Source organism: Pseudomonas sp. HMSC063H08 (assembly GCF_001813645.1).
Taxonomy (GTDB): Bacteria; Pseudomonadota; Gammaproteobacteria; order Pseudomonadales; family Pseudomonadaceae; genus Pseudomonas; species Pseudomonas aeruginosa.
This window is the reverse complement of record NZ_KV813430.1, coordinates 1244-58233: the sequence shown is the minus strand read 5'-3', so window position 1 is coordinate 58233 and position 56990 is coordinate 1244. Positions and strand designations below refer to the sequence as shown.

Sequence of the window (56990 nt, the reverse complement as noted above, 5' to 3'; positions counted from 1 at the left end):
CGCTCCTGCAGCACGCGCAGCAGCTTGACCTGGATGCTCGGCGGCAGGTCGCCGATCTCGTCGAGGAACAAGGTGCCGCCGTTGGCCGCCTCGAACCAGCCGGCCTTGCTCTGCAACGCACCGGTAAAGGCGCCCTTCTCGTGGCCGAACAGCTCGCTCTCCACCAGGCTCTCGGCGAAGGCACCGCAGTTGACCGCGACGAACGGGCCGCCGCTGCGTCCGCTGAGGGCATGGATATGGCGCGCCACCAGCTCCTTGCCGGTGCCGGTCTCGCCGATGACCAGCGCGTTGGCCTCGCTGGGCGCCAGGCGCTCGATGCGCTCCAGCAGCTCGCGGGAACGGGGGTCGTTGAACACCAGCACGGTGGCGCGCACCGATTTGGTCAGCTCGCGGGCGTGGGGATGGGTGATGACGGACATGCTGGGTTCCGAGCCGGGGAATGTGCGCCCATCTTGCCCCAGGAACCCATAGATTAAAAAATTCTGAATTCGTATTTATATATTCGAATAAAAAATATAACCCCGCTCCTTAGGGCAGTACGCCAAGCAGCGACCAGACCCGGCGCGCCTCCGAGTCCGCATTGATCAGCTCCGCCAGCAGCTCGCTCAGCGGCTTGTTGCCCCATTCCACCGCGCGCTTGATCAGGTAGGGAACCGGGCTGTGCGGCTCGGTGCGCGCCAGGTAGTCGGCGATCAGCAGCAGTTGCCGATAGGCGTCCTCGCGACTGGTCGGCGCGCCAGCCGGCCCGCTCGGCGCGCTCGCCGGGACGCTTTCCTCGCCGTCCGCGTCGCCTTCGGCGGCGTCCGCCTCCGCGACCGGTGGCTGTTCTTCGGGCAGCGGCGCTTGCGGGTGCATGGCGATGAACTCCTTGAGCAAGGCCAGCCATTGCGCGATGACCTCGCGCAGCGGCTGGCAACTGGGGGCGAGTTCGCCCAGGCAGCGGTCGCACCACTGTTCCAGGCGTTGCAGTTGCTGCTGGCAGGCGAGCAGGCTGGCCTGCTTGCGCTGCCATTGCACCAGGGGCTCCGCGCGCAACGCTTCGTCGAGCTTCTTCTGCTGAAGTTGCGCCGCTTCCAGCGCCGCCTTGGCGCTCTTGCTGTCGCCGCTGGCGACCTGCTGGCGCTGCAACCTCTGCCAGGCATAGAGGGTGATCTCGGCGAAGGCGCCCTGCCCCATCAGCGGCAGGCGCGTGTGCAGCAGCTCGGCATAGCGGCGCAACAGCCAGTCGATGGGCGGCACCCGCCACGACTGATCGCCGTCCTGGGCTTGCGGATGCACCTCCTCGGGGTAGCGCTCGCAGAGTTCCGCCAGCAGCACCAGCGCGCGCTGCAATCCGCCCAGCCCGCCGCGTTGCAGCCAGGCCTCGCCGAGCCAGGCGGCGAGCATCAGGTCCTTGCTGCGCCGCTGCAACAGTTCGCTGGCCAACTGCTCCACCGCGGCCCAGTCGGCGCGCTTGGCTTCCGCCTGCCAGACGCCGGTCGGCAGGCTGCTGTCGTCCTCCCGGCGCAACTCGCGCAGGCGGTCGTAGTCCGGGTCGTAGCGCAGGCTGGGGCCGCACGGCTGTCCGGGGTCGATCGGTTCGAGCAGCACTTCCAGGGACAGGGCGCTGCCGGAAAGAGGCAGGGTCATGGGGTACCTCCGGTGCTGGCGACGGTGGCCGGCAACAGCGTCGCGAACGGCGATTGCGGCGCGCGCACCGGCAGCGGCTGGATGGACAGCGGGGTCTTGCCGCCCTGGCTCATCAACGACAGGCGGAGGAACATCCGAGCCTCGTTTTCCGGGCTGTAGGGCGCATACACCGGCAGTTGCAGGACCAGCGGAAACTCCGTGTAGTCGACGTTCGGCGGGCGCTGCCGGGAGAAGTGCGCACGCATCATGCGCAGCAGCGCCCAGGAGCCCTGGTAGCTCCAGCCGGCCTCGAGGTCGGCCACCGCCAGGCTGGCCTGGCGCGGGTCGTCTGCCGGACGCTGCGAGCCGTTCTTCGCCCAGCGCAGCATGATCTTCAGCGGATCGCCGACGTTCCAGGTCAGGCCCTTGTCCTGCGCGCCGGGGAACCGGCTTTCCTGGTCGCCCGAGTACAGGCTCCAGGCGATCACCTGGTCGGCGCCGCGTTCCAGGCTGCGGTCGCTGCGCCAGTCGATGTCCAGGGCGACGCCGAGCAGGCCCGACTTGTCGCGCTCGAACAGCGGGCCGAGCCAGCCCTGCGCCTGTTCCAGGCGGCGGACGAAGTCCTCGGCGGCCGGCAGGTCCGGCGAGCGAACCTGGGCCAGCCCTTCGCGCACCTGCGGCAAGCGCGTCTCCATCAGCTTCAGCAGGTGCCGCACCCGCCCCGGCTCGGCATCGGCCGCTTCCAGGCTGTAGGCGAAGGGGAAGCGTCCGGCGAGGTACTGGTTGAAGTAGTCGGCGAGGTCCTTCCAGGCCTGCGCCGCCTGCTGCTGTTGCAACGACTGGCAGCGCCCGAGCGCGCCCTGGCGCAGGTCCACCAGGCGCGTCGCCAGGTCGCTGCGGCTGGACGGCAGGAGCACGCCGTTGAGAATGTCAGCGCAACTGCCGATGTCCATCTGGTTGAAATCGTTACCCACCAGCTTCGCCAGCTGCGCCGCGGTGCTCGCCGGGTTGTCGGCCTTGAATTTCTGCAGTTCGGCGTTGAGCGCGCTGAAGCGCACGAACGCGTTGTAGTCGGCGGTGGCCAGGCTGGACTGCTGCGCCTGCAGCCACTCCAGCGCCGGGGCGTGGCGCTCGGCGACCGCGGCCATGGCATTGAACTGGCTGGTCAGGCTCTGCTTCAGCTCGGCGCTGTCCTGGGCGCGGAACGCCTGCAGGCCGAAATTCGGCGCGCCCGACCAGCGACTGAAATCGACCGGCTCGCGCAGCACCGCCTGCTCGTCGATGTCGCGCAGGGCCTGGCCGATATCGGCCACGGCCAGCGCGTTGAGGCTGGCCAGCAGGCGCGCGCCGGCCTGCATGTCCTGCAACTCCAGCAGCGCCGCCTGCAATGCCTGGACCTGCTTGACCTGCACGTCGAAGCGCGAGGCATTGCGGCTGGTCAGGCTGCGACTGCGCGGCCCGAGGCTTTGCCACATGGCCTCGGTCGTCGCGCTGGCGGCGGCGTGCAGGACCGAGTAGCGATAGCGCGGGTTGAGCGACGGCAGGGTGCTCTCGTAGTAGCCGCTGAAGTCGTTGAAGAAGCTCAACGCCTGGGTCACGCCGATGTCGTCGATGCTCAGCAGGGAGTGCTCCGCCAGCGTCTTGCCGGCCAGGGCCACGGAGACGAAGTCCTTGGTCTTCAGGTCATCGATGGCGCGTTTCAGGCCGAGCAGGTCATCGGCCAGCTTGAGCGTCGCCCCCTGCTTCACCAGCAGGCCGTCGCCGGCAGCCTCCGGAGGCGCGATCCATTCGCTGCGGAACTGCTGCTGCAACTGCACCGTGAGGTTCTGCAGTTCCTCCACGCGGTCTCCCAGCAGGCTGCTTTGCTGGGCGCTCTTGAGCAGGTTCTGGTAGCCAGGGACGAGATCCTGGCCGACGCCATTGCCCCAGATCAGGTTGATGCGGTTGACCTGCTGCTGCAGGTGGTTGATCAATTCGCCGACCCCCAGCAACTGGGCCGCCGTGGCATCTCGTTCCTGGCCGAGCTGCGCGAGTTCCTGGGTCAGGGCATTGCCGGTGCGTTCCAGGCTGTCGGTGAGAAAGTAGGCGTTCAGCCAGCGTGCCATCAGGTCATGGAAGTTATCCGCCGCCGTGGCGCCGACCCGGCCCAGGTCGAGGGCGGCGAGATCGGCCGGACGCTCGGCGAACAGCGTGCGGTTGTAGTAGGCCAGGCGCGCCAGGCTGCCGGCGTTGTAGCTGCTGCCCAGGGCGTCGTTGCTCAGTTGCAGGAGATCGTCGAGCGGCGTCTTGCGGTTGTCGATGGCCTGGGCGAACAGGCGATTGTGGCGCTCCAGGGTAGTGGCGCGGGCGACCAGGTCCTTCGCCGCCAGGTAGTCCTTCCACTGGCTGGGGTCGTCGCCCTCCTTCAGGCCGGGCTGGCCGTCGCTGCGGATCGCCCGCAGGTCGCTCGCCTCGCCTTCCAGCAGGCTGCGCAGCGGGCGCACCAGCAGGCGCTCGGAAACGCGGCGATACGCGCTGTCGATGCGTGCGTCCAGGGAGGAAAACCAGGAACTGGGGAACGCCAGCGAGGTGAAGCGCCAGCGCGGCGCCTGTGCCACCAGTTGCCACCAGGCCTGGACGTTCTGCCGGACCTGGGCGGCGCGCCGGGTGTCGTCGTCGAGCGGCTGGTAGCGCTCGCTGGCGCCATGCAGCAGTTGCGACAGTTCGCCGGCGTCGCGCAGCGCGTCACGCCAGACCCAGGTCATCAGGCCGCCCCAGAGCAGACACAGGCACAGCGCAGCGAGGCCGATCCCGCGCTGCCAGCGCTGGCGCAGCTGGAGGATGCGCGGCACCGCCTGGGCCAGGCCTTCCTCGGCAAGGATCCGCCGTGCCCACAGTTGGCTGGCGAAGCTGCTGCGCCGACGCGGCGCGTCGACCGCCGGCAGGGCTTCGTCGCTTGCCGCCCCCGCCGCCTCGCTGCCGCTCAGGTAGAGACCGCGAAAGCGCGGCGCCTCACCCCTGGCGTTACCCTGGAAGACCGGTTCGAGCAGCGCCTGCAACGAACCGCGGAGGCTTTCCAGGCGTGGCGGCAGGCAATACAGGTCGTTGTTCACCTGGCCGCGCAAGGTACCGAGTTCGACGATCGACTCGGTCAGGGTGGCGGTGATTTCCTCCAGCGCCTGCTCGCACCAGCGCGACTGCCAGGCCGCCTCGGCGGCGAACGGCGAGGACCAGCCGAGGGCGCGCTCGCGCGCCTCCTCGGGCAGCGCCGCGAGAAGCTCCTGGAAACCCGGCAGGTCTTCCAGGCCAGTGATCACCACGTAAACCGGCAGGCTCAGGCCAAGGCGCTGGGTCAGTTCCACGTAGCGACGACGGGCGGCGAGGCCGAGGTTGGCCGCCTGCTCGCCATCCTGCAGCCGCGCCAGCGGAATGTTCCAGACCACTCCGTCCAGCGCGCGCCTGCCGCGCAGGCGCAGGAACAGACGCAACAGGCGCAGCCAGGCGCCGCTTTGCCGGCGCAGGCCCTCGTCGGGCAGGAACACCGACTCGGGCACCAGCAGGATCGCCCCCTCGCCGTCCGACCACCAGCGGCCGAACCAGGCCGGACGCGCCACCGGCAGCAGGCGCCAGGTGGCGCACAACTGCTCGCCCTCGGTCTCGTTGCCTAGCATCAGCAGCCACGGCGCTTCGTAGCGGCCCTGCCAGCCCTGCTCGCGCTCCATCTGCCGGACCGCCGCGTAGAAGCTGCGGATCTCCGTACCGCCCCGGGTCCGCCACCACCAGCCCAGCGCCCCCAGCAGCAGCGCCAGCAGCAGCAGGAGGAGAACCAGCATGAACAGCGTCGCGCCGCTCATGGCGCCTGCTCCGCATCGGCCAGGTGGGTCACCGCCGCCATTTCATGCTGGATGTCGCGCCAGAACAGGTGCCCGATGCCGCTCATCAGCAGCACCAGGCCGAGCACCGCCAGGCCCAGGCGGAAACCGTCCGGCAGCGCCGCGCGCACCGGCAGGCGCCGTGGCGGCGCGGCGGCAGGCTGCTCAAGGCGACGGCCGAGGTCGGCGGCGTCCGCCTCGCGCTGCCAGGCGAAGGCGAACAGCGCCTGCCGCCACTTCTCGTGCAGCGCCTCGCCGCGCGGCCCGCGCAGGCGACCGCGGAAGCCGAGGATCAGGCATTGCAGGTAGACGTTGGCCAGGTCGCGACTGGCCGGGGCGCGTTCGTCGAGCAGGCGCTTGATCGCCAGCGGCAGGTATTCGCCCGCCTGGCGACTGCCGTAGAGATGCGACTCCAGCGGTTTTTCCTGCCAGGCGCCCTGCCCCGGCCAGGCGCTGAAGACCAGGGTCTCGTCGACCAGGGCGACGAAGGCATAGACCATCGCCTTGACCTGCACGCCCGCCGCGTCGCCGACGCTGGCGAAGGCGCTGCGCCACAGACGCCGGGTGATGCGGGTGGACAGTTCGAGGGCGCGCTCGACCATCCGTGGCACATCCTGGGCGTCGCGGTCGAGGGCGCCCCAGGCCTCCAGCCATTCCTGCCAGGCCTGGCGGAATGCCGTGCTGAGCGGCTGCTCCTGGTACGCCTGGGAAAAAGGCCCTGCACTCCCTTCGGGCATTGGCGGCTCCTTCCTGTCTAGGTGTTGTCGCTGCCGTCGGCGACGAACAGCACGATCTGCCAGGGACTGCTGGCGACCCCGCTGACCGGCGCGACGATGCGCAGCGGCTGGCCGGCATCGAACCAGTCGCCGGCGCCCTGCACGACGAACAAACGGGTGTCGTCGCCGACGCTGTAGGCCACCTGTTCCTGGCGATTCATCGGCTGCCGCGCCAGCCCGCTCATGCGTTGCCGGGCGAGCAACGGCAGGTGCGGGTCGGAGGCGACGATGGCGCGCTCCAGCCAGTCAGCCGCCGCTTGTTCGCCGGCGCCGGCGGGCATCCGCAGGCCGACCACCAGGCGCTGGCGCGGCGCCGGATCGGGCAGGCGCACGGAAAATACCTGTTCCTCCTGCTCGAACGGCAGGCAGCGGTAGCCCGCGCGGATCGACTCGATGGCGCGCTCCAGCCAGTCCAGCAGCGGCTCGTAGCCACGCCGCAGGTCGAGGAAGTCGAGCGCTTCGAAGGCCGGCACGCCGGCCAGCGGATCGAGCGCCGCCCAGGCCCCGGCCAGGCCCAGCAGGCTGCCGTGCAGGGCCAGCGGCGAGGCCGCGCGGCTTGCCAGCAGGCCTTCCACCTCCGGCAGGCGGGTCCAGAGCGCGGCGAGCTGGCGACGGACTTCCACGGCGTCGTCCTGGTTGCCCGCCTGCTGCGCCAGGCGCAGGCGCCCGCCGAGGAACAGCGCCTTCTCCCGGGCCCGCGCGCAGAGCGACTGCACGCGCCTGCCCAGGGGCGACTCCGGCAGCACCAATGGCGTCGGCGGGACGTAGGGCAGGCTGACATAGGCGCCGCCCTCCTTCGCCACGCGCAGCAACGGCAGGCACACGGAGTCGGCCTTGCCGTCGTCGCCGACCAGCCGCAGCGACGCTCGCCAGACGGTGATCGGCTCGGGGTGCTCGCCGCTGGCCAGGTCTGGCAGCGGCGCGCCGACCCGCGATTGCAGACGGCCCTTCAGCGGCAGCAACTGACCCGCCCGCCACAGCGGACTGACCGCCAGGTGGACGTTCAGCAGCGGCCCTTCGGCGGCCGCCAGCGCAGTCTCCAGGTCGAACTCCAGCGGCGCGTCGACACCAGCCTGCACGCTCACCGGCAGGCCGTCGGGCAGGATCGCTTCGAGGTGCAGGACCCGCACTTGGCCGGCGCACAACGCCGAGGGGTCCAGTTCCAGGGCGGTCACGCCCCAGAACCAAGGGTTGCAGGCCTGTCCGGTGCGCGCCGCCAGCGCCTCGGCACGCAATCCCTGCAACTGGAAATGCTGGGGAAGCAGTTGCATCCCTTCGTGCCAGCACACCGCGTCAGGCAGAACACTCATACGACTCCCCTTCGACGTCCTACGTTGTCGTGCACGACGGTCGCTCGCCTGCCCCTCCGCTAACGCGTGGCGGGATCGTTGACCAGTCGCATTTCCCGGGTATCCAGACGCAGCCAGACGCGCTGCTGCTGGTCGAGGCGCAAGCGGTGCGCGCCGGGTGTGTTATAGCCGGCGAAGACCAAAAGTCCAGTTGCGCGGTCGCCGCGCAAGGGGAACGACTCCGACTCGATGAACTGCCCCGGGACCAGCTCCAGGCTCCATACCGCGAACTGCTGCCGGTAGTCGCGGCGGTACTGCTCGCGATTGGCGAACCACTGGCTGGCCGGCAGTCCGGCCAGTTCCTTGAACAGCTCCGCATCCTTCACCGCGACGAAGTCCACGGCGATCGGCGAGTCGTCGTTGGCGCGCGCGGCGACATCCAGGGTCAGCCGCTGCAACTCGACCCGCGGCGCGAAGAAATACGAGCAGCCGGCCAGCGCCAGGATCGCCAGCGCCAGGGAGAATTTCCGACATATGGTGAAACATCCGTGCTTCATGGGAGTCCAACAGAAATTTTATTTTGCAAATCCATAGACCTGTTCTAGCGTCTTTTGTAGTTCGTCGCCAGTGACGGACCAGAGGGATCGCCAAGGACAGGTTCTGCGCCGTTTTCCCTGTCATGCCTGTGATCCAGCAAGGGACTGCGATGATCAGGGCATCCCCCGATGCATTGCGCCCCCACCATTGCATCGGAGTCAGCCGCCATGGCCGAGAGTACGCAGCACAAGCTGGACCGGGTGCGCCCGCCGCGCGTGCAGATCACCTACGACGTCGAGATCGGCAACGCCATCGAGAAGAAGGAGCTGCCCCTGGTGGTCGGCATCCTCGCCGACCTCTCCGGCAAGCCGGATACCCCGCCGGCGAAGCTGGTCGAACGGCGTTTCGTCGACATCGACCGCGACAACTTCAACGAGATCCTCTCCTCCATCTCTCCCCGCGCCACCCTGCAGGTCGACAACACCATCAGCGGCGACGACAGCAAGCTGAACGTCGAGCTGCGCTTCAACCACATCGAGGACTTCGACCCGGTCAACCTGGTGAAGCAGGTGGTCCCGTTGCGTCGCCTGTTCGAGGCGCGCCAGCGCCTGCGCGACCTGCTGACCAAGCTCGACGGCAACGACGACCTCGACCAGTTGCTGCAGGACGTGGTGGCCAACACCGAAGGCCTGCAGGAAATCAAAGCGGCCCGCCCGGAAGCCGAAGCGGCCCCGGCCGGCGACAGCGAACCCCCGGCCGACCAGCCGGCCTGACCCTCTTCCCGGAGAAGCCGCCATGCCCAAGTCATCCGCCGCCGAACAATCCGGCGAGAGTTCGACCCAGACCCTGTCCCTGCTCGACGAGATCATTGCCAAGGGCCGCATGGCCCACGACGACAGCCAGCAGGACTACGCCCGCGACATGCTCGCGGAATTCGCCACCCAGGTCCTCGACGAGGGCATGGCCGTCGACAAGGACACCGTGGCGATGATCAACGACCGCATCAGCCAGATCGATGCGCTGATCAGCGACCAGCTCAACCAGATCATCCACCACCCCGAGTTGCAGAAGCTGGAAGCCTCCTGGCGTGGCCTGCACCAACTGGTGAGCAACACCGAGACCAGCGCGCGGCTCAAGCTGCGCCTGCTGAACGTCGGCAAGAACGAACTGCAGAACGATCTGGAGAAGGCGGTCGAGTTCGACCAGAGCGCACTGTTCAAGAAGATCTACGAAGAGGAATACGGCACCTTCGGCGGACACCCCTTCAGCCTGCTGATCGGTGACTTCACCTTCGGCCGCCATCCGCAGGACATCGGCCTGCTGGAGAAGCTGTCGAACGTCGCCGCGGCTGCCCACGCGCCGTTCATCGCCGCCGCCAGCCCACGCCTGTTCGACATGAACAGCTTCACCGAACTGGCCGTGCCGCGCGACCTGACCAAGATCTTCGAGAGCCTGGAGCTGATCAAGTGGCGCGCCTTCCGCGAGAGCGAGGATTCGCGCTACGTGTCCCTGGTGCTGCCGAACTTCCTCCTGCGCCTGCCCTACGGCCCGGAGACGCGACCGGTGGAAGGCATGAACTATGTCGAGGACGTCAACGGCACCGACCACTCCAAGTACCTCTGGGGCAACGCCGCCTGGGTCCTGGCGCAGCGCATCACCGAGGCCTTCGCCAAGTACGGCTGGTGCGCGGCGATCCGCGGCGCGGAAGGCGGCGGCGCGGTCGAGGGCCTGCCGGCGCACACGTTCCGCACCAGCTCCGGCGACCTGTCGCTGAAGTGCCCGACCGAGGTGGCGATCACCGACCGCCGCGAGAAGGAACTCAACGATCTCGGCTTCATTTCCCTGTGCCACAAGAAGAACAGCGACGTGGCGGTGTTCTTCGGCGGCCAGACCACCAACAAGGCCAGGCTCTACAACACCAACGAGGCCAACGCCAACGCGCGCCTGTCGGCGATGCTGCCGTACGTGCTGGCGGCATCGCGCTTCGCCCACTACCTGAAGGTGATCATGCGCGACAAGGTCGGCAGCTTCATGACCCGCGACAACGTGCAGACCTACCTGAACAACTGGATCGCCGACTACGTGCTGATCAACGACAACGCACCGCAGGAAATCAAGGCGCAGTACCCGCTGCGCGAGGCGCGGGTGGATGTCAGCGAGGTGGCCGGCAAACCGGGGGCCTACCGCGCCACGGTGTTCCTCCGGCCGCACTTCCAGCTCGAGGAACTCAGCGCGTCGATCCGCCTGGTCGCCAACCTGCCGCCGCCGGTAGCGGCGTGAGTCCGCCCCCGCCGGCAGCGCCGGCGGGGCGCCCTTCCCGTTCCAGACAGCCCCTCTCCAGGAGTCAGATGCGATGGATGCGATCATTCTCGATTTCGGCAGCGACATCAAAGGCGACAGCCTGCTCGTCGGCTACGAAAACAAGATCGAAATCATGTCCTACAGCCACAACGTGGCGATGCAGGTCACCAACGACGTCAGCAACTCGGAGCGCACCTCCGGCAAACCCCACGTCGGCGAATTCACCCTCACCAAGTTCATCGACACCTCGACCCCGACCCTCAACGAATACTGCTGCGCCGGCAAGCCGATCGCCGAGGCGACCATCACCATCGGCCGCAACGCCGCCGAGGGCAACGGGCAGATCATGCCCTTCATCGTCTACACCCTGAACAACGTGGTGCTCTCCAACGTCAGCGTCAGCGGCGGCGCCGGCGGCAAGCCGGTGGAGACCCTGTCGCTGAACTTCACCAAGATCAAGTGGGAGCTGACCGCGCAGAAGGACGACGGCACCAAGGAAGGCACGGCCGCCTCGACCTGGGACCTGGCCGCCAACCAGCTGGTCAAGTGACCGGGCGCCGACATGTCCGGAGCCCTGCCGCCGCTGTTCGAGCGCCTCAGCGCCGAGGCCGACGAACGTCCCGCGTTCGACGACCGGGCGCTGGCCGAGTCGGTCCGCGGCGAGCTGCTGCGCCTGCTCAACACACGGCGCCCGGCGCATGCGCGCAGCGGCATCCTCGCCTACGGGCTCGCCGACTGGACCGCCGTGCAACGCCTGCGCGCCGAGGACCGGCGCCAGCTGGCACGCGAGGTGCGGGCGGCGGTCGAGCATTTCGAGCCGCGCCTGCAACTGGCCGAGGTCGAGGTCGAACCTGACCCGGGCAATCCGCAGCGCCTGCGTATCCAGCTCGGTGGCCGCCTGCGCAGCGGGTCGCGCCTGATGCCTGCGCTATTCGTCATCGAACAGGGCAACGATGGCCTCGAGGTGCGCCATGAGCGATTCGATTGATGCCGACCTGCTCGACTACTACCAGCGCGAGCTGACCTGGCTGCGGCATGCCGGCGGCGCCTTCGCCGAGCGCTATCCGAAGGTCGCCCGGCGCCTGCAACTGGCCCCCGGCGAATGCCCCGACCCGCACGTCGAGCGTCTGCTGGAAGGCTTCTCGCTGCTCACCGCGCGCCTGCAACGGCGCCTCGACGACGACTACGCAGAGTTCAGCGACGCCCTCCTCGAACAGCTCTACCCCCTGGCGCTGCGCCCGCTGCCGTCCTGCGCGATCGTCCAGTTCGAACCGGACCCGACCCAGGGCAACCTCGCCGAGGGCTACCGGCTGCCGCGCGACACCGCGCTGTTCGTCACCACCCGTGGCGGCGACAGCGTGCATTTCCGCAGCAGCGCCGAGGCGACTTTGTGGCCGCTGGCGATCGACGAGGCGACCCTGCTCGGCGGCGAGGAGGCGCAAGCCCTGACCGGAGTCGGCGCCGCCCGCTCGGCGTTGCGCCTGAGCCTGCGCTGCCTGGGCGAGTACCGCTGGGACGAACTGTCGATCGAGCGCCTGCGCATCCACCTGGCGGCTTCGCCGATGGGCTGCGCGATCCTCTACGACCTGCTCGCCGCGCATGCCGTGCAGGTCATGGCGGGGGCGCCCGGCACGCCGCCGGCGGCGCTCCGCGGACTGCCGGAGATCGTCGGCTTCGCCGCCGACGAGGCGCTGCTGCCGGAGGAAGACGGCGGACATCCGGGCCTGCGCCTGCTCGCCGAGTACTTCGCCTTCCCCGACAAGTTCCACTTCTTCGACCTGCCGCTGTCCGGCGCGCTCGCCGACGGACAGACGCTCTACCTGTACCTGGTCTTCGATCGCGCACCGACGGCACGCCTGCATTTGCAGGCGGAAGACTTCCAGCTCGGCTGCGCACCGGCGATCAACCTCTTTCCGCGGACCTCGGAGCCGCTGCGCCCGGACGGCACCCGCAGCGAGTACCGCCTGGTCGCCGACAGTCACCGCGAGAACAGCGTGGAAATCCATAGCATCCGCGCCGTGCGCTCGGTTGCCGGGAGCACCGTGCAGCCAGTCCCGGCCTACTATGGCTGCCGCCACGACAGCCACCTCGGCACGCTCTACTGGCACGCCCGGCGCATCGCCGGGCTGACCCCGAACCGGCTGGGCAGCGACCTGCTGCTGAGCCTGGTGGATACCGGCTTCGACCCGTTGCGCGAGGCCCCGGCCTTCAGCCTGACCGCCGAGCTGCTATGCACCAATCGCTATCTGGCCGAGCGCCTGGGTGCCGGCACCGCGCTGGGCTTCGAACGGCCCGGGCCGGTCGCCGCCGCACGCCTGCGCAACGCGCCCAGCGCGCAGAGCCAGCCGCGCCTGGACGGCCAGTCGCGCTGGAGACTGGTCTCGCAGCTGACCCTCAACCACCTCTCGCTGGTGGAAGGCCCGCGCGCCCTCGAAGCCCTGCGGGAAATCCTCGCCCTGCACAACCTGCGCGACGACGCCAGCGCCCGCCGGCAGATAGAAGGGCTGAGGCAACTCGACTGCCAGCGGGTGGTGGCGCACGTCGGCGAGGATGCCTGGCGCGGCTGGCGCAATGGCCTGGAAATCCGCCTGCGACTCGATCCGCAACACTTCGTCGGCGCCAGCGGCGTGCTGTTCTCCGCCGTGCTGGCGCAGTTCTTCTCGCTGTATGCCACCGCCAACCGCTTCGTGCGCACGGTCCTGGTGGAAGCCGACAAGGAGGTGAAGACATGGCAACCCCAGGCCGGCTCGCCGCTCTCCCTCTGAGTCAGCGGCTGCGCCGCACGCCGCAGCGCTTCGAACTGTTGCAGGCGCTGCTGCTGCTCGAACGCGAGCGTCCCCAGGCGTTGCCGCTGGGCACCGGCAACGCGCCGCGGGCGGAGGCCCTGCGCCTGCGCGGGCCGCTGCTGCCGCTGTTCGCCTCGAGCGAGGTGGAAAGCCTGCTCGACGACCCGCAGCAACCGGTGCTGTCCACCCCGGTGTTCGGCCTCGGCGGCCCCGACGGCCCGTTGCCCTATGCCTACCAGGAATGGCTGCAACAGCGTGCCCGGCAGAAGGACCATGCCCCCGCCGAGTTCCTCGACCTGTTCCAGCACCGCCTGCTCAGCCTGCTCTACCGGGTACTGCGCAAGCATCGCGTGGCGCTCGGTTTCGCGGTGCCGGCGGCGACCCCGGTGCAGGCGCAGCTACGCGCCCTCAGCGGCCTGTTGCCGAAGGCCCTGCAAGAGCGCCTGGCGCTGCCGGACAGCGCGGTGCTGGCACGCACCGCGCTGTTCGCCGGCGGGCGTCGCTCCCTGGCCGGCTTCGCCAGCCTGGTGCGCCAGCACTTCGGCGTGGAGGCACGGCTGGATGCCTACCAGGGCGCCTGGAAGGAAATCCCCGCGGCCAGCCGCAGCCGGCTGCAACGCGGCGGACGCAACCTGCGCCTGGGTCGCGACGCCATAGCCGGCACGCGCACCTGGGACGAGCACGCCGGCATCGCCCTCAGTCTCGGTCCGCTGGATGCCCGCGAAGCCGCCCGCTTCTTCCCCGACGGCGACGCCCATGGCCAGTTGGCCAGCCTCGCCGCGCTGTACTTCGGCCCCGACCTGGATTGTCGCCTGAGCCTGCTGGTGAGCGGCGGCGCGCCGCTGCGCCTGGAGCGCGGTGCACCGCCCAGGCTGAGCTGGAACACCGGCCTGCGGCGCGTCGCAGACGGCCAGCGGCAGCGCATCGATCTCGACCTGCGGCAGCCGGAGGTAGCCTGAAATGGAACTCGCCGCCCTGATCGGCCGCCTCAACCCGGACTGTCGCCGCGCCCTGGAGCGCGCCGCGCAACGCTGCCTGCAACGCACCCATCATTACGTAGAGATCGAGCACCTGCTGCTGGAGCTGCTGGACATCGACGGCGGCGACTTCGCCTGCCTGCTGCCGCGCTTCGGCCTGGAGCGCGACGCCCTGGTCGCCGAGATCAACCTGTCGCTGGAGCTGTTCAAGGCCGGCAATACCCGCACTCCGGCGCTGTCCGCGCACACCATCGGCCTGCTCGAGGACGCCGTGGTCCACGCCAGTGTGCTCGGCCAGGCGCAGATCCGTTCCGGCCTGCTGCTGCTCGCCCTGCTCGACCGCGAGGAGCGCCGCGCCCTGCTGCTGAACAGCGCGTCGTCGCTACTGCGGATTCCCCACGAGGCCTTGCAGGCCAACCTGCTGGAGTGGATCCAGGCCTCCCGCGAACAGCCGCCCGCGCCGAACCGCCCGGCGGCAGGCGGCGACAAGCCGGAAAGCGCCCAGGACCCGCTGCTCGACCAGTACACCCAGGACCTCACCGCCGAGGCCCGCGCCGGGCGCATCGACCCCATAGTCGGGCGCGACGGGGAGATCCGCCAGTGCGTCGACATCCTCCTGCGCCGGCGGCAGAACAACCCGATCCTGGTCGGCGCGCCGGGCGTCGGCAAGACCGCGGTGGTCGAGGGCCTGGCCCTGCGCATCGCCGCCGGCGAGGTGCCGCCGTCGTTGCAGGAGGTGATCCTGCGGGTGCTCGACCTCGGCCTGTTGCAGGCCGGCGCCAGCATGAAGGGCGAGTTCGAGCAGCGCCTCAAGGGCGTGATCGACGCCGTGCGCAACAGCGCGCAGCCGATCATCCTGTTCATCGACGAGGCGCACACGCTGATCGGCGCCGGCGGCGCGGAAGGCGGCAGCGACGCCGCCAACCTGCTCAAGCCGGCCCTGGCGCGCGGCGAGTTGCGCACCCTGGCGGCCACCACCTGGCTGGAATACAAGAAATACTTCGAGAAGGACCCGGCGCTGACCCGGCGCTTCCAGTTGGTCCAGGTCGAGGAGCCGGACGAGGCCACCGCCGTGGAGATGCTGCGCGGCGTCGCCGGCAAGCTGGAACAGCATCACGGCGTGCAGATCATGGACGCGGCCATCGTCGATGCGGTGAAGCTGTCGCACCGCTACATCTCCGGCCGCCAGTTGCCGGACAAGGCGATCAGCGTGCTCGACACCGCCTGCGCGCGGGTCGCCCTCGGCCAGCACGACGTGCCGCCGCCGCTGGAAAGCCTGCGCCATCGCGAGCAGGCGCTGGAAGAGGAACTGCAACGCCTGCGCCGGGAACAGGCCACCGGCCTCGACCACAGCGCGCGTATCACCGCCCTGGAAAGCGAGTCGGGCGATAACCGCCGGACCATCCGCGAGCTGGAGACCCGCTGGGACGAGGAACGCGAAGCGGTGCGCGAACTGCTCGACACCCGCCGCGAATTGCTGGCCCTCAGCGAAAGCGCCGACGCGGCCAAGCCCGACGAGGAACTGGACGGTCGCATCGACCACCTGGCCGCCGAACTGGCGCGCCTGGCGGCCGGCCTCGAAGCCATCCGCCAGGACGACCCGCTGGTTCCCGAGCAGGTGGACTCGCGTACCGTGGCCGCGGTGATCGCCGGCTGGACCGGCATCCCGGTGGGCAAGATGCTCGCCGACGAAGCCCACGCCATCCGTTCCCTGGCGCAACGAATGGGCCAGCGGGTGATGGGCCAGGAGGCCGCCCTGGGCGCCATCGCCCAGCGCATCCAGGCCTATCGCGCCGGACTCAGCGACCCGGCCAAGCCGGTCGGCGTATTCCTCCTGCCCGGCCCCACCGGCGTGGGCAAGACCGAGACCGCCTACGCCCTGGCCGACGCCCTCTACGGCGGCGAACGCAACCTGATCAGCATCAACCTCTCCGAGTACCAGGAGGCCCACACCGTCAGCCAGCTCAAGGGCGCCCCGCCCGGCTACGTCGGCTACGGCAGCGGCGGCGTGCTCACCGAAGCGGTGCGCCGCAAGCCCTATTCGGTGGTGCTGCTGGACGAGATCGAGAAAGCCCATCCGGACGTGCTGGAAGCCTTCTACAACGTGTTCGACAAGGGTGTGATGGAAGACGGCACCGGCCTGGTGGTGGACTTCAGGAACACCGTGATCCTCGCCACCAGCAACGTCGGCGCCGAACTGCTGCTGGACAGCCCGGCCGAACAGGTCGCCACCCCGGCCTTCGACGAGCGCCTGCGCAAAGTCTTGCTGCAAACCTTCCGCCCGGCGTTCCTCGCGCGCATGACCGTGGTGCCTTACCGGCCGCTGGAGGAAGCCACCCTGGAAGGCATCGTCGTGGCCAAGCTGGAAAAACTGCGGGAACGCTACAAGGCCGCTACCGGCAAACAGTTCGACTTCGACCCGGCCATCATCAAGGCCGTGCTCGCCAAGTGCAGCGCGGCGGGCGCGCGGGATATCGAGAACGTGCTGATGGCGCAGGTGACGGGGAAGTTGGCGGAGTGGGTACTCGAATGAGCGTCCCGAGGCATCGCGGCATCCGCCCGTTTCCGATGGAGAACGTATCGGCTAGAGAACAGCGGACGAATTCATGAACTGGAACGATCTTTGCGGAATAAACACGGTAGCCGGAAAAGCCATAGACATCCCGACCCTGGTCGGTCCCGGCGTCGACCACGACCGACGTGGAAGGACCGGAATGCCCAACGGCGCGACGCTGACCGCCATGATGAACGCTGCCGACGCCCTACGTCTGACCGAGGCCCCGAGGACCAGGCGCGGTGGTGTGTCCGACGGTATTTCCTTCCACATCGCCCAATACGTGCCCGGTGGCGCGTCTCTGACCATCACCAGCCAGTTCGTCGGTCAGAAAGCCGGCTCCGCCGTGTGCTACGAGAACACACTGTTCAACGATGCCCTGGTCGGTCGCATCAACGCCATCGTTGGCAACATCATCGTGCGCCAGAGCGTCGCACCCTGTACGCGCTGCCGCGCCGGCTACCGCCAGCTCGCCCAGAACGGACCACATACTATCGTCGTCTCCAGCGATGACGGCTACGACGGCGCCCCCGACAACACCATCTTCCTCTTCGCACCCACCGGGCTGGTGTTCTACCGACGCTGAACGCCCGCCGAACTGCCCCACCTTCGAGGACTGCCGTCATGCCCCGAACCATCGAATACTGGCGCCCCACGAACGGCCTGTATCATGCGACCCCGCCCGGAATCGCCGTGCTGACCCAGGACAGCGATTGGGAGGTGCTCAACGAAGCCACCGGCTTCTACGAGGAAAGCCCGTATCCCTCCGCCTTCAAGGGACAGGTGTATCGCGCGCTGAACTACATAAACGCTACGCCGACGGGCGCATCGCTGCTCTGGAACCTCTACACGACGAACAATTTCGTCGACATCACCCCCTCGTCGCTGGGCAACAATGTCCAGTCCACCAATCAGCCCATGGCGCTCAATCAGGTCGCCAGAGAAATCATCGTAGGAACCGGTCCCGGCCCCCAGACCCAGATCGCGCTCAATCAGACAGGCATCGCCCCGCAGGCGCAGACCCAGTGGCTGACCTATGTCATCAACAGTTCGCCGCATTGGGCCCTGGACGGCGTGCCGGGCAACGGTGGTGGCCTTTACGGCTATCTAGAGCGCGCCCGCCAGTATGCCAACCGCTGGATGCTGCTGTTCGACCACCGCTACTTCCGCTGGAGCGACAGCAATGAAGGCTATTTCAATGAGCAGAGCTACAGCGGACATTTCGGTATCTCCGCCCACAACATCGCCATCACCAACCACGAAGTGGCGGCCTGGCTTGCCGGACAGCCGCTACCCCACCGCCTCAGCGATGCCCAGCAGAACCATGCGCGGCTTGCGACCATAGTTGCCCTTAAGGACGTTTCGCCGCCTTCGGCTGGCTGTTCCGCCCATGTGAGATGGAACCCCACAGCGACCAACCCGCTGAACCGGATACGTCCTCCGGCAATCGGCCTGGCTCATGAGCTGCTGCATGCCTACTACAGTTGCCGAGGCGCACAACCCGGCTACGACGACAACCACTACTCCACGGTACTGTTCGAATACCGCTGCGTCGGCCTCGGCCCCTGGGACGAAGCACCATTATCGGAAAATGCCCTACGCAAAGAATGGTGGAGCTATGCCTGCCAGCAGGTGCCCGGAAGCGACCCAGAGAACAGGAAGGCCATCGGCAAACGCATCAGTTACATGTAGTCGTCGCCGCTGTCCCGACAGAAACGAGGGACCCAGATGCCCCGTCCCACCGATAGCAATACCAGCCTCTCCCTGACCGCCTCGGCGCTGGCAGCCCTGTTCCCGGAGCGTCTGGCCGGGGAAGAACGCCTGAACGCACTGCCCGGTTGGGAACTGCTGGGCTACAGCGCCAGCCCCTTAGCCCTGGACGGCGCAATCGCCACCCATCTCACCGCCACCCTGCACAACGACGCCGACCAGCGTCCGCTCGACGGCCTGGTCGCGGAGATCCGCCAACTCCCCGGCGATGCCAGCGCCGAGCGCTACCAGGTGCTGTTGCGCCCCTGGCTCTGGTGGCTGACGCTGGCCAGCAACAACCGGGTGTTCCAGAACCTCGCCACCAGCGACATCGTCACCCAGGTCTTCGACCAGCACGGCTTCAGCGACTACCAGTTGCAGCTCAGCGGCAGCTACCAGCCCCGCGAATACTGCGTGCAGTACGGCGAGAGCGACCTCGCCTTCGTCTCGCGGCTGCTGGAGGAAGACGGCATCTTCTGGTTCTTCACCCATGCCGCCGGCAAGCACACCCTGGTGCTGGCCGACAGCAACGACGCCTTCCCGCCGATTCCCAACGGCCCGCAAGTGGCCTACCTGGGCCAAGGAATCGGCGTGCGCGAGTTGCAGGGCGTGCGTTCGGCGCAGTACAGCCTCCAGGCGGTATCCGGGACCTACAGCGCCACCGACTACGAGTTCACCACCCCGAGCACCTCGCTGTACTCCCAGGCCGAGGCGGTTTCCGGCGCCGCCGGCGTCTACCAGCACCCCGGCGGCTACACCGCCAAGGCCCAGGGCGACAGCCTGACCAAGCAACGCATCGACGGCCTGCGCAGCCAGGAGACGCGCCTGATCGGCGAGAGCGACTGCCGCTGGCTGGTGCCCGGCCACTGGTTCACCCTCAGCGGGCATGACGACGATTCGCTGAATATCGACTGGGTGCTGACCTCGGTCACCCATGACGCCAGTCACGCGCACTACCGCAATCGCTTCGAGGCGATCCCCAAGGCCACCGCCTACCGCCCCGCGCGGGTCACGCCCAAGCCGCGCATGCACACCCAGACCGCCCTGGTGGTGGGCAAGGCCGGCGAGGAGATCTGGACCGACCAGTACGGCCGGATCAAGATCCAGTTCCCCTGGGACCGCGACGGCAAGAACGACGAGACCTCCTCCTGCTGGGTGCGCGTGGTGCTGCCCTGGAGCGGCAAGGGCTTCGGCATGCAGTTCGTGCCGCGCATCGGCCAGGAAGTGATCGTCACCTTCATCGACGGCGACCCGGACCGCCCGCTGGTCACCGGCTGCGTCTACAACGGCGACAACGCCCTGCCCTACGCGCTGCCGGACAACCAGACGCAGTCCGGGATCAAGACCAACTCGTCGAAGGGCGGCGGCGGTTTCAACGAGCTGCGCTTCGAGGACAAGAAGGACGCCGAGGAAGTCTTCCTCCAGGCGCAGAAGGACCTCAACGTCAACGTGCTCAACGACAGCACCGCCAGCATCGGCCACGACGAGACCCTGACGGTGCAGAATGCCCGCACCCGCACGGTGAAGGAAGGCGACGAGACCGTCACCCTGGAGAAAGGCAAGCGCACGGTGACCATCCAGACCGGCAGCGACAGCCTGGATGTGAAGGACACGCGCACGGTGACGGTGGGCGCCGACCAGACCCACAGCACCGGCGGCAACTACAGCCACAAGGTCAGCGGCAACTTCGAGCTGACGGTGGACGGCAACCTGACCATCAAGGTCAGCGGCACCCTCGCCCTGCAGAGCGGCGGCAGCCTGACCCTGAAGAGCAACGCCGACCTCGCCGCCCAGGCCGGCACCTCGCTGACCAGCAAGGCCGGGACGTCGCTGACCAACCAGGCCGGCACCTCCCTCACCAACAAGGCCGGCACCAGCCTGACCAACGATGCCGGCGTCAGCCTGACCAACAAGGCCGGCGCCGAACAGACGGTGGACGGCGGCGGCATGCTGACCATCAAGGGCGGCCTGGTAAAGGTCAACTGAGGAGAAGCGCATGGCGGCATCCGGCAAGCTCGACCTGGTTCGTGGCGACAGCCATCTCGCTGGTAACCTGCTCGACGGCAGCCTGGAAGGTCCGTTGCGCATCGACGAGCACGACAGGCCGCAGGCCAGCCTCGGCTACCGGCAGGGCCAGTTGCACGGCGCCAGCACCCTGTTCCATCCCAACGGCAAGGTCTCCGCGCAACTCGCCTTCGTCGACGGCAAGCTGCACGGGCCGGTCAGTTTCCATGCCGCGGAAGGCTGGTTGCAGCGCAAGGCGCACTACCGCAACGGGCTGCTCCACGGCGAAGCGCTCACCTATTTCGCCAACGGCCAGGTGGCCGAGCGCGAGCATTACCGCGACGGCGTGCGCGACGGGGTCTACCAGCGCTTCCATGGCAATGGCCAACTGGCCTTCGACGGACGCTACCTGAACGGCCAGCTACTGGACGGCGCCCAGCCGTTCGCCGATGACGGCCGGCCGCTGGACAGCGAGGGCAGACCCATGGCGCGCTGGCGCTGGTGGTGGATCAGGCTGGCGGAGCCCTAGGCGCGCATCGGCCAGGCGGCGCTCAGGGAATCAGCATCTGCACCTGTCCCGGCACGCTGATCTTGATCACCCCGCCCCAGGTGCAGATCAGCGTGCCGTTGGCGTCCAGCGCGGGCATCCCGCCCAGCAGCAGGGTCGGCGGACCGCCGGGGATCCACGGGCTGGCGGTGGCGGGAATGCACGGCATCGGCGTCAGTACGCCGAGGGCGGCGGCGGTGGCGGCGGCCACCACGGGGTTGGCCGGACTCTGGCAGAGGCCGAAGGTGGGAATGTTCAGCAGCGGGATGTGGTCCATGATGTTCGCCGCCGGCATCCCGCTGGTCAGGGTGCGGTTCTGCGGCAACACGTTGAGCACCGTCGGCGCCGCCCCGAAACTGCATTGCAGGGTGGCGCCGGCGCAGACCTGCGGGCAACCCATGCCGTCCTCCCGAGCGCGATGGCGTTGTAGCAGGATAGACCAGCCCATCGCGCTCGCCGTGGGGCTGGCTTGCTGTTTTTCTGACGAATGCCCGACATGCGTGTCGCCAGCGGCGCTAGAATTCCGCTGTCATGCGGGGCGGAGCCCCGCGACAGGGATCGACGAAAAAGGATTTTCGGCGGATCGAACGGTGCCCGCAGCGCCCTCGCCGGCCGGCCTGCGGCCGGTCGATGCAGGGGTTGCCGCACCCTGGCCGCCCCCAAGGACGGGACGACAATGCCTAGCACAAGAAGCCTCCCCGCACGGGTCATCGTCGCCGATGACTATCCCCTGTTCCGCGATGGCCTGAGACGGGTCGTCCGCCGCTACCTCCCGCAAGCCGCCGTAAGCGAAGCGGGCAGCTTCGACGAGGTGCTGCGCCTGGCCTCGAGCGTCTCGCCGGAACCTCCCGCCCTCTTCCTCCTCGACCTGCTGCTTCCCGGCTTCGCCGCCTCCCAGTCCATCGAGCGCTTGCGTCGCGCCTATCGGCACAGCGCAATCGTCATCGTCTCGATGCTCGACGACCCGCGCCTGGTGGACGAGGTGCTGGCCGCCGGCGCCGACGGCTACCTCGGCAAATCCCTGGAGGCCGGGGAGATCGGCACGGCGTTGCAGACGCTCGGCAGCGGCGAACCGGTGGTGCGCCTGCGCGGCGGGTCGAGCGCCGGCAGTCGGCAACGCGCCCTCCTGGACGCCCTGACCCCACGGCAGCAAGCGGTACTGCGGCTGATCGCCGATGGCCTGTCGAACAAGGAAATCGGCCGCGCGCTGTCGATCTCGCCGTTCACCGTGCGCGTGCACGTTTCCTCGCTGCTGCGCGCCCTGGAAGTGAACACGCGGACGGCCGCCGCGGCGCTGGCGGTGAAGGCCGGCTTCTAGGCAGGTTCCACGCGGCCGTACCCGGAGTTCCCGCGCAAGCATCCGGGAATGCCGAAACGAGAAGTCTGCCGCGATTTTCCGCGAAGTCTCCTCGCGGCGCTGAAGCCCGTCGCGGCGGACCAGTCCCATCCATGAGGGGCGCGCCTGCGCGCCGGCCTCACCGGGAGCGGCGACGCTCGTTTTCAGCAGAGGAACGGCACATGATCGACAGGGTGAAGCCGCTGATGGCGGCATGGGTTCTGGTCTTCGCATCTTCTTCGTTCGCCGGCGAAACGGCGGAAAAGTTGCCACGAAAGCCAGCTCTAGGGCCGGAAACCGCGGGGGCGACCCTGGTCATTCCCGGCGAGACCGACAGGCTCGCCTCGCTCTACGCCCGCGCACGGGGCGAAGGCGGCAAGGTGGTGCTCTGGGCCGGCGGCGACGCGCCGAACCAGATGGACTGGTTGAAGACGGCCTTCGAGAGCCGCTTTCCCGGCGTGACCCTGGACGTCACGGTGGACCTCTCCAAGTTCCACGACCTGCGCATCGACCAGGAACTCGCCGCCGGCACCCTGACGCCGGACGTGGCGATGCTGCAAACCACCTTCGATTTCGACAAATGGAAGGCCCGCGACGTGCTGCTGCGCTACAAGCCGGTCGGCTTCGCCCGGCAGAAGAAAGGCTACGCCGATCCCGACGGCGCCTATGTCACGGCCTACAACAACGCCTTCGTGCCGACCTACGCTTCCGTCCGGCTGCCAGCGGAGCGCTATCCGACGCGCTTCGCCGATTACCTGAAGCCGGCCTTCAAGGGCAAGCTGGTGCTGACCTATCCCCATGACGACGATGCGGTGCTGTACGTCTACGACAAGCTGGAACGGCGCTACGGCAGCGGTTTCCTGCGCGCCCTGGCGGCGCAGAAGCCGAACTTCCTGCGCGGCACGGCGGCGCCGGCGGCCTCGGTGGGCACCGACTCCATCGGTTCGCTGGGCAACCTGACCGGCTATGCGACCGACAGCGATACGCCGGCCGGCTACTTCATCCCGACCGACGAGCCGTTCATCGTCTGGAACCAGCGCGCGGCGATCTTCAAGGCCGCCCGTCATCCGGCCACGGCCAAGCTGCTGCTGTCCTACCTGGGCTCGGCCGAGTTCCAGTCCAGCTACGGCGGCTGGCGCGCCCGCGCCGACGTCGGCGAAGCGCCTGGGCTGCCGCCACTGGAGTCGCTGAAGAACGTCGATGTGCACGATTTCACCCGCTGGATGGCCGATCGCCAACGGGTGGCCAGCCTGCGCAGGCACATGGCGGAAATCTTCGGCCCGGTACGCGGCGAGTCGCCGTTGCGCGACCCGGCGCTGATGAGCCTGCTGGGGCTGACGGCGAACGACATCGTCGCCCTGCCCGAACCGGACCTGCCGATCTACTGAACCGCCATGACGGCCTCGCGCACGGACGACGCGGGGTCGTCGATCCTGGAGAATTGCCAATCAGGTTTCGACGGCAAGCAAGCGGCCTGGAGCGGCTGGGAAGACTCCTACTTTTTATAAAATACTTTTAATAAACGATTTATCCTATTGATTAATAAGATAAATAAAATACTAGAATTCACTTTAAGTTGAGACGACAAGGCGGCGCATAACGCTACCCGTTGTCCGCCCTGGCATCCGCTTACCGCCTTCGCTGCGCAGGGCGAACGAGGCCACGCGCGTTATCCGCCGACAGGCCTCTGCCAGGGAGGTACGGCGGCACGGAAAACTCTTCTTCGACAACGACTTCCGCGTAGAACCTGATCCATCGCCTGCGCTCGCGCGAACTCACGCAGGCGACGATCAGGACCTAGGACCTAGGCCTTCCGCCACCCCTGCAACTGATTGCGGATCGGCAACTCGCGGATGCGCTTGCCGGTGGCGGCGAAGATCGCGTTGCACAGCGCCGGCGCTATCGGCGGCACGCCGGGCTCGCCGACCCCGCCCAACGGCAGGTCGCCATCCGGCTTGAGCAGATGCACCGACACCGCCTTGGGCGCCAGCGGCATGCGCGCCAGCTCGTACTGGTGGAAGTTGTCCTGCTGGACCTTGCCATCCTTGAAGCTGATCTCGCCCAGCGCCGCCAGGCCCAGGCCCATCACGCAGGCGCCTTCGAGCTGCGAGCGGATGCGCTCGGGGTTGATCTGCGGACCGCAGTCGGCGGCGATGGTGGCCTTGTGCACCAGCAGCGCGCCGTCGTCCTTCACCTCCACCTCGATCACCACCGCCACGTAGGTGACGAAGCTGTAGTGCGCGGCGATTCCCCGCGCCCTGCCCCTGGGCAGCTCGCCGCCCCAGCCGGACTGGCGCGCCGCCTCCTCGATCACCCCGCGCAGGCGGCCGACATCGAGCGGGTAGCGCTCCGGCGACTCGCCGTAGTTCCAGCTGTCGCCGAGTTCGGCGGTGTCGATCCGCCGCGCCGGGCCGAGCAGCTTGAGCAGGTAGTCCTTCGGGTCCTGGCCGGCCTTCGCCGCCAGTTCGCCGACGAAGCTCTGGATGGCGAAGGCGTGGGGGATGTTGGAGACCGAGCGGAACCAGCCGACCCGGGTGTGCGCCGGGGCCTCGGGGTTCTCCAGGCGCACGTTGGGGATGGCGAACGGCAGGTTGGTCAGGCCCATGCCCAGTTCGAAGGCGCCCTGGTGCTTGCTGTCCGGGCCGAACAGTGCGGTGATGCTCGGCGCCACCGAGCGATGCAGCCAGGCCTGCGGCAGCCCGTCGGCGCCGAGCACGGCCTGCAGGCGCTCCACCGAGACCGTGTGGAAATAGGAGAAATGCAGGTCGTCCTCGCGGGTCCACTGCACGCGCAGGTGGCGACCGGGGAACGCCTTGGCCAGGATCGCCGCTTCCAGCACGAAGTCGGGCTTGGACTTGCGGCCGAAACCGCCGCCGAGCAGGGTCACGTTGACCGTGACCTTGTCGAACGGCAGTTTCAGGCGCTCGGCGATGCGCTCGCGGGTCACTTGCGGCGCCTGGGTTGGGGCCCAGACCTCGCAGGCGCCGTCCTTGTACCAGGCGGTGGATACCGGCGGTTCCATCGGCGCCTGGGCCAGGTGCGGCAGGTAGTACTCGGCCTCGACGACATCCCCGCCCTTGGCGAACAGCGCCGCGGCATCGCCGCTGTCGCGCACCACCTTGCCCGGCTTGCGCGCGGCCTCTTCCAGTTGCTTGCGGTAGGCCACCGAGTCGTAGCCGCCGTTGACCCCGGCGTCCCACTCGACCACCAGCGCCTCGCGCCCCTTGATCGCCGCCCAGGTGTTCTGCGCCACCACGGCGACCCCGCCCAGCGGCTGGAACTCGGACGGGATCGGCCGGCCCTCGATCTCGATCACCTTGACCACCCCCGGCACCTTCAGCGCCGCGGCGGCGTCGTAGCGCTTGAGCTTGCCGCCGTAGACCGGCGGCCGGGCGACCACGGCGTAGAGCATGTCGTCGAAGCGCGCGTCGAAGCCGAAGCCGGCGCGGCCATTGACGATATCGGCGCCGTCGATGGCGCGCGCCACGTCCTTGCCGATGTAGCGGAACTGCTCGGGCTTCTTCAGCAGCAGCTTGTCGCGCGCCGGCACTTCGAGGCCCGCGGCGGCCTCGGCCAGTTCGCCGAAGGACAGCGAACGGCCGCTGGGCGCATGCAGCACCTTGTTCTGTTCGGCGCGGCACTCGCCCAGCGGAACCTTCCACTGGTTGGCCGCGGCCTGTTCGAGCATCTGTCGCGCCGCCGCACCGCAGCGGCGCATGGGTTCGAACCAATGGCGCATGCTGCGCGAGCCATCGGTGTCCTGGTTGCCGTAGCGCGCTTCGTCGCCGGGCGCCTGGATCACCTTGACCCGGCTCCAGTCGGCCTCCAGCTCGTCGGCCACCACCATCGCCAGGCTGGTGCGCACGCCCTGGCCCATTTCCGAGCGGTTGCAGACGATGCCGACCGTGCCGTCCCGGTCGATGCTCACGTAGATCTTCGGGTTATCCACCCAGCCGTGGGGCATGGCGTCGGCGCCGAAGGCCTTCTTCTCGGCGGCCAGGGCGTCGCGCCAGCCCCAGTTGGCAGCCACCAGCAGCACGCCGGTGGCGCCGACGCCCTTGAGGAAACCGCGGCGGCTGAGATTGCCGATGACCAGATCGTCGGGGTACGAGCGCTTCATGCCTTGGCCTCCTGCAACTTGGCGGAGGCGTTGTGGATCGCCGTCTTGATCCGGTTGTAGGTGCCGCAGCGGCAGATGTTGCCGGCCATGGCCGCCTCGATCTGCTCGTCGCTGGGCGCGGGGTTGCTCTTCAGCAACGCCGTGGCCGACATGATCTGCCCGCCCTGGCAGTAGCCGCACTGCGCCACGCCGATGTCCAGCCAGGCCTGCTGGACGACTTCGCCGACCTTGTCGGTGTGCAGGTGGTCGATGGTGGTGACCTTCCTGCCCTGCGCCAGGCTCACCGGCGTGATGCAGGAACGGGTGGCCTGGCCGTCGATATGGATGGTGCAGGAGCCGCACAGGCCCATGCCGCAGCCGAACTTGGTCCCGGTATAGCCGACGACGTCGCGGATAGCCCAGAGCAAGGGCATATCCTCGGTGACATCGAGCTGATGATCCTTGCCATTGAGGTTCAGGGTAATCATCGGTGCACGCCTTTTCTGGTTTCTGGTTATGGAGTCGCACGGCGACTGCGCCGCCCCCCATGGGCGCGGCGAGTCTCTCATCGGACTGAAGGGAGATTATTGGCGAGAGGACTGCGGCGGATAACCTGGCAGAACTGAACGTATCGTTGAATGGAATTCAACGATACCCAAGCCGGGCGGGAATCGCCCGGGCGAGGCAGCATTCCCGGTGGCCCGCTCCTCGCCGCTCGCCGGAAAAGCGAGCGGCTCGGCCAGGGGAAACGGCGTTAGCCGCGCCGCACGCGCAGGCGCTCGGCGTGGTAGATCAACGGCCCATGCTGGTCCTCGGCACCGCTGGGGTCGTCCAGCAGCACGCCGGTGATGCGGCCCTGGCGGAACAGCAGGCGGATCGCCAGCAGGTTGGCCCTGGGGTCGCCCTTGAGATCATGGAGGGAACGCGGGGTGTCGGCATCCAGCTGACAAAACACCGATTCGAGCAAAACATCGGAAGGTTCTAACGCCATGCAGTCGTATCCGTCGAGAAGTACCGGTCACCTTGCCTTGCACTGGGTGCCGGTCAAAGCCCATCCCTGGAAAAACGCCTTTCCGCGAATTGAAACAATGCGCAACGATTTTCCTCGCGACGCAGTGTCGCCTACCGCCAGAGCCGTTGCCAAGAGCCGTACATCCCTGCGGCGCGCCCCTGCGACAACGTTGCAATACTTTCTTCACACGAGTTCCGCTACAAAGGTATCTCGCCGGAACCGAGGGTTCCTTTGTCCACCCACCCATAACCGAGAAAGCAAGCGGAGGCACCCATGAACCACACTGCATCGATCCCCGCCCTGCCCACGGCCTATGACCTGCTGAACACCCGCATCCAGCGCATCATCCACGCCCCGGCTGCGCAACAGGCCTGCCAGGCCTGCATTTCCCGATTGCCCGGCGAAGACGAGGGCGACTGGGCCCACCTGCTGGAAAGCTTCGACCGTTCCAACCAGTGGCTGCTCGACCCGCAGCGCGACGGCAGCATCGTCCTGCGCTGGAGTTCCGCCGCCTGATCCTGTTTGCCGCGCGGCCGTCAGCCGCGCGGCTTGCGCTCTTCCCTCCCCTTCGCCGTTCGCGGCTATCGCGGGTAGCTTCCCGGCAACAGGATGTCCCGGCCGACCTCGCGGATGTCGGTATGGCCGCAGAAGGCCATGGTCAGGTCCAGCTCACGAGCGATGATCTCCAGCGCCCGCGTCACTCCGGCCTGACCCAGCGCGCCCAGCCCGTAGAGATAGGGACGGCCGATCATGGTCCCGCGCGCACCGAGGGCGATGGCCTTGAGCACGTCCTGCCCGGAACGGATGCCGCTGTCGAGCCAGACCTCGATGCGCTCGCCCACCGCCTCGACGATCGCCGGCAGCGCGCTGATGGTCGAGGGCGCGCCGTCCAGCTGGCGTCCGCCATGGTTGCTGACGACCAGCGCATCGGCGCCGGAGTCGGCGGCCAGCCGCGCGTCCTCGGCATCGAGGATGCCCTTGAGCACCAGCTTGCCGCCCCAGCGGTGCTTGATCCATTCGACGTCGCCCCAGTTCAGCCGCGGGTCGAACTGGCGGGCGGTCCACTCGGACAGCGAGCCCATGTCGTCGACGCCCTTGACGTGACCGACGATGTTGCCGAAACCGCGACGCCGGGTGCCGAGCATGCCCAGCGCCCAGCGCGGCTTGGTGGCGATGTTCAGCAGGTTGGCCAGGGTCGGCCGCGGCGGCGCCGAGAGACCGTTCTTCAGGTCCTTGTGGCGCTGGCCGATGATCTGCAGGTCGAGGGTCAGCACCAGCGCGTCGCAGCCGGCGGCCTTGGCACGGTCGATCAGGCGTTCGATGAAATCGCGGTCGCGCATCACGTAGAGCTGGAACCAGAACGGCTGGCCGACTTCCGTGGCGATGTCCTCCAGGGAACAGATGCTCATGGTCGACAGGGTGTAGCGCACGCCGAACTCGGCGGCGGCGCGGGCGGCGAGGATCTCGCCGTCGGCATGCTGCATGCCGGCCAGCCCGGTGGGCGCGATGACCACCGGCATGGCCATCTCCTGGCCGAGCATGCGGGTGCGCAGCGAGCGGTTCTCGATGTTCCGCGCGACCCGCTGGCGCAGCTTGATCGCGGCGAAGTCGTCCTGGTTGGCGCGGTAGGTGCCTTCGCTCCAGGAACCGGAGTCGGCGTAGTCGTAGAACATCCGCGGCACGCGCTTGCGCGCCAGGCGGCGCAGGTCTTCGATATCGGTGATGACGCTCATGCAGTCCACTCCTTCGGGGGTGGCTGGATGGTAGAGCGCGACGTACCGCCGCAGGCGGAATAATTGTCGGCATCGGCGGAAGGAAATTCCGCCGTTTCAGTCGTCCGCCGCCGGAAGGAATTCCCTGCCCTGGGCCACCGCCTCGCGGCAGATCGCCGCCAGCCAGGCGGCGAAACGCTGGCTGGCCGGCGAGGCCTGGTGGCTGCGCAGGTGGTAATGGTGGGTGGGCGCCGAACGCAGCGGGAACAGCACCACCAGCCGCCCCTCGGCAAGCCAGGCGCGCGCCAGCGAGGGTCGCGCGAGGGCCACGCCCTGGCCGTTGGCGGCGGCTTCCAGGGTCATGCCCAAATCGAGCAGGCGCGGCCCGGCGCAGGGCTCCGGCCAGTCCAGCCCGGCCACGCGGAACCACGGCTGCCAGGGCTCCAGCGGCGAGCGCAGCAACGGCAGGCCGGCGAGCATGGCTGGCGTCCAGGGCCGCGGCAGGCCCAGCAGCAGCCCCGGCGCGGCCATCGGTAGCACGCGCTCCTCCAGCAGCCGCTCACCGGCCGCCACGCCATGGCTGTCGCCGCGCACCTCGACATCGGCCAGCGGCAGGTCCTGGCCGTCCGAAGGACTCGACAGGAGAATCTCCAGTTCGATTTCCGGACAGGCCTCGGCGAAGGACGCCAGGCGCGGAATCAGGATCTGCCGGGCGAAGGTCGGCGGCGTGCGCAGGGTCAGCCGCTGCTGGCGCTGGACCTGGCGACGATGCAGCGGAACCGCCGCGAGCTGGGCGAGGATCGGCGCGATCTGTTCAAGGTACTCGCGGCCGTGGGAGGTCAGCGCCAGCGAGCGGCCGTCGCGCTGCAACAGGCTCACCCCGAGCATCCCCTCGAGACCGGAAACCCGCTTGCTGGCGGCGCTGCCGGTGATCGACAGGAGTTCGGCGGCGCGCTCGAAGGTACCCAGCCGGGCAGCCGCTTCGAACGCCTGCAACGCTTCGATGGAAGGAAAACGGAAATCGTCGGGATTGAGCATGGGGCAGACTTTACCCGCTGCCCGAGATCAGGGATACCGCGTCAGAGCCGCTGCTCGTTGGCCGCGGCGCGGCGCTCGGGCGCCGCGGAACCGGCGGCACCGCCCCAGGAAGCCTTGCCGGGGCTGTAGACATCCTGTTCGTCGAGGGTCACCAGGCCGCTTTCCACCAGGCGCCCGAGGACCTGGCGGATGCTCACCAGGGACAGCGGCGTACCGGTTTCGGAGAGACGCCGGTGCAGGGTGCGGATCGGCACCCGGCCCTGCTCCCCCGAGGCTTCCCAGAGCGCATCGATCACTTTCAGCCGGGCCAGGCTCATCTTCAGGCCGGCCTCCTTCAACATCTGTTTGACGGGCGAATGGGTCATCGTGACGCTCCTTTCGTGGACGAGTGGGTAGCGGGTCCCCGCCGAAGCCGAGCATCCCTGCTCGCTGCCTGCACGTGTTCCCTGAAACCGGGCGGCTGTGGGCCGCCTCTATGGTTAAAGACGAACGAGCGCGGAAAAACCGTCAGTTTTTTTCCCATCAGATCTGATAGGCATTGCTTATCATTCGCGAATGCTTAGCCGTTGCAGTTGCGGGTCGGCGTCGATCTGCCTGTCGCTGAACGGCAAGGTCTGCCATTGCTGGCGGGAAAACAGCTCGGTCTGGTCGCGGTAGTGCGGCGAGCGCGGATCGCTGGACTGGGAGAAAGCCAGCAACCCGCGAGCCTTGGGCCCTTCCTCGGGGAAGGTCACCAGTTGGATGTAGCTGGTGCCGCCGACCACCTCCAGGTGGTCGCCCTTGCGGACGCTCTGGATCGCGTTGTAGACCCCGAAATGGCCATCGCCGCCGGGAATCGCGATGCGTTCCTGGCCACGGGTGCTCACTTGCAGGTCGCCCCAGCGCGCGCCGTCGGGAATCCCGCTCTTCTCCACCTCCGCCGCCGCGTCCGCCAGCGCCTGGCGCACCTGGGCCGCCACCTGCGGCCGGTCGAGGGCGATGCCTTGCGGCGTATCCAGGGGACGTTGCGCATCGAACGGTTCCTTCCACGCGCCGTCGAGTTCGGCGAAGCGTTGCATGAAGCGCTGGAAGTAGACGAAGCCGCTGCCGCTGTCGAGGTTGGCGCCACGGTCCCACTGCGCCAGGGCCGCGCAGGCACGGGCAAGGGACTTCTCGCCCTGGTTGTCGCGGCACAGGCGGAGCAGGTCCGGCAGCACCTGGTCGGCGCTGAAGACATGGTTGGCGGTGACCATCTCCTCGAGCGTCTTCGCCTCCAGCGGCTGCTTGCCCTGTAGCCGGCTCAGGGCGTAGCGCGCCCGCGGACCGATGGGCTTCTCCTGGCTGACCAGGGGCGAGAAGCCCTGCAGCGGGCTCGCCGGGTTGGTCAGCCAGGCGCTGTCGTTGGAGTTCTGCACGAAGTCCCTGCGCAACAGCACCGGCAGTTGCGCCGACGGGGTGATGCCAGCCTGGGCCGCGGCCGGGTCGCGGCTCCAGGCACAGCGGCTGTCCTGCCCCTGGAGGGCCGGCAGGCCTTCGGCGACCAGTTGCGGAATGGCGCAGGCGGGAATCAGTTCCGGCTTCAGGTAGGGCACCACCGACTGGTTCATGTACAGGGCGTTGCCCTGCTCGTCCGCGGCCAGGGTGTTGACCCAGGGGATCCCCTGTAGCGCCTCGACGCGCCGGCGCAGGTCGGCGACGTCGCTGGCCTGGTTGATCGAGTACCACTGTTGCAGTACCCGGGTGTTCTCCAGGTTGGCGTCACGCAGCGCATAGGCCTCGCTGCGGTTCCAGTCCAGCTTGCCGGGCCAGACCACCAGCGGGCCGTAGATCGACTGGTAGACCTTGTGCTCGACGCGCGACAGCTTGCCGTCGGCGCCGCGCACCTCGATCGCGACGGACTTCTCCTCCAGCGGCAGCGAACGACCGTCGACCAGGTAGCGCCGCGGGTCCTTCGGGTCCAGCGCCAGGCGATACAGGGTGAAGTGGCTGGAGGTATCCACCGTGTGGGTCCAGGCCAGGTGGCGGCTGAAGCCGATGTTGACCACCGGCAGGCCGGGCAGCGAGGCTCCCATCACGTCGAGCCGGCCGGGAATGGTCAGGTGCATCTGGTAGAAACGCATCGCGCCGTTCCAGGGGAAGTGCGGGTTGGCCAGGAGCATGCCCTTGCCGTCCGCCGAACGTTCGCTGCCAACGGCAATGGCGTTGCTGCCGCGCTCCAGGCGGAAGCGCTGGCGCCGCTGCTCGGCGACCTGGAACGCCTGCTCGCCGCTCAGGGCGACCTTCTCCGTGCCGGGCGGCGCGGCGGCCACCAGCGCGTCGGCGAACTGGCCGACCCCGCCTTCGACCAGCAGGCGCCGGGTCAGGCGCAGCAGGTCATCGGTCGCGATGGCCCGCAGCCAGGGCTGGCCAAGGCAACTGGTGGTCTTGCCGTCGGCCTCGCGGAGGAAGCGGTTGAAACCGGCGGCGTAGCCTTCGAGCAACTGGCGCACCGCGGGCGTCTGCGCCTGCCAGAAGGCTTGCAGCGCCTCGGGTTGGTTGAGCCAGGCGTAGAAGATGTCGGACGGCAGGTTGTCCAGCTCGGCCGACGACTTGCCCTCGCTGCCGAAATAGCGCGCCCGCTCGCCGCGCGCGGTGACGATCTCCTCGGCCAGCAGGCAGGCGTTGTCGCGCGCGTAGGCGTAGCCGATGCCATAGCCCAGGCCGCGCTCATCCTTGGCCCGGATGTGCGGCACGCCATAGGCGGTCCAGCGGATATCCGCGGCCAGCCCGGTCGGCCGCGGCATATCGGCCTGGACCGGCATCATCGAACCCAACAGCATGCCGGCCAGGCCGGTCAGTACGGTACGCATCCCCATCGATGTCGTTTCTCTGCAAAGTGGTGGCCGGAACGGCCGGGACATGCAACGAAAACGCCCTGCGTGCCGGGCATCCCCTGGCGGGGAAACGGGCAACACAGGGCGTGGCGGCGTGGCGCCGATCAGCTGGCCAGGGCGTGCTCGTGCAGGGCGCGGGCCGCAGTACCGGGCTTCAGGTGCTGGTACAGGGAGCCGGAGATTTCCTCGGCACGCACCGGCAGCACCGACAGCAGGGTGTCGCTGAGGCCATGGCTGGCCTGGCAGAAGCCCTGCATGTAGATCGACGCCTGGCAACGCTGGTCGGTGATCAGACGATAGTTGCGGTCGACCTCGAAGTCCCCGAGGTAGTCGGCCATCGGCTCCAGCAGTTGACGATGCAACTGCCGCTCATAACCGGTGGCGAGGATTACCAGGTCGTAGCGCTGCACGCTCAGTTCGCCATTGGCGGTATTACGCAGCGCCAGCTCGATACCCTCGGCGCCTGCCGTGGCCTTCTCCACCGAGCGCAGGCTACGGAAGGCGTGGCGCGGGACTCCGGAAACCTTCTGGCGATAGAAGATGCCGTAAATACGCTCGATCAGGTCGATATCCACCACCGAATAGTTGGTGTTGTGGTACTCGCGCACCAGGCGCTCACGCTCCGCGCCTTCCTGGTTGTAGATCAGGTCGGTGAACTCGGGCGCGAATACTTCGTTGACGAACGGGCTGTCGTCCGCCGGCTTCAGCGCCGAACCGCGCAGGATCAGGTCGACCTGTACCGATGGATAGCTGTCGTTGAGATCGATGAAGGCTTCGGCGGCACTCTGTCCGCCGCCGATGATCGCGACTTTCATCGGCTGGCCGTTGACACAGGGCTGCTTGAGCATGCGCTCCAGATACTGCGAATGGTGGAAGACCCTGCCATCATCCTTCAGGTGGCGGAACGCCAGGGGAATTCGCGGCGTACCGCCGGCGCTGACCACCACCGAGCGAGTGGTCCGCACAAGCTCCTCGCCTTCGGCGTTGCGCGAAGTCACCCGCAGCGCCTCGACCTTGCGCTCGACCAGCATCGGCTCGACCGACAGCACTTCCTCGCCGTAACGGCTCTGCTCGGCGAAGTGGCCGGCGACCCAGCGCAGATAGTCGTTGAACTCCATGCGGCAGGGGTAGAAGGTGCCCAGGTTGATGAAGTCCACCAGGCGCCCATGTTTGTGCAGGTAGTTGACGAAGGAATAGGGACTGGTTGGATTGCGCAGGGATACCAGGTCCTTGAGGAAGGAAATCTGCAACTCGCTCTGGCTGACCAGGGTATTGCCGTGCCAGCGATAGTCGGCCTGTTTGTCGAGGAACAGGACTTGCAGTTCCCCCTGGGTCCTCGCGCGTTCCTCAAGGGCGATCGCCAGGGCGATGTTCGAGGGGCCGAAGCCGATACCGATAAGGTCGTGAACGACGGCGGTTGCTGTAGCCTGGGTCATTTCCAGTGTCCTCTGGATAGGCTCCCGAAACCGGGGAGCGATAGGTCAAGAGCGGCCCGTAAGGGCGTCTGTTGACTAGGAACGAGGACCGGGAAACGAAATTTAACCGCGCTGGATCAACTGGACTCCCAGGCTCGCATGCGCAGGCGGCAGTGCCTCATCGCATTGACGATGTGCTTTTCCACGAGACTGCGGGAGATATTCAGGTGCGCCGCTATCTCGTTGTGGGAAAGACCTTCCAGCTTGCGCAGGAGGAAGGACTCGCGGCACAGCGGCGGCAGTTCGTTCAGCGCCAGGGTCAGGAGGTCGAGGCGCTGACGCTGGTCCTCGAGTACCTGGGGGGAAGGCTCGGACATACCCTCCTCCTCGTCGAGGACGTGCAAGGGCTCGGCCTTGCGCACCCGGCTGCGGCGATGCTCGTCGACCGCGAGATTGAGCGCCGTCCGGTACAGGAACGCCCGCGGATGCTCGATTCGCGCTTGACTGGAGCGTTCCAGCACGCGCAAATACGCGTCGTGAGCAACGTCGGCCGCCGCCTGTCGGTCTCCGAGCCTGGCGCTGAGAAAGCGCAACAGCTCCCGATAATGGTTTTCCAAGACAACTCCTGCTCGCTACCGCGTGAGCGCTATCCTTGACAGAATGGGAAACCCCACAGGCGATGTTGGCAGCCTGAAATCATTAAATTTATAATAATTCTCATCCAGCTTTAAAGCCTTGCCATCGAACAGAGACGACAGGGCGCAAACGGAACCCTCGATGAAGACACCCCTCCCCGCCGACAGCGACACCTTGGTCCAGGACGCCGCACACTGGTGCATGCGCCTGCATGCCGAGGACTGTAGCGAGGAAGAGCGTGCCGAGTTCCGTCGCTGGCTGGCGAGCGATCCGAGGCACGCCGACGAATACGCAGCAATGGAAGAAATCTGGCAACTCAGCGAATTGCTGCCCCGCCGCTCCGACACCCCGGCGGCCGCCCCGGCATGGCCGCGCCCGCGTACTTCCCGCAGGCGCCACTGGAGAAACCAGGCGCGAGCTGCCGCGCTCGCCCTGTTCCTGCTCCCCGCCTCGGCCTACCTGGGCTGGTTGCAGGGCTGGATTCCCTCCAGCTATCAACGCTACACGGCGCAGGACAATATCCGCCACGTCACCCTCCCCGACGGCAGCGAGGTAGAACTGGATCTCAAGACCCGCCTCAGCTTCGCCAACTTCAGGGACATCCGCCGCGTCGTACTGGACGACGGCGAGGCCTATTTCCATGTCACCCACGATACGGCCCACCCCTTCGTGGTCAGGGCCGGCAAGGGTTCGATCACCGTCACCGGCACCCGCTTCAACGTCTGGAAGTACCAGGACAACGTCGTCGTCACCGTGACCGAAGGCTCGGTGAAGGTCCGCAGCGAAGGCTCGGGCAACGACAGCAGCCTGACCCCGGGCATGCAGGCCAGCTACTACCCCGGGCTGCTGCAACCGCTGGTCGAGGCGGTCGATACCCGCCAGGCACTGGCCTGGCGCGAAGGCCGCCTGATTCTCGACGACCTGCCGCTGGCTCAGGCCCTACCGCTGATCAACCGCTACCTGGAGCATCCGCTGGTCCTCACCGACAAGACCAGCGCCGAACTGCGCATCGGCGGCATCTACAGCACCCGCGAGATACGCAACCTGGTGGAGGCCCTGCCGAAGGTCCTGCCGGTGGATCTCGAGCACCGCGACGACGGCAGCATCCGCATCAGCAGCCGCTACGCCCAGCTCTGATCCGACGCTAAATTATCCGCTTCCGCCTTCGTATACCTGGGAGCGCCAGCCCGCCCGACATACAGCGGCGGTCTCTCCACGCACCGGCCGGATTCCCGAATGAGACGAACCCGTAGTACTCGTCGCGCACTGCTCGTCGCAGTCTGCCTCAGCCCCCTGATCGCCCTGGCCGCCTGGCAGGCCTATCCGTTCCGCAGCAACAGCTTCGATACCGTGAGCGTCAGCCGCGGCAGCATCGAGAGCAGCGTCTCGGCGCTCGGCACCCTGCAACCGCGGCGCTACGTCGACGTCGGCGCCCAGGCCTCCGGGCAGATCCGCAAGTTGCACGTCGAGGCCGGGGACGATGTGACGGAAGGCCAGTTGCTGGTCGAGATCGACCCCTCCACCCAGCAGGCCAAGGTCGATGCCGGCCGCTATTCGATCGAGATGCTCAAGGCCCAACTGGCCGAGCAACGTGCCCAGTACACCCTCGCCCGCCAGCAGTACCAGCGCCAGCAGCGGCTGGCTGCCGGCGGCGCGACGCGTACCGAGGACGTGCAGAGCGCCCAGGCGCAGATGCTCGCCACCCAGGCGCGGATCGAGATGTACCAGGCGCAGATCCGCCAGGCCCAGGCCTCGTTGCGCAGCGACGAAGCCGAACTCGGCTATACCCGCATCTACGCGCCGATGTCCGGCACGGTGGTGGCGGTCGATGCGCGCGAAGGCCAGACCCTCAATGCCCAGCAGCAGACCCCGTTGATCCTGCGGATCGCCAAATTGTCGCCGATGACCGTCTGGGCCCAGGTTTCGGAAGCCGACATCGGCCGGGTCAAGCCCGGCATGCCGGCCTACTTCACGACCCTCAGCGGCGAAGGCCGACGCTGGACCGGCAAGGTCCGGCAGATCCTCCCGGTGCCGCCCAAGCCGCTGGACCAGAGCAACCAGGGCGGCGGCAGCCCCACCAGCGGCAGCGGCGGGCAGAGCGGCAGCGGCCGGGTGGTGCTGTATACCGTGCTGGTCGACGTGGACAACGGCGACCACCAACTGATGGCGGAAATGACCGCCCAGGTGTTCTTCGTCGCCGCCACCGCGGAAAACATCCTCACCGCGCCGGTCGCCGCCATCCACGACGACGGCAAGGGCGGCCAGGTCGCCTGGGTGGTCGGCAGCAATGGCAAGCCGCAGAGCCGCCAGATCAGGACCGGCATCAGCGACCGCCTGCGGGTACAGGTGCTTGCCGGCCTGGAGGAAGGCGACCGCCTGCTGATGGCCGCTCCCGACGGCAGCGACAGCTGATGGAAAACGCCACGCAACCCGTCCCCCTGATCGAACTGCGCGACATCCGCAAGCGCTACGGCGGCAATGGCACTCCGGAAGTCGAGGTACTCAAGGGCGTATCGCTGTCGATCCACGCCGGCGAGTTCGTCGCCATCGTCGGCGCCTCCGGCTCCGGCAAGTCGACCCTGATGAACATCCTCGGCTGCCTCGACCGGCCCAGCTCCGGCAGCTACCACTTCGCCGGCCACGACGTCGCCGAACTGGACAGCGACGAGCAGGCCTGGCTGCGCCGCGAGGCATTCGGCTTCGTGTTCCAGGGCTATCACCTGATCCCCTCCGCCTCGGCCCAGGAAAACGTCGAGATGCCGGCGATCTACGCCGGCACCCCGGCGAGCGAGCGGCACACCCGTGCGCGGGCCCTGCTCGAACGCCTGGGCCTGGCCGAGCGCACCGCCAACCGTCCGCACCAGTTGTCCGGCGGCCAGCAGCAGCGGGTGTCGATCGCCCGCGCGCTGATGAACGGCGGCCATATCATCCTCGCCGACGAACCCACCGGCGCCCTCGACAGCCACAGCGGCGCGGAAGTCATGGCGCTGCTCGACGAGCTGGCCAGCCAGGGCCACGTGGTGATCCTGATCACCCACGACCGCGACGTCGCCGCCCGCGCCAAGCGCATCATCGAGGTGCGCGACGGCGAGATCGTCAGCGACAGCGCCAACGACGAGCGCCCGGCGCACCCGAGCGCCGGCGTCGAGCGCCACCTGCAGGCCGACGATCTCAGCCAGCGCCTCGCCGAGGGCAGCAGCGAACCCTCGGGGGCCTGGCGCGCCGAACTGCTGGAGGCGGTGCGCGCCGCCTGGCGGGTGATGTGGATCAATCGGTTCCGCACCGCGCTGACCCTGCTCGGGATCATCATCGGCGTCGCCTCGGTGGTGGTCATGCTCGCCGTCGGCGAGGGCAGCAAGCGCCAGGTGATGGCGCAGATGGGCGCGTTCGGCTCGAACATCATCTATCTCAGCGGCTACTCGCCGAACCCGCGCGCGCCGATGGGCATCGTCAGCAGCGACGACGTCGCCGCCATCGCCACCCTGCCCCAGGTGAAGAAGGTCATGCCGGTGAACGGCGGCGAGCTGGTGGTGCGCTACGGCAACATCGACTACCACGCCTACGTCGGCGGCAACAACACCGACTTCCCGGAAATCCTCAACTGGCCGGTGGCCGAGGGCAGCTACTTCACCGAGCGCGACGAAGACGCCGCCACCACGGTCGCGGTGATCGGCTACAAGGTGCGCAAGAAGCTGTTCGGCAGCGCCAACCCGATCGGCCGCTACATCCTCATCGAGAACGTGCCGTTCCAGGTCATCGGCGTGCTCGCCGAGAAAGGCTCCAGCTCCGGCGACAAGGATGCCGACAACCGCATCGCCATCCCCTACTCCGCTGCCAGCATCCGCCTGTTCGGCACGCGCAACCCCGAGTACGTGATCATCGCCGCCGCCGACGCCCAGCGCGTGCACCAGGCCGAACGCGCCATCGACCAGTTGATGCTGCGCCTGCACCGCGGCCAGCGCGACTACGAGCTGACCAACAACGCGGCGATGATCCAGGCCGAGGCGAAGACCCAGAACACCCTGTCGCTGATGCTCGGCTCGATCGCCGCGATCTCCCTGCTGGTAGGCGGGATCGGCGTGATGAACATCATGCTCATGACCGTGCGCGAACGCACCCGCGAGATCGGCATCCGCATGGCCACCGGCGCCCGCCAGGGCGATATCCTCCGCCAGTTCCTCACCGAGGCGGCGATGCTCTCGGTGGTCGGCGGCCTGGCCGGGATCGCCCTGGCCCTATGCATCGGCGGCGTGCTGCTGCTCGGCCAGGTCGCGGTGGCCTTTTCCCTGTCGGCCATCGTCGGCGCCTTCAGTTGCGCGCTGGTCACCGGACTGGTGTTCGGCTTCATGCCGGCGCGCAAGGCCGCCCAGCTGGACCCGGTGGCCGCCCTGGCCAGCCAATGACGGACATGTCCATGAAGAAACTTTCCCTGATTTCCGCCTGCCTGCTGCTCGGCGCCTGCGGCAGCACGCCGGCGCCCCTCGACAGCGGCCTGGCCGCGCCCCCTCAGTGGCGCTACCTGGCGGCCGGGCGCAGCGATGCCAGCGACATCCGCCAGTGGTGGAAGGCCTTCGGCGCGCCGGAACTGGACAGCCTGCTGCAACGCGCCCTGCTGAACAGCCAGGACCTCGGCGCAGCGGTGGCCCGCGTGCGCCAGGCCCAGGCCTCGGCGGTGATCGCCGGCGCGCCGTTGCTGCCGGAGCTGAATGCGACGCTCGGCGCCAGCCGGCAGAAACTCCTGCGCGACTCGGGCTACAGCGGTACCGACGCGACCTCCGACAACGATGCCGTCGACTCCTTCTCCGCCGGCCTCAGCGCCAGCTACGAAGTGGACTTCTGGGGCGGTCGCCGAGCTGCCTACCGCAGTGCCCTGGAAAGCCTCAAGGCCAGCGAGTACGACCGCGCCACGGTAGAGCTGACCCTGCTCTCCGGCGTCGCCAACAGCTACCTGCAGGTATTGGCGCTACGCGAACAGCAGCGCATCGCCAGGCTCAACCTGGACAACGCCGAGCACGTCCTGCGCCTGGTGGAGACCCGCCATGCCGCGGGCTCGGCCACCGCCCTGGAGGTCGCCCAGCAGAGCAGCCTGGTCGCCAGCCAGCGCAAGCAGCTGCCGCTACTCGAGCAGCAGGCCCATGAGGCGCTGATTACCCTGGCCACCCTGATCGGCGAGCCGGTGCAGGCGCTACAGGTGGCCGAGCGACCTTTCGACAGCCTGCGCTGGCCGGAGACCGGAACGGGCCTGCCGAGCGAACTGCTCAGCCGCCGTCCCGATATCGCCAACGCCGAAGCGCAACTGGCCGCGGCCCAGGCCGACGTGCAGGTGGCGCGCGCGGCGCTGTTCCCCAAGCTGACCCTGAGCGCCTCGCTGTCGTCCGGCGCCAACCGCGCCGCCGACACTTTCCGCAACCCCTATTACAACCTGGGCGCCAACCTGCTCGCCCCGATCTTCAACCACGGCCGCCTGCGCGCCGAGCGCGACCGCAGCCTGGCGCGCCAGGAAGAACTGCTGGAAACCTACCGCAAGGCGATCCTCACCGCCTTTGCCGACACCGAACGCTCGCTGAACAGCATCGACGGCCTCGACCGCCAGCTGCACTGGCAGCAGCAGGAGCTGGAGCAGGCGCAGCGCGCCTTCGATCTCTCCGACAGCCGCTACCAGGCCGGCGCGGAAACCCTGCTGACGGTCCTCGAAACGCAACGCACGCTGTACGCGGCGCAGGATGCCGCCGTGCAACTGCGACTGGCCCGCCTGCAGGCCTCGGTCGGCCTGTACAAGGCCCTCGGCGGCGGCTGGCAGAGCGACCGCCCGGGTCTCGCGCGGAAAGACTGAGGCCCGCGTTGCGCGGGCCTCCTCCATACTTACTCGCTCTTTCGCCGTTCAGCGCCTGAGCTGGTCGCGCGCCAGCTTCAGGTTGCGCGCGTACCAGGGCCGCCGCGGCGCACGCTTGAGCCAGCCGCTCAGTTGATCTTCTTCGCTGAAGATGATGCGCAAAGCCAGCTTCATGGTTTCCACGTCCAGCTCCACCGAGTTGCTGCTCGCCTGGACATCCGAAAGCCCGCATCCATGGGTCGCCGGACCCAGCCAGGGATCGCCGACCTCGACCCATCGACCGGGCGCGAACCATTGGATGCCCTCCACTTCGCGGCGCTGCACTTCGCCAGGATGGAAACGCTCGTGGGCGCGATACCAGTCCTCGATGCGGTCGTCGATCCAGCCGTGGAACGACCAGAACACCGGGTTCACATGGGAGGAAAACGGGTCGCCGAGGAAGTCGTTCTCCGGGCGGAACCAGCGCGGGGAAAAGTCCGATGGTACCCGGTCGCTCATCACCGGCGCGCCGTTGGAAGGATCGCGAGTCACCGAAGCCCAGCGCATATGCAGCCAGTCGTGCATGCCCAGCTCCATCTCCGAGCCGAACTGACCGAGCGTCAGTTTCGCCAGGTATTCCGGGTCCTGGTATTGCGACTCCCAGACCAGGAAATTGGCGTGATAGCCCTCGTCGCTTTTCAGCCCACGCAGCCACTCGGTGTATTCGTCGTCGTCCACCGCGACCCAGGCCGGCGGGACGGAACAGCCGTCAGGGTTGTCGAAGTAGCGCAGGAAGCCGACCCGGTCGTGGGCCAGCGGTACGCCCGGCAGCGGCAGGCGCCGCCAGGACGGCAGGTCCTGCATCGAGCGCGCGGTATGCAGCATGTGCCGGTGCATGAAGAAGAAGTCGATACCGGAAGCATTGCGGTCCTTGTGACGACCACGGGCGTCACGTTCGCGGTCCAGTGGGCCGGGCTGCCAGCCGACGCCGCGCAGGGCGTTGCGCTGCTTCTCGGAAAGCCGATGCCACTTGTCCCGCGAGGCATGCCAGAGCTGGTGGAAGAGGCGATGCTGCGGCGAGATCAGCCAGGCGAGCAAGCGCTCGTTGAGGCCGATGCGCTCGCGAGCCAGCGGAAACGGGCGCTTGACCGCCACGAAGCGGAAATCCTCCTGCGCTTGCAGTGGCGAGCGCTCGAGGCGCTCGATGCGACCGCTGAGGGTGCCGTCGCCGGCATTGGCCAGATTGTCCCAGACCTCGTCGAAGACCGCCGAGCAATCGTAGCTCGGGGTCATCGATGCGGTGTTGCCGTCCACCAGGCGCCAGCGGATGCGCGCGGAGCGCGCACCGACCAGGTCGCCAAGCAGGCGGAAGCGCGGTTCCTGCGGCCCTCTCAGGCGCTCCGGAGTATCCAGGTATCCGATCAGGCCCAGCCCCCTGGGCGCCACGTCGAGCACCAGCTCCAACCCCTCCAGCGGTAACCCCGGCAGGCCGGCGTCGGCGCCGAGCAGGCGCAGGTCCCAGATACCGCGCAGGCGGTCGCCCAGGCGCATGGCCTCGGTGGCGGCCAGGTCCAGCGTCGCTTCGCCGGGCGTGGCCGGGTGCTCCTCGTCTTCGCGCAGGCGGACCAGATGACGATGTGTGTAGTAAGCCACCGGCAGGGCAGCCGCTCCGGTGAGCGCCAAACCCGCCATGAATCCGCGTCGAGAAACCGTCATCGTCCTACCTGTTCAGCCATGAAGCTCGCTTTATCCAGCTAGAACGTTCCGTCCATCGGCAAATTTACCGGAGCCGGCGTCGCTGGCGGCACCCGGCGAATTCGTCGGCCCGCTAAATTTTCCGTCCCTGCCCTCGTCCCACCCTGACAGGTGCCCCGCTCTGCAATGCGGAACGACCGGCGTCCACCGATTTCGAACCTGACTGGGACGGCAATGACTAGAACTCGCAAAAGAACGGCGCTTTACCTCGGCCTGCCACTGCTCATCGTCCTGCTGGCCATCGGCGGCTGGCTGGCCTGGACCCAGTGGCTGGGCAGCGCCGGCTACCCGCGCAAGGTCATACAACACGCAGAGGAGTTGCACGAACGCATCCTCTCCTTCGACAGCCGGATCACCGTGCCGCTGGACTTCGGCACCACCGGCAACGAGGTGGACAAGGACGGACCGGGCCAGTTGGATCTGGTCAAGGCTGGCCGCGGGCGCCTGTCCGGCGCTGCCCTGGCGATCTTCGGCTGGCCGGAGATGTGGAACGGCCCCGACGCGCCGCACAAGCCGACCCCCGGTTTCGTCGACGAGGCTCGTCACCAGCAGGAAATTCGTTACAAGATTCTCACCGGCATGGTCCGCGACTTTCCCAACCAGGTCGGCATCGCCTACTCCCCCGAGGACTTCCGCCGCCTGGCCATGGAAGGCAAGTTCGCCATCGTCATGAGCATGCTCAACGCCTACCCGCTGGGCGACGACCTGTCCCAGCTGGACAAATGGGCCGCCCGCGGCGTGCGCATGTTCGGCTTCAGCTACGTCGGCAACAACGACTGGGCCGACTCCTCGCGCCCGCTGCCCTTCTTCAATGACTCGCCCGACGCCCTGGGCGGCCTCTCCCCGCTAGGCAAGCAGGCGGTCGAACGGCTCAACGATCTCGGGGTGATCATCGACGTCTCGCAGATGTCGACCAAGGCCCTGGAACAGGTCGCCGCCCTCAGCCGCGCGCCCATCGTCGCCTCGCACTCCGCGCCGCGTGCCCTGGTGGACATCAAGCGCAACCTCAGCGACCACGAGATGCAACTGATCAAGGACAGCGGCGGCGTGATCCAGGTGGTCGGCTTCCCCGCCTACCTGCGTCCGCTGAGCAAACCGACCCTGGACAAGCTCAACGCCCTGCGCGCGCGCTTCGACCTGCCGCCCCTGGAAGGCCTGGACTATGCGCTGATGCCGGGCGATCCGATCATCACCATCTGGCCGGAACAACGCTTCGGTGAATACGCCAGCGCCCTCTACGGCATCCTGGAGGAGGAGCCCAAGGCCGGCCTCAAGGAACTGGTGGACGCCATCGACTACACGGTGAAGAAGGTCGGCATCGACCACGTGGGCATCAGCTCGGACTTCAACGACGGTGGCGGCGTGGACGGCTGGAAGGATGTCAGCGAAATCCGCAACGTCACTGCCGAACTGATCACCCGCGGTTATTCCGATGCCGACATCGCCAAGCTCTGGGGAGGCAACTTCCTGCGCGCCTGGGGCGAAGTGCAAAAACGCGCCAAGCCGACAGCTACCCCCTGACCACGCCGCAACGGACCTCCCGATGAACGACCGTCGTACCTTTCTCAAGCAGGCCGGCATTCTCGCCGCCGGCCTGCCGCTGCTTTCCGCTGCCCAGTCGCTCCGCGCCGAAGGCGCACCGAGCGACGCCGGCAATAAGTGGAAAGCGCTGCGCCAGCAATTCGATCTCGACCCGCAGTATCTGCACTTCGCCAACTTCCTCCTCACCTCCCACCCTCGGCCGGTGCGGGAGGCCATCGAGCGCCTGCGGGTCCGCTTCGACCGCAACCCGGGCGAAGCGGTGGACTGGCATCGCGAGGAAATCTGGAAATACGAGGACGAGGCTCGCGCCTGGGCAGGTCGCTACTTCGCCGTGCAACCTGGCCAGGTGGCGCTCACCGGCAGCACCACCGACGGCCTGGCGGCGATCTACGGCGGCCTGCTGGTGCAGCCGGGCAAGGAGATCCTGACCTCCTCCCACGAGCACTACTCCACCTACACCACCCTGGAATACCGGCACAAGCGCATGGGTACCCAGGTCCGCGAGTTCCCGCTGTTCAAGGACCCGCATCGGGTTTCCGTCGACGAGATCCTGTCCAGCATCGCCGCTCAGATCCGCCCGCAGACCCGGGTGCTGGGCATGACCTGGGTGCAGTCGGGCAGCGGCGTGAAGCTGCCGATCCGCGAGATCGGCAAGCTGGTGCGCGAACTCAACCAGAAGCGCGACGAGCAGGACCGGATCATCTACGTGGTCGATGGCGTGCATGGTTTCGGCGTGGAAGACGTCAGCTTCGCCGACTTCGACTGCGACTACTTCATCGCCGGCACCCACAAGTGGCTGTTCGGTCCGCGTGGCACCGGGGTCATCATCGCCCGCTCGGAACAGCTCCAGGAGCACCTGGTGCCGAGCATCCCGACCTTCTCCCGCGCCGACAACTTCGGCACCCTGATGACCCCTGGCGGCTACCACGCCTTCGAACATCGCCTGGCCCTGGGCACGGCCTTCGAGCTGCACCTGCACTTGGGCAAGGCCGAGGTCCAGGCGCGTATCCACCAGCTCAACGCCTACCTCAAGCAGCGCCTGGGCGAGCATCCCAAGGTCCGCCTGGTCACGCCGACCAGCCCCGAGCTGTCCTCGGGCTTCACCTTCTTCCGCGTCGAAGGCCGCGATTGCGAGGCGGTCGCCAAACACCTGATGGCGCACCGGGTAATCAGCGACGCCGTGGATCGCGATGTCGGCCCGGTGGTGCGCCTGGCGCCGAGCCTGCTGAACGACGAGGCGGAGATCGACCGGGTGCTGGAAATCCTCGCCCCGCAACTCGCCTGACCCCTTTCGCCACTCAACGAGAACCGCCATGCACGCATTATCGCCCCTGGCCCTGGCCGCACTGATCGTCGCCACCGCCCCCGCCTTCGCCGACGAAGCGAAGAAACCCGGCACGGTGTTCAAGGATTGCAAGGACTGCCCGGAGATGGTCGTACTGCCCGCCGGCAGTTTCACCATGGGCACCCCGGACGACGAGGTCGGCCGCCAGCCCGACGAGGGCCCGCTGCACGACGTGACCTTCGCCAAGCCGTTCGCCATCAGCCGCTACCAGGTCACCGCCGGCGAACTGGACGCCTACCTGAAGGCCACCGGCGTCAAGCTGGCCGACGGCGATACCCGCCCCGGCCGCGAATGCATCGCCGGCAAGCCGCGCTACCAGCAAGGCCCTCGCCAGCCGGCGGTATGCGTCGACTACAACGACGTGAAGAACTACGCCGCCTGGCTGTCAAAGAAGACCGGCAAACACTACCGCATGCTCAGCGAGGCCGAGCGCGAGTACGGCGCCCGCGCCGGCAGCGCCGGCCCCTTCCCCTTCCCGTTCGACGAAGGCAAGGAATACAGCATCGCCAAGCACGCCAACACCTACGGCGCCAGCGATGGCTACAACTTCACCTCGCCGGTGGGCAGCTTCCCGCCCAACGCCTTCGGCGTCTACGACATGCACGGCAACGTCTACGAGTGGGTCGCCGATTGCTGGCACGACCACTACAACGGCGCGCCGAGCGACGGCAGCGCGTGGATGGAGGACAAGTGCGAGCTGGTGCAGATCCGTGGCAACGACTGGGGCGAGCCGCCGATCTTCTCGCGCTCGGGCAACCGCAACAATGCCTACCCCGACGCCCGTGGCGACTGGATAGGTTTCCGCGTGGCCCGCGAACTCTGATACGGACGAAGAAAGGCCGGAGCGACGCGGGTCGCTCCGGCCTTTGCGCATCCGCGACCAGGCGTTTTCAGTCCTTCTCGGCCAGCAGCGCCAGGCCTTCATGCAAGGCCGGGAACAGACTGTCGTTGAAGTTGTTCCAGCGTAGCTCGAGGATGGTGTCGTCGGGAGATATCTTCGTTTTCAGCACGTCGTGGAAGACCTCGCCGGAATCGATGCCGTTGTCCACGTAGTGGAACGAGGCGCCGGTCAGGTACAAGGGTTCGACCGGTACGCTTTCCATCGTCGCCCAGTCGACGATCTTCTCACCCCGCGCACCATGCAATGCATCCAGGGTCGCCCAGGCGCCGCGCCGTTCGTAGGGCGAGTCGGCGCGCGTGACCCCGGGATGGATATTCATGATCCGTCGGGCGAATGGCGCCCCGGGCCGCACCAGCTCATCGAGGATGACCAGCAGGCCGTCGAGGACGACGACCTCGGCGCGCAGCTCGACCAGCGTCTCGTACAGGCGTCGTTCGAAGTCGCGCTTGCCGGCCACATGCTCCGCGCTCCCGCGCGGGTGGCGACGATAGGTGGAAGGCACGTTCAGCAGCAGATCGTTCATGCGCCGCCCCTGTACCTCCAGTTCCGCCGGGTAGAACCACTGCTGTCCAGGCCGGTAGGCGAATCCGTAGTCCTCGATCTTCTGCTGGTCGCGGGGCAGCTCCGGGTCGTCGTCGTAGATCACCCCGACCAATTCGTAGGCGTCCCCAAGCGCCGTCCGGTTCAGCGATTCGGCGAGAAACTCCAGCGGGGACTTCATGTAGCGCAGCTCGCCCTTGTAGGCCACCTGTTGTCCGGCCTTGTCGGCGGCGGCGTTTCTCAGGGACCAGATATAGGCTAATTTCCTTTTCGTCATCTCGTCTTTCTCAGGGAATGGGTCGGACTTGAGCGCGTGCTCCGGCACAGTGTTGGACTCGACAAGGGCTTCCCGGGGAACCCGCTCGAGCGTCGCTCTCACTTAAACGCAACGAACGGCCGGCCGCCGAATTTATCGTCCCCTGCGCTTTTGCCGGACGCCTCGGCGAAGCAGCGCCACAGGCTAAATTTCCCCTCCCCGGCCTCGTCTTCAGGGCAGGCGCGAGCGTGCGCCACTCCGCCATCCGCCTCTCTGCCCTTGCGTCCAGTCGGCCGCGCCGAGGAAACCCCATGTCCGCAACACCCCGTAGCGCCACTCGAGAACTCCTGAGCATTCTCAAACCCTTCTGGCCAGCGCTCAGCCTGTCGATCGGACTGGGTATCGTCGGCGGCCTGGCCATCACCGCGCTGCTCACCTCGATCAACCGCGTACTGAACGCCGAGGGAGGCATGACCAGCGGCATGATGCTGGCTTTCAGCGCGATCTGCGCGCTGGCCCTGCTCAGTTCGATCCTGTCCAACATCGGCACCAACTACGTCGGCCAGAAGGTCATCGCCCGGCTGCGCAAGACCCTCGGCGGCCGGGTGTTGTCCGCCCCGATCGAACAACTCGAACGCTATCGCACGCACCGCCTGATCCCGGTACTCACCCACGACATCGATACGGTCAGCGATCTTGCCTTCGGCCTGCCGCAACTGGTGATCTCCCTGACCGTGACCCTTGGCTGCCTGGGCTACCTGGCCACCCTGTCGCTGCCGATGTTCCTGGTCGCCGCCAGCGCCGTGGTGCTCGGCACCATCGCCCAGTACGTCGCCCGCGGCTATGGAATGGCCGGTTTCGAAGCGGCGCGCGAAGAGGAAGACCTGCTGCAGAAGCACTACCGCGGCATGGCCGAGGGAGCCAAGGAGCTGCGCATCAACCGCCCGCGCCGGCAGCGCCTGCACGGGCGACTGCTGGACGAGACCGTGGAGCGCATCTGCCGCCTGCAAGTGCGTTCGGTGAATATATTCCTCACTGCCAGCACCTTCGGTTCGCTGCTGTTCTTCGTGGTCATCGGCACCGCCCTGGCGGTCCAGACCTGGTGGCCGACCTCCGACCGCAGCGTGCTCAGCGGCTTCGTCATGACCCTGCTGTTCATGAAGGGGCCGCTGGAAAGCGTACTCAGCCTGTTGCCGCTGATCAGTCGCAACCGTATCGCCCTGCGCCGGATCGCCGAACTCAACGAGCAGTTCTCCAATCCCGAACCCTACCTGCTGCTCGAGAACGACGTCTCCAGACCGGCTCAAGAGGTGCGCAGCATCGAGTTGCGCGATGTCGGCTACAGCTATCCGGGCGTGCCGGGCTCGACGCCCTTCCGCTTCGGCCCGGTCAACCTGACGATCCGCCCGGGAGAGATACTCTTCATCGTCGGCGAGAACGGCTGCGGCAAGACCACCCTGATCAAGCTGCTGCTCGGGCTGTACACGCCCCACGAGGGCTCGCTGCTGCTCAACGGAGAGGAAGTGACGGCACAGGCGCGCGACGACTATCGTCAGCTGTTCACCACCGTGTTCGCCGACTACTACCTGTTCGATGACCTCGTCGACGGCGAGCAACAGTTGCCGGAAGAAGCCGGGCGCTACCTGAAGCGCCTGGAAATCGCCCACAAGGTCAGCGTCAGCGACGGCAGCTTCACCACCACCGACCTCTCCACCGGCCAGCGCAAGCGCCTGGCGCTGGTCAATGCCTGGATCGAGAAGCGCCCGGTGCTGGTCTTCGACGAATGGGCCGCCGACCAGGATCCCACCTTCCGCCGGATCTTCTATACCGAGCTGCTTCCCGAGCTGAAGCGAATGGGCAAGACCATCATCGTGATCTCCCATGACGACCGCTACTTCGACAGCGCCGACCAACTGCTGCGTCTGGCCGGCGGTCGAGTGGTCGAGGAGCTGCAACCGGCCTGAAGTGCTCTGCCTGCGAACACGGGAAAAACGATTTTTGTTTTCCGGTTTCGCGCCGACCAAACGTCTCAATGGGAAACCAAATAACAATTATTCCCAATCATGACATCCATAAGAGTACTAGAGAGCATGCCAGCACTCCGCACACTCCCCCGTTTCACCAAGGCTCTAGTGATGCGCAATACCCTGACGCTGCATCCGCGCCTGAGCACCGCCGCCCTGGCCATGGCCCTGTTGGCGCCGATCGCCAGCCAGGCCGAAGCGCAGAAGATCCAGTTCGACATCGGCGCCCAGTCCCTGCCCAGCGCCCTGCGCCAGTTCGGCCAGCAGAGCCAGTTGCAGGTGCTCTACAGCGCCGATGAAGTGCAAGGCCTGCGCAGCAACGCGGTCCGCGGTCAACTGAGCGTCGAAGCGGCTCTCGCCGAACTTCTCCGCGGTACCGGCGCCAGCTACAGCCTGCAAGGCTCCAGCGTTACCATCAGCGCCCAGCGCTCGGCGGACTCGGTGGACCTCGGCGACATTACCGTCACCAGCCAGGAGTCGGCCTGGGGTCACGTCAACGGCTACGTGGCCAAGCGCAGCGGTACCGGCACCAAGACCGATACCCCGCTCAAGGAGATCCCCCAGACCATCAACGTGGTCACCCAGGACGAGATCAAGGCGCGCGGTTCGCAGACCGTCACCGAGGCCCTGCGCTACACCCCGGGGATCACCGGCGGCGGCTTCGCCGACCGGGTGAAGATCTTCGACGAGCCGACCTCGCGCGGCTTCAGCCCGGCGCCGATGTACCTCGACGGCCTGCACATGCCCTACGGCGGCGGCAGTACCGGCGGTGCCCTGCAGATCGACCCCTATACCCTGGAACGCATCGAGGTGCTGAAGGGGCCGGCCTCCGTGCTCTTCGGCCAGAACCAGCCTGGCGGCATCGTCAACATGGTATCCAAACGCCCAACGGCCGAACCGATCCATGAGGTGGTGCTCGGCGGCGGCAGCCAGGACCGCCGCTACGGCGCTTTCGACGTCGCCGGCGCGCTCGACGAACAGGGCACTTATCTCTACCGCATAACCGGCGTAGGCCGGGACATCAACTCGGAGATCGACTATGCCGAGCAAAAACGCTTCATGCTGGCACCGAGCTTTACCTGGAACCCCAACGAGCAGACCAGCCTGACCTTCTACGGCCAGTACCAGAAGGACAACGACGTACCCGAGGCCCAAGGCCTGCCGGCCTACGGCACGGTGTTCAGCACGCCCAACGGGCGGATCAAGCGCAGCACCTTCATCGGCGAGCCGGGGCTGAACTCCTACGACCGCGACCAGTTCGTCGTCGGCTACGAGTTCAGCCACGAGTTCAACGATGTCTGGACCTTCAAGCAGAACACCCGCTACGCCTATGTCGACGACCAGTACGTGGCCCCCCTGCACGGCTACCGCTTCGTTCCCAACCCGAACACCGGCGCCAACGACCAGCGCTATACCACCCGCTATGGTGTCGACTGGTCCCAGACCAACAAAGTGTTCGGCATGGACAACATTCTCCAGGCCAAGTACAAAACCGCCGATATCGAACACACCTCGCTGATCGGCCTGGACTACTACCACTCCAATTCGAAATTTCTTGGACTGTACTCCTACGAAGCAGCATCGCCGATCATCGATCTATACAAACCGGTCTACGGCAAGCCATTCACCTTCGGCAGCCCATATCGCTGGGATCGGACCATCAGGCAGACCGGCGTCTATCTGCAGGACCAGATGAAGTGGAACCAATGGTTCCTGACGCTCGGCGGCCGCTACGACTGGGCGGAAACCGACAGCAAGGAGACGGCCGGACATTCGAACGCCAAGGATGAGAAGTTCAGCGGCCGCGCCGGCTTCGGTTATGAATTCTCCAACGGCATCACCCCGTACGTGAGCTATTCCGAGTCGTTCCAGCCCGTAAGCGGCTATAACCTGGACCAGAACTCGAAAGCCTTCAAGCCGACCACCGGCAAGCAGTACGAGGCGGGGATCAAGTACCAGCCGCCGGGACAAGACAGCTTCATCCAGGCATCGGTCTACCAGATCGATCAGAAAAACGTCCTGACCACCAATCTCGAGAACCCGAACTTCTACAATCAATCGGCCGCCATGCGCTCCAAGGGCTTCGAACTGGAAGGCAAGGCGAGTCTGACCAACAACCTGGGCATCATCGCGTCATTCTCGCGAAACGACGTCAAGTACACCAAGGACAACGATGGTCGCGAAGGACGTCATCCCGCGGGCACTCCGCCGATGACCGCCGCCGTCTGGCTGGACTACACCCTCGGCGGGGATACCGTGCTCGCCGGCCTCGGCGCGGGGATCGGCGCGCGCTACACCCGCGGCAGCGACGGCACCGATACCGCCGACAACCACTTCACCATCCCCTCCTATACCCTGTACGACGGCAAGCTGTCCTACGACTTCGAGAAATCCCCGCTGCGCCTGAAAGGCCTGAAACTCCAGGTCAACCTGGAAAACATCGAGGACAAGAAGTACGTCAGCCGCTGCGCCGGCATCTGGGACTGCTACTACGGCCAGGGCCGCACCATCACCTCCGACTTGACCTACAACTGGTAAGGCATCCGGGGGAAGGCCAGCGGCCTTCCCTCTTCATCAGTGCGAACGCTCTACGAAAAAGCCCCGCCAGATCATCTGACGGGGCTTTTTCACGAAGGATGGCGGTGCTCAGGTCGCCAAGGCCGCCACCAGCGCGTCGGCGATCATGTCCTTGGCGTCGTCCGCCTCGTCGACGATCGCACCCATGCGCAGGAAATCATGGGTCATCCCCGGATAGACGCACAACTCCACCCGGGCGCCGCCCTGGCGCAGGTGCTCGGCATAGGCGATGCCCTCGTCATGCAGCGGGTCGCACTCGGCGACCAGCAGCAACGTCGGCGCCAGGTCAGCCGGCACCACGCCGAGCAACGGCGAGAAACGCGGGTCCTGACGGTCCTCGGGGCTACGCTGGTAGTGCTGGTAGAACCACTCCAGGCTGTCCTTCTCCAACAGGTGGCCAACGGCATAACGCTCGATCGATTGGCGCGTGCGGCTGGCATCGGTGACCGGGTAGATCAGTACCTGCAGACGCGGTTGCGAGGCGTCTCCCCGCAGCGCCAAGCGATGCGACAACACCGCGCACAGACTGCCGCCGACGCTGTCGCCGGCAACCGCCAGGCGTTGCGGATCGATGCCTAGCCGTGCGGCTTCGGCAGCCAACCAGCACCAGGCATCCTCGGCGTCCTCGGCGGCGGTCGGAAAACGCCACTCCGGGGCCAACCGGTAGGCCAGAGAAAGCACCACGCAACCGGCGCGCTCGGCCAGGCTGGCGCACAGCGCGTCGTGGGAGTCCAGGCTGCCGACGACGTAGCCGCCGCCATGCAGGTAGAGCACGCCCGGCAACGGCGGCGACGCGGACAGCCCCTGGGGACTGTAGAGGCGCGCCGGCAACGGCGTACCGTCCCGCGCCGGGACGAACAGCGTCTCGACGCGCGGCAGCGGCTCGTCGAGGCCTGGGTCCATCAACGCCGACGACTGGTCGAACTGCTCGCGCGCCTGTTGCACCGTCAACTGGTGCATGGGCAGGCTCTTGCCACTGCTGCGGCCGTTGCCGACCAGTTCCAGGTATGCCGCGATATCGGGGTTCAAGGCCATTTCATAGTCTCCAACGGGCCGGCCCCGGCGGGGCCGGCCAAAGCTTCGTCATGAATAGACGAGGCTGCCGTGGATTTCTTCAAGCGCCTCCACCAGGGAGTCGAGCACCTCCTGCGCATGGGGTATCTGGAAATGCCCGCACGCGGCGACCCGACCGGCCAGAGGCTGACCACCCAACTGCCGCGACAGCGCCCGCACCTCTTCACCACGCCCGCGCGTCCACCAGCACAGCGGCCGGACCTGGATCGGCGAGCAACTATCCAGTTGCCCGGAGAGTTGCTTGAGTTGCCGGGCGACCAGGAATACCTGGGCCAGTTCGTCGCAGCCCAGCCCTCCCTTCCCGGTCTGGCCGACGCCAAGGCACTCGGCGATGGCGGCGCTGACGTTGTCGCGCTGCTCCAACCCGGCGGCCAGTGGCGGACGGGTTTCCAGGCCGGCGCTGACGCTGAGGAAGTCCAGCAGATCCTCGCGCCAGTCATCGGCGGCAGGCGCCTCGGTTCCCGGCACATAGCTGTCCAGCAGAGCGAGGAAGGCCACCTGCTGTCCCTGCCGCTCGAGTTCGGCGGCCATCAGCATGCCCAGGGTCCCTCCCAGCGACCAGCCGAGCAGGTGATAGGGACCCTCGGCCTGGCGCTGGCGGATCAGCGCGACGTAATCCTCGGCCATCCGTTGCAGGGAAACGTCCCGCCAGTTCGGATCCAGCAGCGAGCGGGCCTGGATAGCCAGTACGCTGCGGCGGCCATTCAGGCGCCGGGCCAGCGGTTCATAGTCGAACACCGTGCCGAAGCCGGCATGCACGCAGAACAGCGGCGGGCATCCGTCCACCGCCGCGTTCAGCGCCAGGATCGGCGACGGCGGCGCAGCACTGTCGTCGTACCCGGACAAGGCGGCGATGCTCGGTTTCTGGATCAGGTCGCGCAGCTTCAGGCTGAAGCCCAGCTTCTTCAGGGCACGGGCCTTGGCCACCACCTGCATGCTGAGGATAGAGTCGCCACCCAGCTCGAAGAAGTTGTCGTGCACACCGATCCTTGCGATGCCGAGCACTTCCTGCCAGATACCGGCCAGGGCCAGCTCCAGCTCATTGCGCGGCGCAACGTAGGCCTCGCTGGCGGTGACGTCGATGTCCGGCAGCGCCTTGCGGTCGATCTTGCCGTTCGGCGTCAGCGGCATCGCCGGCAGCAGGGCCAGGTGCGCCGGCACCATGTACTCCGGCAGATCGCGCTTGAGGCGCTCGCGCAGGCGCTCGAGCAGGCCCGAGGAGTCCGCGCCGTCTTCCGCAACCACATAGCCGAGCAGTTGCTTGCCACTCGCCGCGTCGCGGGCAACCACCACCGCTTCGCGGACCTCGCCGGCATCCTGCAGGCGCGCCTCGATCTCGCCCAGTTCGATGCGGAAGCCCCGCACCTTGACCTGGTTGTCGATGCGCCCGAGGTAGTCGAAGGTGCCATCCTCGCGCTGACGAACCAGGTCGCCGGTGCGATAGAGGCGCTCGCCGGTACGGCTGAACGGGTTGGCGACGAAGCGCTCGGCGCTCAACCCCGGTCGCTGCAGATAGCCTCGCGCCAGGCCGACACCGCCGAGGTACAACTCCCCGGCCACGCCTGCCGGCAACGGGTTCAGGTCGGCGTCCAGGACATAGCCGCAGCGCTCGCCGACGAAGCTGCCGATGGGCGCATAGGCAGCGCCGCATTCAGTGTCCATGGCAGCCTTCCAGATCAGCGGCGTGACCACGGTTTCCGTCGGGCCATAGCCGTTGATGATGTAGCGCGGTTTCAGCGCGCGCTTGGCCAGTTCGAAACCGGCCACCGGCACCGCGTCGCCGCCGAAGCAGTAGATGCGTACCGGCGGCGGGTTGCCGTCACGCTCGGCACGCTCGGCATGCTCGGCCAGCTGTTGCAGGTAGACCGGCGGGAACGCGGCAACCGTCACGCCGTGGCGTTGCATCGCCGCGTAGGTCTGCTCCGGCGTCCACAGCGCATCGTCGCGCAGCAGCAGGCTGCCGCCATGGCCCAGGGCGGTCAGCCAGCGCTCATGGGCGCCGTCGAAAGCGAACGACATGAAGTGCAGCTCGCGATCGGCCGGGGTCATCTCGTAGCGCTCGCCGACCGCGTCGATGTGCATCGCCAGAGGACCATGGCTCACCGCGACGCCCTTGGGCAGGCCGGTGGAGCCGGAGGTATAGATGACGTAGGCGAGGTTGGCGGGATGGACCTCGACCTGCGGCGCCTGCGCCGAATGCTCCAGCAGATCCAGGCGGTCCAGGGCCAGGGCGGGCACGCCGGCGGGCACCGGCAATTGCACCAGCGCCTGGGTTTCGCTCAGCAGCAGGGCGATGCCGGAGTCCTGCATCAGGTAAGCCAGCCGCTCACGCGGATACGCCAGGTCCAGCGGCACATAGGCGCCACCGGCCTTGAGCACGGCGAGCAGCGCGACGACCAGCTCGGTGCCGCGCGGCAGCGCCACACCGACCCGCACGTCGGCCGCCACGCCGCGCTCGACCAGCGCATGCGCCAGGCGGTTGGCCCGCGCGTCCAGCTCGGCGAACGAGTGGCTGCGCTCGTCGAACACCAGCGCGGTGGCGTCCGGCGTGCGCCGGCTCCACTCGCCGATGCGCTGGTGTACCAGCGGATACCGATCCGGACACGCGCCATCCGCCAACGGCACCCGGGCACTCGGCAAGCCGATGTTGCCCAGGCGGCACTCGGCGTCGCCGCTCAAGGCTGCGAGCAGCCCTTCCATGTCCGTACGCAGACGCTCGACCGAAGCCACGGCGAAGTGCTCGCGCAGGAACATGTATTCGATCGCCAGGCCGGAATCGTCGCTGGTCACCATCAGGTCCATGGGGAAGTTGGTCAGGCCTGCGCTGCGCATCTCGCCGAAGCGCAGCGAATCGTCGCGCCAGTCACGCAGCGTCCGGTCAACCGGATGGTTCTCGAACACGATGATGCTGTCGAACAGCGATTGACCGCTGCGCCCAGCCCAGCGCTGGATGTCGCTGAGCGGGGTGTACTCCTGCTCGCGCATCTCCAGGTTGTAGTCCTGCAAGGCTCTCAGCCAATCGCCGACGCACTGTTCCGGCGCCACTTCGCAGACCACCGGCAAGGTATTGATGAACAGCCCGAGGATCCGTTCCGACGCCTCCAGGCTGGCCGGCCGACCGGCAACGGTGGCGCCGAAGGACACGCAGCGCTGGCCGCTGTAGCGACTCAGCAGGAGCAGCCAGGCGCCCTGTACCAGGGTATTGAGCGTCACTCGCTGGGATTGGGCGAAACGTTTCAGGTGCTCGGTGGCATCGCTGTCCAGGCGCGTGTACAACGCCTGGTGCCCATATCCTTCGCGGGCAGCGTTGAAGGCGTCGGCCAGATAGGTCGGCTCGTCCATGCGTGCCAGTTGGCGGCGCCAGAAGGCCTCGCTGGCCTTGCCATCGCGCGCCCGCAGCCAGGCGATGTAGTGCCGGTAAGGGACGGCGGGCGGCAGGCTGCCGCCGGAATAGAGTTCGAGTATCTCGCCGAACAGCTGCGAAGTGCTCCAGCCATCGATGAGAATGTGGTGGTAGGTCCAGATCAACTGGTAGCGATCCTCGCCCAGGCGCAGCAGGCGTACCCGTTGCAGCGGCGGCTGGCCCAGGTCGAAGCCCTTGCGCCGCTCCTGTTGCGCGACCTGTTCCAGCGCTTCGTCGCTTATCGCCCGCCCACGCCAGTCGAGGACCTCGAACGGCAGCCCGGGATCGGCCAGGACAAATTGCAGGGGCTCTTCCTGGTCCAGCCAGAGGAAGCCGCTGCGCAACACTTCATGGCGCTGCGCCACCGCCGACCAGGCGCGTTGCAGGCGCTGCGGATCGAGTCCGTCGACCGCGATGCTCAATTGGTTGATGTACAACTCGGCGTCCGGGCTGTTCAGCCCGAGGAACAGCATGCCCTGCTGCATCGGCGAGAGGCTGTAGAGGTGTTCCAGCCGTTCGTGGGGCAACGGCAGCGCCTGCACTTGCTGCGGCAGTAGATTGTGCAGGACGGCGCCGTCGGGCACGCTCGCCGGCTCTGCGACGGGCGCCGCCGCGCTGCAGCGCTCGGCCAGCTTGCGAATGTTCTGCAACTGGAACAGGTCGCGCGGGCTCAGTTGCAATC

Annotated in this window: 43 protein-coding genes; 23 read left to right on the top strand and 20 right to left on the bottom strand. The window is 67.4% G+C overall.

Features of this window, described 5'->3' with window-relative positions; genetic code table 11:
- The 6 genes from HMPREF2924_RS14085 to HMPREF2924_RS14060 form a co-directional block, all read right to left on the bottom strand.
- Positions 1-419, bottom strand: a 419-nt coding sequence (locus HMPREF2924_RS14085; RefSeq protein ID WP_141765538.1) for a sigma-54 factor interaction domain-containing protein, incomplete at its 3' end; no start/stop codon positions are given.
- 109 nt (positions 420-528) lie between these two features.
- Positions 529-1629, bottom strand: coding sequence for a type VI secretion system protein TssA (gene tssA / locus HMPREF2924_RS14080; protein WP_003131571.1), 1101 nt, complete (start codon positions 1627-1629; stop codon positions 529-531).
- The gene (locus HMPREF2924_RS14075; RefSeq protein ID WP_003131569.1) at positions 1626-5441 is read right to left on the bottom strand and encodes a type VI secretion system membrane subunit TssM; all 3816 of its coding nucleotides are present in this window, start codon (positions 5439-5441) and stop codon (positions 1626-1628) included. The genes tssA and HMPREF2924_RS14075 overlap by 4 nt, the downstream gene beginning before the upstream one ends.
- The gene (locus HMPREF2924_RS14070; protein ID WP_003131567.1) at positions 5438-6196 is read right to left on the bottom strand and encodes a DotU family type IV/VI secretion system protein; all 759 of its coding nucleotides are present in this window, start codon (positions 6194-6196) and stop codon (positions 5438-5440) included. Before HMPREF2924_RS14070 ends, HMPREF2924_RS14075 begins: the two co-directional genes overlap by 4 nt.
- A 17-nt stretch (positions 6197-6213) precedes the next feature.
- Positions 6214-7545 (bottom strand): type VI secretion system baseplate subunit TssK, encoded by a 1332-nt coding sequence (tssK, locus tag HMPREF2924_RS14065; RefSeq protein WP_023094023.1) that lies wholly within the window; start codon positions 7543-7545, stop codon positions 6214-6216.
- Positions 7546-7604: 59 nt separating this feature from the next.
- Entirely contained in the window at positions 7605-8081 is a 477-nt protein-coding gene (locus HMPREF2924_RS14060; RefSeq protein WP_003104701.1) for a hypothetical protein, read from the bottom strand.
- 207 nt (positions 8082-8288) lie between these two features.
- Between HMPREF2924_RS14060 and tssB the strand changes: the two genes are divergently transcribed.
- From tssB to HMPREF2924_RS14005, 11 genes are all read left to right on the top strand, one after another.
- A complete protein-coding gene (gene tssB, locus HMPREF2924_RS14055) occupies positions 8289-8834 on the top strand; it encodes a type VI secretion system contractile sheath small subunit (protein WP_003089493.1) in 546 nt (181 codons plus the stop codon).
- Positions 8835-8856: 22 nt separating this feature from the next.
- The gene (gene tssC / locus HMPREF2924_RS14050) at positions 8857-10341 is read left to right on the top strand and encodes a type VI secretion system contractile sheath large subunit (protein WP_003089494.1); all 1485 of its coding nucleotides are present in this window, start codon (positions 8857-8859) and stop codon (positions 10339-10341) included.
- Positions 10342-10414: 73 nt separating this feature from the next.
- Positions 10415-10912: an Hcp family type VI secretion system effector gene (locus HMPREF2924_RS14045; RefSeq protein WP_003089495.1), complete on the top strand. Its 498-nt coding sequence runs from the start codon at positions 10415-10417 to the stop codon at positions 10910-10912.
- A gap of 12 nt (positions 10913-10924) precedes the next feature.
- Positions 10925-11350 carry a type VI secretion system baseplate subunit TssE gene (tssE, locus tag HMPREF2924_RS14040; protein ID WP_003089496.1) on the top strand — a complete coding sequence of 142 codons (426 nt, stop codon included), beginning with the start codon at positions 10925-10927 and terminating at the stop codon, positions 11348-11350.
- Positions 11334-13127, top strand: a complete 1794-nt coding sequence (gene tssF, locus HMPREF2924_RS14035; protein WP_003089497.1) for a type VI secretion system baseplate subunit TssF — start codon at positions 11334-11336, stop codon at positions 13125-13127. The genes tssE and tssF overlap by 17 nt, the downstream gene beginning before the upstream one ends.
- Positions 13091-14107 carry a type VI secretion system baseplate subunit TssG gene (gene tssG / locus HMPREF2924_RS14030; protein WP_003110896.1) on the top strand — a complete coding sequence of 339 codons (1017 nt, stop codon included), beginning with the start codon at positions 13091-13093 and terminating at the stop codon, positions 14105-14107. Before tssF ends, tssG begins: the two co-directional genes overlap by 37 nt.
- 1 nt (position 14108) lies before the next feature.
- Positions 14109-16658, top strand: a complete 2550-nt coding sequence (tssH, locus tag HMPREF2924_RS14025; RefSeq protein WP_003131537.1) for a type VI secretion system ATPase TssH — start codon at positions 14109-14111, stop codon at positions 16656-16658.
- Positions 16659-16731: 73 nt separating this feature from the next.
- A complete protein-coding gene (locus HMPREF2924_RS14020) occupies positions 16732-17265 on the top strand; it encodes a hypothetical protein (protein WP_003089506.1) in 534 nt (177 codons plus the stop codon).
- A 38-nt stretch (positions 17266-17303) separates the two neighbouring features.
- Entirely contained in the window at positions 17304-18371 is a 1068-nt protein-coding gene (locus HMPREF2924_RS14015) for a type III secretion system effector protein (protein ID WP_003124577.1), read from the top strand.
- A 36-nt stretch (positions 18372-18407) separates the two neighbouring features.
- Positions 18408-20414 (top strand): type VI secretion system Vgr family protein, encoded by a 2007-nt coding sequence (gene tssI, locus HMPREF2924_RS14010; protein ID WP_003131534.1) that lies wholly within the window; start codon positions 18408-18410, stop codon positions 20412-20414.
- 10 nt (positions 20415-20424) lie between these two features.
- Complete coding sequence (locus HMPREF2924_RS14005) at positions 20425-20961, top strand: toxin-antitoxin system YwqK family antitoxin (RefSeq protein ID WP_003131532.1); 537 nt, start codon at positions 20425-20427, stop codon at positions 20959-20961.
- A 22-nt stretch (positions 20962-20983) separates the two neighbouring features.
- On the opposite strand, the gene HMPREF2924_RS14000 is transcribed toward HMPREF2924_RS14005, so the two are convergent.
- Positions 20984-21379, bottom strand: coding sequence for a DUF4280 domain-containing protein (locus HMPREF2924_RS14000; RefSeq protein ID WP_003089513.1), 396 nt, complete (start codon positions 21377-21379; stop codon positions 20984-20986).
- A 276-nt stretch (positions 21380-21655) separates the two neighbouring features.
- Here HMPREF2924_RS14000 and HMPREF2924_RS13995 point away from each other — a divergent pair, with 276 nt between their 5' ends.
- Positions 21656-22297: a LuxR C-terminal-related transcriptional regulator gene (locus HMPREF2924_RS13995; RefSeq protein ID WP_003131531.1), complete on the top strand. Its 642-nt coding sequence runs from the start codon at positions 21656-21658 to the stop codon at positions 22295-22297.
- Between the two features lie 200 nt (positions 22298-22497).
- Entirely contained in the window at positions 22498-23703 is a 1206-nt protein-coding gene (locus HMPREF2924_RS13990) for an ABC transporter substrate-binding protein (protein WP_023094715.1), read from the top strand.
- A gap of 416 nt (positions 23704-24119) precedes the next feature.
- Here the strand turns inward: HMPREF2924_RS13990 and HMPREF2924_RS13985 are convergent, their stop codons facing one another.
- The 3 genes from HMPREF2924_RS13985 to HMPREF2924_RS13975 form a co-directional block, all read right to left on the bottom strand.
- A complete protein-coding gene (locus HMPREF2924_RS13985; RefSeq protein WP_003131517.1) occupies positions 24120-26435 on the bottom strand; it encodes a xanthine dehydrogenase family protein molybdopterin-binding subunit in 2316 nt (771 codons plus the stop codon).
- Complete coding sequence (locus tag HMPREF2924_RS13980; RefSeq protein WP_003089521.1) at positions 26432-26902, bottom strand: (2Fe-2S)-binding protein; 471 nt, start codon at positions 26900-26902, stop codon at positions 26432-26434. The genes HMPREF2924_RS13985 and HMPREF2924_RS13980 overlap by 4 nt, the downstream gene beginning before the upstream one ends.
- Positions 26903-27168: 266 nt before the next feature.
- Positions 27169-27405, bottom strand: a complete 237-nt coding sequence (locus HMPREF2924_RS13975; RefSeq protein WP_003104944.1) for a hypothetical protein — start codon at positions 27403-27405, stop codon at positions 27169-27171.
- A gap of 294 nt (positions 27406-27699) precedes the next feature.
- Here HMPREF2924_RS13975 and HMPREF2924_RS13970 point away from each other — a divergent pair, with 294 nt between their 5' ends.
- Positions 27700-27942 (top strand): DUF1654 domain-containing protein, encoded by a 243-nt coding sequence (locus HMPREF2924_RS13970; RefSeq protein WP_003089526.1) that lies wholly within the window; start codon positions 27700-27702, stop codon positions 27940-27942.
- 65 nt (positions 27943-28007) lie between these two features.
- On the opposite strand, the gene lldA is transcribed toward HMPREF2924_RS13970, so the two are convergent.
- The 6 genes from lldA to HMPREF2924_RS13940 form a co-directional block, all read right to left on the bottom strand.
- Positions 28008-29159 (bottom strand): L-lactate dehydrogenase LldA, encoded by a 1152-nt coding sequence (gene lldA / locus HMPREF2924_RS13965; RefSeq protein WP_003131513.1) that lies wholly within the window; start codon positions 29157-29159, stop codon positions 28008-28010.
- A 96-nt stretch (positions 29160-29255) separates the two neighbouring features.
- Entirely contained in the window at positions 29256-30176 is a 921-nt protein-coding gene (locus HMPREF2924_RS13960) for a LysR substrate-binding domain-containing protein (RefSeq protein WP_003124571.1), read from the bottom strand.
- A 41-nt stretch (positions 30177-30217) separates the two neighbouring features.
- Positions 30218-30541: a transcriptional repressor gene (locus tag HMPREF2924_RS13955; protein ID WP_003089535.1), complete on the bottom strand. Its 324-nt coding sequence runs from the start codon at positions 30539-30541 to the stop codon at positions 30218-30220.
- Positions 30542-30721: 180 nt separating this feature from the next.
- Positions 30722-33010, bottom strand: coding sequence for a bifunctional acylase PvdQ (gene pvdQ, locus HMPREF2924_RS13950; RefSeq protein WP_003131511.1), 2289 nt, complete (start codon positions 33008-33010; stop codon positions 30722-30724).
- Between the two features lie 122 nt (positions 33011-33132).
- On the bottom strand, positions 33133-34464 hold the full coding sequence (locus HMPREF2924_RS13945) for a lysine N(6)-hydroxylase/L-ornithine N(5)-oxygenase family protein (RefSeq protein ID WP_003089540.1): 1332 nt from the start codon (positions 34462-34464) through the stop codon (positions 33133-33135).
- 116 nt (positions 34465-34580) lie between these two features.
- The gene (locus HMPREF2924_RS13940; protein WP_003089542.1) at positions 34581-35060 is read right to left on the bottom strand and encodes a sigma-70 family RNA polymerase sigma factor; all 480 of its coding nucleotides are present in this window, start codon (positions 35058-35060) and stop codon (positions 34581-34583) included.
- A 160-nt stretch (positions 35061-35220) separates the two neighbouring features.
- Between HMPREF2924_RS13940 and HMPREF2924_RS13935 the strand changes: the two genes are divergently transcribed.
- The 4 genes from HMPREF2924_RS13935 to ompQ all read left to right on the top strand — a co-directional run bounded on the left by HMPREF2924_RS13935 (position 35221) and on the right by ompQ (position 40912).
- Positions 35221-36216, top strand: a complete 996-nt coding sequence (locus HMPREF2924_RS13935) for a FecR family protein (protein WP_003089544.1) — start codon at positions 35221-35223, stop codon at positions 36214-36216.
- A gap of 99 nt (positions 36217-36315) precedes the next feature.
- Complete coding sequence (gene pvdR / locus HMPREF2924_RS13930; RefSeq protein WP_003089547.1) at positions 36316-37491, top strand: pyoverdine export/recycling transporter periplasmic adaptor subunit PvdR; 1176 nt, start codon at positions 36316-36318, stop codon at positions 37489-37491.
- Positions 37491-39482 (top strand): pyoverdine export/recycling transporter ATP-binding/permease subunit PvdT, encoded by a 1992-nt coding sequence (gene pvdT, locus HMPREF2924_RS13925; RefSeq protein ID WP_003131508.1) that lies wholly within the window; start codon positions 37491-37493, stop codon positions 39480-39482. Before pvdR ends, pvdT begins: the two co-directional genes overlap by 1 nt.
- A gap of 5 nt (positions 39483-39487) precedes the next feature.
- Positions 39488-40912 carry a pyoverdine export/recycling transporter outer membrane subunit OmpQ gene (gene ompQ / locus HMPREF2924_RS13920; protein WP_003131505.1) on the top strand — a complete coding sequence of 475 codons (1425 nt, stop codon included), beginning with the start codon at positions 39488-39490 and terminating at the stop codon, positions 40910-40912.
- A 48-nt stretch (positions 40913-40960) separates the two neighbouring features.
- Here ompQ and pvdP read toward each other — a convergent pair whose 3' ends face one another.
- Positions 40961-42607, bottom strand: coding sequence for a pyoverdine maturation tyrosinase PvdP (pvdP, locus tag HMPREF2924_RS13915; protein WP_020750878.1), 1647 nt, complete (start codon positions 42605-42607; stop codon positions 40961-40963).
- A 213-nt stretch (positions 42608-42820) separates the two neighbouring features.
- On the opposite strand from pvdP, the gene pvdM reads away from it, so the two are divergent.
- From pvdM to HMPREF2924_RS13900, 3 genes are read left to right on the top strand one after another with little or no spacing between them, the layout of a single operon-like run.
- The gene (gene pvdM, locus HMPREF2924_RS13910; protein ID WP_003131503.1) at positions 42821-44167 is read left to right on the top strand and encodes a pyoverdine-tailoring dipeptidase-like protein PvdM; all 1347 of its coding nucleotides are present in this window, start codon (positions 42821-42823) and stop codon (positions 44165-44167) included.
- 22 nt (positions 44168-44189) lie between these two features.
- Entirely contained in the window at positions 44190-45473 is a 1284-nt protein-coding gene (gene pvdN, locus HMPREF2924_RS13905; RefSeq protein WP_003131500.1) for a pyoverdine-tailoring periplasmic protein PvdN, read from the top strand.
- 28 nt (positions 45474-45501) lie between these two features.
- The gene (locus HMPREF2924_RS13900) at positions 45502-46356 is read left to right on the top strand and encodes a dihydropyoverdine dehydrogenase (RefSeq protein WP_003110606.1); all 855 of its coding nucleotides are present in this window, start codon (positions 45502-45504) and stop codon (positions 46354-46356) included.
- 67 nt (positions 46357-46423) lie between these two features.
- Here HMPREF2924_RS13900 and HMPREF2924_RS13895 read toward each other — a convergent pair whose 3' ends face one another.
- A complete protein-coding gene (locus HMPREF2924_RS13895) occupies positions 46424-47251 on the bottom strand; it encodes a formyl transferase (protein WP_003110605.1) in 828 nt (275 codons plus the stop codon).
- Between the two features lie 290 nt (positions 47252-47541).
- Between HMPREF2924_RS13895 and HMPREF2924_RS13890 the strand changes: the two genes are divergently transcribed.
- Entirely contained in the window at positions 47542-49194 is a 1653-nt protein-coding gene (locus tag HMPREF2924_RS13890) for a cyclic peptide export ABC transporter (RefSeq protein WP_003089559.1), read from the top strand.
- 171 nt (positions 49195-49365) lie between these two features.
- Positions 49366-51792 (top strand): TonB-dependent siderophore receptor, encoded by a 2427-nt coding sequence (locus HMPREF2924_RS13885; RefSeq protein ID WP_003131497.1) that lies wholly within the window; start codon positions 49366-49368, stop codon positions 51790-51792.
- A 108-nt stretch (positions 51793-51900) separates the two neighbouring features.
- Here the strand turns inward: HMPREF2924_RS13885 and HMPREF2924_RS13880 are convergent, their stop codons facing one another.
- On the bottom strand, positions 51901-52866 hold the full coding sequence (locus HMPREF2924_RS13880; RefSeq protein WP_003131494.1) for an alpha/beta hydrolase: 966 nt from the start codon (positions 52864-52866) through the stop codon (positions 51901-51903).
- A gap of 48 nt (positions 52867-52914) precedes the next feature.
- A partial coding sequence (locus HMPREF2924_RS13875) for a non-ribosomal peptide synthetase (protein ID WP_049331500.1) occupies positions 52915-56990 on the bottom strand: 4076 nt, incomplete at its 5' end.

Bases quoted from the DNA above. Each gene is read 5' to 3' on its own strand.
- pvdR (WP_003089547.1), top strand. From the start codon at position 36,316: ATGAGACGAACCCGTAGTACTCGTCGCGCACTGCTCGTCGCAGTCTGC.
- HMPREF2924_RS13990 (WP_023094715.1), top strand. From the start codon at position 22,498: ATGATCGACAGGGTGAAGCCGCTGATGGCGGCATGGGTTCTGGTCTTC.
- tssI (WP_003131534.1), top strand. From the start codon at position 18,408: ATGCCCCGTCCCACCGATAGCAATACCAGCCTCTCCCTGACCGCCTCG.
- HMPREF2924_RS13980 (WP_003089521.1), bottom strand. From the start codon at position 26,902: ATGATTACCCTGAACCTCAATGGCAAGGATCATCAGCTCGATGTCACC.
- HMPREF2924_RS13985 (WP_003131517.1), bottom strand. From the start codon at position 26,435: ATGAAGCGCTCGTACCCCGACGATCTGGTCATCGGCAATCTCAGCCGC.
- HMPREF2924_RS13975 (WP_003104944.1), bottom strand. From the start codon at position 27,405: ATGGCGTTAGAACCTTCCGATGTTTTGCTCGAATCGGTGTTTTGTCAG.
- HMPREF2924_RS13890 (WP_003089559.1), top strand. From the start codon at position 47,542: ATGTCCGCAACACCCCGTAGCGCCACTCGAGAACTCCTGAGCATTCTC.
- tssF (WP_003089497.1), top strand. From the start codon at position 11,334: ATGAGCGATTCGATTGATGCCGACCTGCTCGACTACTACCAGCGCGAG.
- HMPREF2924_RS13955 (WP_003089535.1), bottom strand. From the start codon at position 30,541: ATGACCCATTCGCCCGTCAAACAGATGTTGAAGGAGGCCGGCCTGAAG.
- HMPREF2924_RS13945 (WP_003089540.1), bottom strand. From the start codon at position 34,464: ATGACCCAGGCTACAGCAACCGCCGTCGTTCACGACCTTATCGGTATC.
- HMPREF2924_RS13960 (WP_003124571.1), bottom strand. From the start codon at position 30,176: ATGCTCAATCCCGACGATTTCCGTTTTCCTTCCATCGAAGCGTTGCAG.
- tssG (WP_003110896.1), top strand. From the start codon at position 13,091: ATGGCAACCCCAGGCCGGCTCGCCGCTCTCCCTCTGAGTCAGCGGCTG.
- pvdQ (WP_003131511.1), bottom strand. From the start codon at position 33,010: ATGGGGATGCGTACCGTACTGACCGGCCTGGCCGGCATGCTGTTGGGT.
- HMPREF2924_RS14075 (WP_003131569.1), bottom strand. From the start codon at position 5,441: ATGAGCGGCGCGACGCTGTTCATGCTGGTTCTCCTCCTGCTGCTGCTG.
- HMPREF2924_RS14015 (WP_003124577.1), top strand. From the start codon at position 17,304: ATGCCCCGAACCATCGAATACTGGCGCCCCACGAACGGCCTGTATCAT.
- pvdP (WP_020750878.1), bottom strand. From the start codon at position 42,607: ATGACGGTTTCTCGACGCGGATTCATGGCGGGTTTGGCGCTCACCGGA.
- ompQ (WP_003131505.1), top strand. From the start codon at position 39,488: ATGTCCATGAAGAAACTTTCCCTGATTTCCGCCTGCCTGCTGCTCGGC.
- tssH (WP_003131537.1), top strand. From the start codon at position 14,109: ATGGAACTCGCCGCCCTGATCGGCCGCCTCAACCCGGACTGTCGCCGC.
- HMPREF2924_RS13935 (WP_003089544.1), top strand. From the start codon at position 35,221: ATGAAGACACCCCTCCCCGCCGACAGCGACACCTTGGTCCAGGACGCC.
- pvdN (WP_003131500.1), top strand. From the start codon at position 44,190: ATGAACGACCGTCGTACCTTTCTCAAGCAGGCCGGCATTCTCGCCGCC.
- pvdT (WP_003131508.1), top strand. From the start codon at position 37,491: ATGGAAAACGCCACGCAACCCGTCCCCCTGATCGAACTGCGCGACATC.
- HMPREF2924_RS13995 (WP_003131531.1), top strand. From the start codon at position 21,656: ATGCCTAGCACAAGAAGCCTCCCCGCACGGGTCATCGTCGCCGATGAC.
- HMPREF2924_RS14060 (WP_003104701.1), bottom strand. From the start codon at position 8,081: ATGAAGCACGGATGTTTCACCATATGTCGGAAATTCTCCCTGGCGCTG.
- HMPREF2924_RS13880 (WP_003131494.1), bottom strand. From the start codon at position 52,866: ATGGCCTTGAACCCCGATATCGCGGCATACCTGGAACTGGTCGGCAAC.
- tssC (WP_003089494.1), top strand. From the start codon at position 8,857: ATGCCCAAGTCATCCGCCGCCGAACAATCCGGCGAGAGTTCGACCCAG.
- pvdM (WP_003131503.1), top strand. From the start codon at position 42,821: ATGACTAGAACTCGCAAAAGAACGGCGCTTTACCTCGGCCTGCCACTG.
- tssA (WP_003131571.1), bottom strand. From the start codon at position 1,629: ATGACCCTGCCTCTTTCCGGCAGCGCCCTGTCCCTGGAAGTGCTGCTC.
- HMPREF2924_RS13885 (WP_003131497.1), top strand. From the start codon at position 49,366: ATGCGCAATACCCTGACGCTGCATCCGCGCCTGAGCACCGCCGCCCTG.
- tssB (WP_003089493.1), top strand. From the start codon at position 8,289: ATGGCCGAGAGTACGCAGCACAAGCTGGACCGGGTGCGCCCGCCGCGC.
- tssK (WP_023094023.1), bottom strand. From the start codon at position 7,545: ATGAGTGTTCTGCCTGACGCGGTGTGCTGGCACGAAGGGATGCAACTG.
- HMPREF2924_RS13900 (WP_003110606.1), top strand. From the start codon at position 45,502: ATGCACGCATTATCGCCCCTGGCCCTGGCCGCACTGATCGTCGCCACC.
- tssE (WP_003089496.1), top strand. From the start codon at position 10,925: ATGTCCGGAGCCCTGCCGCCGCTGTTCGAGCGCCTCAGCGCCGAGGCC.
- HMPREF2924_RS14000 (WP_003089513.1), bottom strand. From the start codon at position 21,379: ATGGGTTGCCCGCAGGTCTGCGCCGGCGCCACCCTGCAATGCAGTTTC.
- HMPREF2924_RS14070 (WP_003131567.1), bottom strand. From the start codon at position 6,196: ATGCCCGAAGGGAGTGCAGGGCCTTTTTCCCAGGCGTACCAGGAGCAG.
- HMPREF2924_RS13895 (WP_003110605.1), bottom strand. From the start codon at position 47,251: ATGACGAAAAGGAAATTAGCCTATATCTGGTCCCTGAGAAACGCCGCC.
- HMPREF2924_RS13970 (WP_003089526.1), top strand. From the start codon at position 27,700: ATGAACCACACTGCATCGATCCCCGCCCTGCCCACGGCCTATGACCTG.
- HMPREF2924_RS14005 (WP_003131532.1), top strand. From the start codon at position 20,425: ATGGCGGCATCCGGCAAGCTCGACCTGGTTCGTGGCGACAGCCATCTC.
- HMPREF2924_RS14045 (WP_003089495.1), top strand. From the start codon at position 10,415: ATGGATGCGATCATTCTCGATTTCGGCAGCGACATCAAAGGCGACAGC.
- lldA (WP_003131513.1), bottom strand. From the start codon at position 29,159: ATGAGCGTCATCACCGATATCGAAGACCTGCGCCGCCTGGCGCGCAAG.
- HMPREF2924_RS14020 (WP_003089506.1), top strand. From the start codon at position 16,732: ATGAACTGGAACGATCTTTGCGGAATAAACACGGTAGCCGGAAAAGCC.